Origin of the sequence: Pseudomonas sp. FYR_7, from assembly GCF_043106155.1 — a bacterium.
Taxonomy (GTDB): Bacteria; Pseudomonadota; Gammaproteobacteria; order Pseudomonadales; family Pseudomonadaceae; genus Aquipseudomonas; species Aquipseudomonas parafulva_B.
This window is the reverse complement of the sequence record NZ_JBICMI010000062.1, coordinates 1-55513: the sequence shown is the minus strand read 5'-3', so window position 1 is coordinate 55513 and position 55513 is coordinate 1. Positions and strand designations below refer to the sequence as shown.

Annotated in this window: 51 protein-coding genes and 2 pseudogenes (1 of these 53 cut by a window edge); 25 read left to right on the top strand and 28 right to left on the bottom strand. The window is 62.9% G+C overall.

The window, feature by feature from the left end; genetic code table 11:
* Both ACF8R3_RS16150 and ACF8R3_RS16145 read left to right on the top strand, forming a co-directional pair.
* On the top strand, window positions 1-610 hold the end of the coding sequence (locus tag ACF8R3_RS16150) for a glutamine synthetase family protein (RefSeq protein WP_196126003.1). The gene continues 755 nt to the left of window position 1, outside the view; only the last 610 of its 1365 coding nucleotides appear in the window; its start codon lies beyond the left edge, outside the window; it ends in the stop codon at window positions 608-610.
* A gap of 25 nt (window positions 611-635) precedes the next feature.
* Complete coding sequence (locus ACF8R3_RS16145) at window positions 636-1943, top strand: NAD(P)/FAD-dependent oxidoreductase (protein WP_392515884.1); 1308 nt, start codon at window positions 636-638, stop codon at window positions 1941-1943.
* 72 nt (window positions 1944-2015) lie between these two features.
* Here ACF8R3_RS16145 and fadD1 read toward each other — a convergent pair whose 3' ends face one another.
* Both fadD1 and fadD2 read right to left on the bottom strand, forming a co-directional pair.
* The gene (gene fadD1, locus ACF8R3_RS16140) at window positions 2016-3713 is read right to left on the bottom strand and encodes a long-chain-fatty-acid--CoA ligase FadD1 (protein ID WP_058638074.1); all 1698 of its coding nucleotides are present in this window, start codon (window positions 3711-3713) and stop codon (window positions 2016-2018) included.
* 292 nt (window positions 3714-4005) lie between these two features.
* The gene (fadD2, locus tag ACF8R3_RS16135; RefSeq protein ID WP_392515883.1) at window positions 4006-5694 is read right to left on the bottom strand and encodes a long-chain-fatty-acid--CoA ligase FadD2; all 1689 of its coding nucleotides are present in this window, start codon (window positions 5692-5694) and stop codon (window positions 4006-4008) included.
* A 295-nt stretch (window positions 5695-5989) separates the two neighbouring features.
* On the opposite strand from fadD2, the gene ACF8R3_RS16130 reads away from it, so the two are divergent.
* Together ACF8R3_RS16130 and ACF8R3_RS16125 are read left to right on the top strand one after the other, a co-directional pair.
* Window positions 5990-6460: a MaoC family dehydratase gene (locus ACF8R3_RS16130; protein ID WP_058604229.1), complete on the top strand. Its 471-nt coding sequence runs from the start codon at window positions 5990-5992 to the stop codon at window positions 6458-6460.
* A 62-nt stretch (window positions 6461-6522) separates the two neighbouring features.
* Window positions 6523-6912 carry a GNAT family N-acetyltransferase gene (locus tag ACF8R3_RS16125; RefSeq protein ID WP_058638072.1) on the top strand — a complete coding sequence of 130 codons (390 nt, stop codon included), beginning with the start codon at window positions 6523-6525 and terminating at the stop codon, window positions 6910-6912.
* Here ACF8R3_RS16125 and ACF8R3_RS16120 read toward each other — a convergent pair.
* Together ACF8R3_RS16120 and ACF8R3_RS16115 are read right to left on the bottom strand one after the other, a co-directional pair.
* Window positions 6899-7858 (bottom strand): YihY/virulence factor BrkB family protein, encoded by a 960-nt coding sequence (locus ACF8R3_RS16120; protein WP_058638071.1) that lies wholly within the window; start codon window positions 7856-7858, stop codon window positions 6899-6901. The two genes, ACF8R3_RS16125 and ACF8R3_RS16120, sit on opposite strands and share 14 nt — an antisense overlap.
* 157 nt (window positions 7859-8015) lie before the next feature.
* Window positions 8016-8201 carry a CsbD family protein gene (locus ACF8R3_RS16115; protein ID WP_049695592.1) on the bottom strand — a complete coding sequence of 62 codons (186 nt, stop codon included), beginning with the start codon at window positions 8199-8201 and terminating at the stop codon, window positions 8016-8018.
* 217 nt (window positions 8202-8418) lie between these two features.
* Here ACF8R3_RS16115 and ACF8R3_RS16110 point away from each other — a divergent pair, with 217 nt between their 5' ends.
* Window positions 8419-8799, top strand: a complete 381-nt coding sequence (locus tag ACF8R3_RS16110; protein WP_058638070.1) for a hypothetical protein — start codon at window positions 8419-8421, stop codon at window positions 8797-8799.
* On the opposite strand, the gene ACF8R3_RS16105 is transcribed toward ACF8R3_RS16110, so the two are convergent.
* Window positions 8800-9636, bottom strand: coding sequence for a S1 RNA-binding domain-containing protein (locus tag ACF8R3_RS16105; protein ID WP_058638069.1), 837 nt, complete (start codon window positions 9634-9636; stop codon window positions 8800-8802). It abuts the gene before it with no gap.
* 163 nt (window positions 9637-9799) lie between these two features.
* Here ACF8R3_RS16105 and ACF8R3_RS16100 point away from each other — a divergent pair, with 163 nt between their 5' ends.
* The 3 genes from ACF8R3_RS16100 to ACF8R3_RS16090 all read left to right on the top strand — a co-directional run bounded on the left by ACF8R3_RS16100 (window position 9800) and on the right by ACF8R3_RS16090 (window position 12119).
* Window positions 9800-10663 (top strand): DUF6279 family lipoprotein, encoded by an 864-nt coding sequence (locus ACF8R3_RS16100; RefSeq protein ID WP_392515882.1) that lies wholly within the window; start codon window positions 9800-9802, stop codon window positions 10661-10663.
* Between the two features lie 107 nt (window positions 10664-10770).
* Window positions 10771-11658 (top strand): DMT family transporter, encoded by an 888-nt coding sequence (locus ACF8R3_RS16095; RefSeq protein WP_058638079.1) that lies wholly within the window; start codon window positions 10771-10773, stop codon window positions 11656-11658.
* The gene (locus ACF8R3_RS16090; protein ID WP_392515881.1) at window positions 11655-12119 is read left to right on the top strand and encodes a DUF4265 domain-containing protein; all 465 of its coding nucleotides are present in this window, start codon (window positions 11655-11657) and stop codon (window positions 12117-12119) included. The genes ACF8R3_RS16095 and ACF8R3_RS16090 overlap by 4 nt, the downstream gene beginning before the upstream one ends.
* Window positions 12120-12161: 42 nt before the next feature.
* Here the strand turns inward: ACF8R3_RS16090 and ACF8R3_RS16085 are convergent, their stop codons facing one another.
* Both ACF8R3_RS16085 and cysK read right to left on the bottom strand, forming a co-directional pair.
* Window positions 12162-13097, bottom strand: coding sequence for an aspartyl/asparaginyl beta-hydroxylase domain-containing protein (locus ACF8R3_RS16085; protein WP_392515880.1), 936 nt, complete (start codon window positions 13095-13097; stop codon window positions 12162-12164).
* 173 nt (window positions 13098-13270) lie between these two features.
* Complete coding sequence (gene cysK, locus ACF8R3_RS16080; protein ID WP_058604221.1) at window positions 13271-14245, bottom strand: cysteine synthase A; 975 nt, start codon at window positions 14243-14245, stop codon at window positions 13271-13273.
* Window positions 14246-14377: 132 nt separating this feature from the next.
* Here cysK and ACF8R3_RS16075 point away from each other — a divergent pair, with 132 nt between their 5' ends.
* The 3 genes from ACF8R3_RS16075 to ACF8R3_RS16065 all read left to right on the top strand — a co-directional run bounded on the left by ACF8R3_RS16075 (window position 14378) and on the right by ACF8R3_RS16065 (window position 17679).
* On the top strand, window positions 14378-15451 hold the full coding sequence (locus ACF8R3_RS16075; RefSeq protein WP_392515879.1) for a DUF748 domain-containing protein: 1074 nt from the start codon (window positions 14378-14380) through the stop codon (window positions 15449-15451).
* A 190-nt stretch (window positions 15452-15641) separates the two neighbouring features.
* Window positions 15642-16487 carry a MoxR family ATPase gene (locus ACF8R3_RS16070; RefSeq protein ID WP_023534935.1) on the top strand — a complete coding sequence of 282 codons (846 nt, stop codon included), beginning with the start codon at window positions 15642-15644 and terminating at the stop codon, window positions 16485-16487.
* 13 nt (window positions 16488-16500) lie between these two features.
* Window positions 16501-17679: a VWA domain-containing protein gene (locus ACF8R3_RS16065; RefSeq protein ID WP_078478936.1), complete on the top strand. Its 1179-nt coding sequence runs from the start codon at window positions 16501-16503 to the stop codon at window positions 17677-17679.
* A gap of 150 nt (window positions 17680-17829) precedes the next feature.
* Here the strand turns inward: ACF8R3_RS16065 and ACF8R3_RS16060 are convergent.
* The 4 genes and pseudogenes from ACF8R3_RS16060 to ACF8R3_RS16045 all read right to left on the bottom strand — a co-directional run.
* Window positions 17830-18741 (bottom strand): annotated as a pseudogene (locus ACF8R3_RS16060) (biotin-dependent carboxyltransferase family protein); the annotation flags it as partial.
* The gene (gene pxpB, locus ACF8R3_RS16055; RefSeq protein WP_392515878.1) at window positions 18738-19424 is read right to left on the bottom strand and encodes a 5-oxoprolinase subunit PxpB; all 687 of its coding nucleotides are present in this window, start codon (window positions 19422-19424) and stop codon (window positions 18738-18740) included. The pseudogene ACF8R3_RS16060 and the gene pxpB, both read right to left, overlap by 4 nt.
* Window positions 19421-20173, bottom strand: coding sequence for a 5-oxoprolinase subunit PxpA (locus tag ACF8R3_RS16050; RefSeq protein WP_372239224.1), 753 nt, complete (start codon window positions 20171-20173; stop codon window positions 19421-19423). The genes pxpB and ACF8R3_RS16050 overlap by 4 nt, the downstream gene beginning before the upstream one ends.
* Window positions 20174-20209: 36 nt before the next feature.
* Complete coding sequence (locus tag ACF8R3_RS16045; RefSeq protein WP_058604216.1) at window positions 20210-21496, bottom strand: MFS transporter; 1287 nt, start codon at window positions 21494-21496, stop codon at window positions 20210-20212.
* A gap of 130 nt (window positions 21497-21626) precedes the next feature.
* Here ACF8R3_RS16045 and ACF8R3_RS16040 point away from each other — a divergent pair, with 130 nt between their 5' ends.
* Window positions 21627-22553 (top strand): LysR family transcriptional regulator, encoded by a 927-nt coding sequence (locus tag ACF8R3_RS16040; RefSeq protein ID WP_392515877.1) that lies wholly within the window; start codon window positions 21627-21629, stop codon window positions 22551-22553.
* An 87-nt stretch (window positions 22554-22640) separates the two neighbouring features.
* On the opposite strand, the gene ACF8R3_RS16035 is transcribed toward ACF8R3_RS16040, so the two are convergent.
* From ACF8R3_RS16035 to ACF8R3_RS16025, 3 genes are read right to left on the bottom strand one after another with little or no spacing between them, the layout of a single operon-like run.
* Window positions 22641-23162: a DUF2937 family protein gene (locus ACF8R3_RS16035; protein ID WP_058604214.1), complete on the bottom strand. Its 522-nt coding sequence runs from the start codon at window positions 23160-23162 to the stop codon at window positions 22641-22643.
* A gap of 9 nt (window positions 23163-23171) precedes the next feature.
* Entirely contained in the window at window positions 23172-23945 is a 774-nt protein-coding gene (locus ACF8R3_RS16030) for a class II glutamine amidotransferase (RefSeq protein ID WP_023534887.1), read from the bottom strand.
* A gap of 14 nt (window positions 23946-23959) precedes the next feature.
* Window positions 23960-24454: an MFS transporter gene (locus tag ACF8R3_RS16025; RefSeq protein ID WP_392515876.1), complete on the bottom strand. Its 495-nt coding sequence runs from the start codon at window positions 24452-24454 to the stop codon at window positions 23960-23962.
* A 127-nt stretch (window positions 24455-24581) separates the two neighbouring features.
* Between ACF8R3_RS16025 and ACF8R3_RS16020 the strand changes: the two genes are divergently transcribed.
* Complete coding sequence (locus ACF8R3_RS16020) at window positions 24582-26624, top strand: S9 family peptidase (protein ID WP_392515875.1); 2043 nt, start codon at window positions 24582-24584, stop codon at window positions 26622-26624.
* Between the two features lie 94 nt (window positions 26625-26718).
* Here ACF8R3_RS16020 and ACF8R3_RS16015 read toward each other — a convergent pair whose 3' ends face one another.
* Window positions 26719-26997, bottom strand: coding sequence for a hypothetical protein (locus ACF8R3_RS16015; RefSeq protein WP_058638055.1), 279 nt, complete (start codon window positions 26995-26997; stop codon window positions 26719-26721).
* Window positions 26998-27129: 132 nt separating this feature from the next.
* On the opposite strand from ACF8R3_RS16015, the gene ACF8R3_RS16010 reads away from it, so the two are divergent.
* The 3 genes from ACF8R3_RS16010 (at window position 27130) to ACF8R3_RS16000 (ending at window position 28483) form a co-directional block, all read left to right on the top strand.
* Window positions 27130-27498 (top strand): YajD family HNH nuclease, encoded by a 369-nt coding sequence (locus ACF8R3_RS16010; RefSeq protein WP_023534919.1) that lies wholly within the window; start codon window positions 27130-27132, stop codon window positions 27496-27498.
* A gap of 68 nt (window positions 27499-27566) precedes the next feature.
* Window positions 27567-28037: an RNA methyltransferase gene (locus ACF8R3_RS16005; RefSeq protein WP_033728691.1), complete on the top strand. Its 471-nt coding sequence runs from the start codon at window positions 27567-27569 to the stop codon at window positions 28035-28037.
* A gap of 104 nt (window positions 28038-28141) precedes the next feature.
* A complete protein-coding gene (locus ACF8R3_RS16000) occupies window positions 28142-28483 on the top strand; it encodes a DUF2892 domain-containing protein (RefSeq protein WP_058638054.1) in 342 nt (113 codons plus the stop codon).
* A gap of 381 nt (window positions 28484-28864) precedes the next feature.
* On the opposite strand, the gene ACF8R3_RS15995 is transcribed toward ACF8R3_RS16000, so the two are convergent.
* The 6 genes from ACF8R3_RS15995 to ACF8R3_RS15970 all read right to left on the bottom strand — a co-directional run bounded on the left by ACF8R3_RS15995 (window position 28865) and on the right by ACF8R3_RS15970 (window position 35010).
* Window positions 28865-30082: a hypothetical protein gene (locus tag ACF8R3_RS15995; protein ID WP_078478942.1), complete on the bottom strand. Its 1218-nt coding sequence runs from the start codon at window positions 30080-30082 to the stop codon at window positions 28865-28867.
* 38 nt (window positions 30083-30120) lie between these two features.
* Window positions 30121-30570, bottom strand: a complete 450-nt coding sequence (locus tag ACF8R3_RS15990; RefSeq protein ID WP_392515874.1) for a YcgN family cysteine cluster protein — start codon at window positions 30568-30570, stop codon at window positions 30121-30123.
* 254 nt (window positions 30571-30824) lie between these two features.
* On the bottom strand, window positions 30825-31757 hold the full coding sequence (locus tag ACF8R3_RS15985; protein ID WP_078478943.1) for a D-2-hydroxyacid dehydrogenase: 933 nt from the start codon (window positions 31755-31757) through the stop codon (window positions 30825-30827).
* A 2-nt stretch (window positions 31758-31759) separates the two neighbouring features.
* Complete coding sequence (locus ACF8R3_RS15980; RefSeq protein WP_023534892.1) at window positions 31760-32053, bottom strand: YcgL domain-containing protein; 294 nt, start codon at window positions 32051-32053, stop codon at window positions 31760-31762.
* Window positions 32050-33183 carry a ribonuclease D gene (gene rnd, locus ACF8R3_RS15975; protein ID WP_197844507.1) on the bottom strand — a complete coding sequence of 378 codons (1134 nt, stop codon included), beginning with the start codon at window positions 33181-33183 and terminating at the stop codon, window positions 32050-32052. Before rnd ends, ACF8R3_RS15980 begins: the two co-directional genes overlap by 4 nt.
* A gap of 189 nt (window positions 33184-33372) precedes the next feature.
* On the bottom strand, window positions 33373-35010 hold the full coding sequence (locus tag ACF8R3_RS15970) for a phosphoethanolamine transferase (protein ID WP_078478945.1): 1638 nt from the start codon (window positions 35008-35010) through the stop codon (window positions 33373-33375).
* A gap of 249 nt (window positions 35011-35259) precedes the next feature.
* On the opposite strand from ACF8R3_RS15970, the gene ACF8R3_RS15965 reads away from it, so the two are divergent.
* Window positions 35260-35493: a YdcH family protein gene (locus tag ACF8R3_RS15965; protein WP_058604205.1), complete on the top strand. Its 234-nt coding sequence runs from the start codon at window positions 35260-35262 to the stop codon at window positions 35491-35493.
* Window positions 35494-35580: 87 nt separating this feature from the next.
* On the opposite strand, the gene ACF8R3_RS15960 is transcribed toward ACF8R3_RS15965, so the two are convergent.
* Entirely contained in the window at window positions 35581-36747 is a 1167-nt protein-coding gene (locus tag ACF8R3_RS15960; protein WP_058638048.1) for a PLP-dependent aspartate aminotransferase family protein, read from the bottom strand.
* Window positions 36748-36851: 104 nt separating this feature from the next.
* Between ACF8R3_RS15960 and ACF8R3_RS15955 the strand changes: the two genes are divergently transcribed.
* Complete coding sequence (locus ACF8R3_RS15955; protein WP_023534914.1) at window positions 36852-37313, top strand: Lrp/AsnC family transcriptional regulator; 462 nt, start codon at window positions 36852-36854, stop codon at window positions 37311-37313.
* Between the two features lie 38 nt (window positions 37314-37351).
* Here ACF8R3_RS15955 and ACF8R3_RS15950 read toward each other — a convergent pair whose 3' ends face one another.
* Window positions 37352-39682: an FdhF/YdeP family oxidoreductase gene (locus ACF8R3_RS15950; protein ID WP_392515873.1), complete on the bottom strand. Its 2331-nt coding sequence runs from the start codon at window positions 39680-39682 to the stop codon at window positions 37352-37354.
* A 227-nt stretch (window positions 39683-39909) separates the two neighbouring features.
* Between ACF8R3_RS15950 and moaA the strand changes: the two genes are divergently transcribed.
* Both moaA and ACF8R3_RS15940 read left to right on the top strand, forming a co-directional pair.
* Window positions 39910-40914 (top strand): GTP 3',8-cyclase MoaA, encoded by a 1005-nt coding sequence (moaA, locus tag ACF8R3_RS15945; RefSeq protein WP_196186402.1) that lies wholly within the window; start codon window positions 39910-39912, stop codon window positions 40912-40914.
* Window positions 40915-40934: 20 nt separating this feature from the next.
* A complete protein-coding gene (locus ACF8R3_RS15940; RefSeq protein ID WP_196126940.1) occupies window positions 40935-41834 on the top strand; it encodes a bestrophin family protein in 900 nt (299 codons plus the stop codon).
* 74 nt (window positions 41835-41908) lie between these two features.
* Here ACF8R3_RS15940 and ACF8R3_RS15935 read toward each other — a convergent pair whose 3' ends face one another.
* Both ACF8R3_RS15935 and ACF8R3_RS15930 read right to left on the bottom strand, forming a co-directional pair.
* Window positions 41909-42508, bottom strand: a complete 600-nt coding sequence (locus ACF8R3_RS15935) for an FMN-dependent NADH-azoreductase (RefSeq protein WP_196186403.1) — start codon at window positions 42506-42508, stop codon at window positions 41909-41911.
* A gap of 103 nt (window positions 42509-42611) precedes the next feature.
* A complete protein-coding gene (locus ACF8R3_RS15930) occupies window positions 42612-42926 on the bottom strand; it encodes a hypothetical protein (RefSeq protein ID WP_058604200.1) in 315 nt (104 codons plus the stop codon).
* A 49-nt stretch (window positions 42927-42975) separates the two neighbouring features.
* Between ACF8R3_RS15930 and ACF8R3_RS15925 the strand changes: the two genes are divergently transcribed.
* The 4 genes and pseudogenes from ACF8R3_RS15925 to ACF8R3_RS15910 all read left to right on the top strand — a co-directional run.
* On the top strand, window positions 42976-43899 hold the full coding sequence (locus tag ACF8R3_RS15925; RefSeq protein WP_058604199.1) for a LysR family transcriptional regulator: 924 nt from the start codon (window positions 42976-42978) through the stop codon (window positions 43897-43899).
* 238 nt (window positions 43900-44137) lie between these two features.
* Window positions 44138-44695: a peptidylprolyl isomerase gene (locus ACF8R3_RS15920; RefSeq protein ID WP_058638043.1), complete on the top strand. Its 558-nt coding sequence runs from the start codon at window positions 44138-44140 to the stop codon at window positions 44693-44695.
* 61 nt (window positions 44696-44756) lie between these two features.
* Complete coding sequence (locus tag ACF8R3_RS15915; RefSeq protein ID WP_392515872.1) at window positions 44757-46589, top strand: ABC transporter ATP-binding protein; 1833 nt, start codon at window positions 44757-44759, stop codon at window positions 46587-46589.
* A gap of 167 nt (window positions 46590-46756) precedes the next feature.
* Window positions 46757-47209: pseudogene (locus ACF8R3_RS15910) on the top strand (transposase); the annotation flags it as partial.
* On the opposite strand, the gene ACF8R3_RS15905 reads toward ACF8R3_RS15910, so the two are convergent.
* On the bottom strand, window positions 47208-48362 hold the full coding sequence (locus tag ACF8R3_RS15905; protein ID WP_392515871.1) for a GNAT family N-acetyltransferase: 1155 nt from the start codon (window positions 48360-48362) through the stop codon (window positions 47208-47210). The pseudogene ACF8R3_RS15910 and the gene ACF8R3_RS15905 overlap by 2 nt on opposite strands.
* A 229-nt stretch (window positions 48363-48591) precedes the next feature.
* Here ACF8R3_RS15905 and ACF8R3_RS15900 point away from each other — a divergent pair, with 229 nt between their 5' ends.
* A complete protein-coding gene (locus ACF8R3_RS15900) occupies window positions 48592-49839 on the top strand; it encodes a putative porin (RefSeq protein ID WP_078478949.1) in 1248 nt (415 codons plus the stop codon).
* 75 nt (window positions 49840-49914) lie between these two features.
* On the opposite strand, the gene ACF8R3_RS15895 is transcribed toward ACF8R3_RS15900, so the two are convergent.
* A complete protein-coding gene (locus ACF8R3_RS15895; RefSeq protein ID WP_058638040.1) occupies window positions 49915-51036 on the bottom strand; it encodes a beta-ketoacyl-ACP synthase III in 1122 nt (373 codons plus the stop codon).
* 231 nt (window positions 51037-51267) lie between these two features.
* A complete protein-coding gene (hrpA, locus tag ACF8R3_RS15890) occupies window positions 51268-55173 on the bottom strand; it encodes an ATP-dependent RNA helicase HrpA (RefSeq protein ID WP_392515870.1) in 3906 nt (1301 codons plus the stop codon).
* Between the last annotated feature and the right edge of the window lie 340 nt (window positions 55174-55513).

The window sequence follows — 55513 nt, the reverse complement described above, 5'->3', positions numbered from 1 at the left end:
CAAGCCCTTCGGCCACTTGGCCGGTACCGGTATGCACATGCACCTGAGCCTGGCCGACAGCGCCGGCCGTAACCTGTTCGCCAGCGAAGATCCGGCCGGCACACCGCTGCTGCGTTACGCAGTGGCCGGCATGTTGCAGCACCTGCACGCGTCGCTGCTGCTGTTTTGCCCCAATGCCAACTCCTTCCGCCGCTTCCAGGCCAATAGCTACGCGCCCCTGTCGCCCACCTGGGGCGTGGACAACCGCACGGTCAGCCTGCGGGTGCCGGGCGGGCCGGCCAATAGCCGGCATGTTGAGCACCGTATCTGCGGGGCTGACGCCAACCCGTACCTGGCTGCCGCCGCCATGTTGGCCGCCAGTCACAGCGGCATACGTGATCAGCTCGACCCTGGCGCGCCGATTCAGGGCAATGGCTATGCCCAGGCGACCGAACACCTGCCAACTGACTGGCTCACCGCGCTGCAAGCCCTGGAGCAGTCGACCTGGGCCCGCGAAGCACTGGGCGATGCGTTTCTTGGCGTGTACCTGAAGGTCAAGCGCGCCGAATACCGGCAATTCATGGCCGAAGTCAGCGAACAGGACTGGCGCTGGTACCTGCACCAGGCCTGAGCCCCACACAGAACAAGGATTACCCATGAACGCAGCAGTGAACAAAGGCCCGGCGCAACGTGCGCCGTCCTACTACACCGCCACCCTCAACGACCTCACCACCTACCCCCAGCTCAAGGGCACCGTGCAGGTGGACGTGGCAATCATCGGCGCGGGCTTCACCGGCTTGGCAACGGCCGTGGAACTGGCCGAACGCGGCCTGAAAGTCGCAGTGCTCGAAGCCAACCGGGTGGGCTGGGGCGCCAGCGGGCGCAATGGTGGTCAAGTGACCGGCAGCCTGTCGGGTGACGAAGCCATGCGCGCACAGATGCGCAAGCGGCTGGGCAGCGACGTGGATGATTTCATCTGGCACCTGCGCTGGCGGGGCCACCAGATCATCGAGCAACGGGTGGCCCGCTATGGCATCGACTGCGACCTCAAGCACGGTCACCTGCACGCGGCCATGAAACCCTCGCACCTGGACGAGCTACGGGCTTTCGAGGCCCAGGCACAGCGCCATGGCATGGGTGATCAGGTCGAGCTGCTCGACCGCCAGGCGATGGCCGAACACCTGCAAAGCCCCCTGTACTTGGGCGCCCTGAAGAACCGGCGCAACCTGCACCTGCACCCGCTGAACCTGTGCCTGGGCGAAGCCCGCGCCGCCCACAGCCTGGGCGCGCTGATTTTCGAGCAGACCGAAGTGCTGGAAATCGTGCACGGCCCTCGCCCTGCCGTGGTGACGGCCCATGGGCGTGTGGACGCGCGCCAGGTGATGCTGGCAGGCGATGTCTATCACAAGCTGGAAAAGCGCCAGCTCAAGGGCAAGATATTCCCGGCCATGGGCGGCATCGTCACCACGGCGCCATTGGGCGAGCTGGCAGCGCAAATCAACCCGCAGGACCTTGCCGTCTACGATTGCCGATTCGTGCTGGACTACTACCGCCTGACGGCCGACAAGCGGCTGCTGTTCGGCGGCGGCGCCAACTATACAGGGCGCGACTCGCGGGACATCGAAGCTGAATTGCGCCCGTGCATCGAGCGTACCTTCCCTGCCTTGAAGGGCGTGCCCATCGCGTTCCAATGGAGCTGCGCCATGGGCATCGTGGTCAATCGCATACCCCAAGTGGGCAAGCTTTCGGACCATGTCTGGTACTGCCAGGGCTACTCCGGGCACGGCATCGCCACCAGCCACATCATGGGCGAAATCATGGCTCAAGCCATGACCGGCACCCTGGAGCAATTCGACACCTTCGCCCAATGCAAGCATGTGCGTGTGCCGATGGGAGACGTGTTGGGCAACCCGCTCCTGGCAGCGGGCATGTGGTACTACCAGATGCTGGAAAAACTGCGCTGAAGCAAGGACCGCCCGCCCTGCGAGGCCTCGTCAAAAGGGGCTGCAGGGCGGTGGCAGGCGGTGCGCGCCAGGTCAGGCGCTTTTCTTGAGGTTGAGCTTCTTGAGCTCTTCGTCGCGCAGTTCGCGACGCAGGATCTTGCCGACGTTGGTGGTCGGCAGGGTGTCGCGGAACTCGACCAGACGTGGCACCTTGTAGCCGGTGAGGTTGGCGCGCATGTGCTCCATCACCTGCTCTTTGGTCACCGTCATGCCAGGTTTGACCACGACGAAGACCTTGATCAGCTCCCCGGATTTTTCATCCGGAATGCCGATGGCCGCACACTGCGATACGCCAGGCACCGCCGCTAGCACGTCTTCGAGTTCATTGGGGTAGACATTGAAGCCGGACACCAGAATCATGTCCTTCTTGCGGTCGACGATACGCATGTAGCCGTCAGGCTGAATCAGGGCGATGTCGCCAGTCTTGAGCCAGCCTTCGCTGTCGAGAATTTCGGCGGTGGCCTCCTCGCGCTGCCAGTAGCCCTTCATCACCTGAGGGCCCTTGACGCACAGTTCGCCCACTTCGCCCAAGGGCAACTCGTTGCCGGCGTCGTCGACAATCTTGCACAGCGTGGACGGCACCGGAATACCAATGGTGCCTACCTGGTTGGCCTGCGCGGGGTTCACGGCGGCCACCGGGCTGGTTTCGGTCATGCCATAGCCTTCGCAGATGGCGCAGCCCGTCACCGCACGCCAGCGCTCGGCAACGCTCAGTTGCAGCGCCATGCCGCCGGACAGGGTGATCTTCAAGGCCGAGAAGTCCAGGGCGCGGAACGCATCGCTGTTGCAAAGCGCCACGAATAGCGTATTGAGGCCCACGAAACCTGTGAACTTCCACTTGCCCAGTTCCTTGACCATGGCGGACAGGTCGCGGGGGTTGCTGATCAGCACGTTGTGGTTGCCGATCAGCATCATGGCCATGCAATGGAAGGTGAAAGCGTAGATGTGGTACAGCGGCAGCGGGGTGATGAGGATCTCGCACCCTTCCTGCAGGTTCGAACCCATCAGCGCCCGGCACTGCAGCATGTTGGCTACCAGGTTGCGGTGGGTCAGCATGGCGCCCTTGGCCACACCGGTGGTGCCGCCGGTGTATTGCAACACGGCCACATCATTGGCTTGCGGGTTGGCCTCGGTCACCGGCTGGCCCTTGCCCAGGGCCAGGGCATCGTTGAAGCGCACGGCGCTGGGCAGGTGATAGGCCGGCACCATCTTCTTGACGTACTTGACCACGCTGTTGATCAGCAGCCGCTTGAGCGCAGGCAGCAGGTCTGCCACTTCGGTGACGATGACGTGCTTGACCTGGGTCTTGGGCACTACCTTCTCGGCCAGGTGCGCCATGTTCGCCAGGCACACCAGCGCTTTGGCGCCGGAGTCCTTGAACTGGTGCTCCATTTCCCGGGCGGTGTACAGCGGGTTGGTGTTGACCACGATCAGGCCGGCGCGCATGGCGCCAAATACCGCCACCGGGTACTGCAGCACGTTGGGCAGTTGCACCGCGATGCGATCACCGGGCTTTAGGTCGGTATGCTGTTGCAACCAGGCGGCAAAGGCACCGGAAAGGGTATACAACTCACCGTAGGTCAGGGTCTTGCCCAGGTTGCTGAAGGCCGGTTTGTCGGCAAAGCGCTGGCAGGATTGCTTGAGTACCGCCTGGATGTTGGGGAATTCGTCGGGATCGATCTGCGCCGCGATACCGGCCGGATACTTGTCCTTCCAAAAATGGTCGATCATGCAAGCCCACTCCTTCAGCAACAGCGAAGTTCGTTTCACGCGTCGAGGCGTTTATTATTGATATGAGATGACGGCCTGATGCAAACCAGATCATCTGAAAGCGGGCCGAGAGTAGCAGCTTTGCCGAGGGTCTACTAGAGCCCAAAGCGGGCTTGACAGTCACAAAGGTGACTCAATGAATACTTCGGGTCACGTTTAGAGTATTTGACTTAATGAGCCGGTTAGGCCACCGGGATGTGCCGTGCGCCAGGCCCTGGCACACGGCACATCTTCCTTGTCGCGGGCTATCGATTTAGCTGGCGTCACGCAGTTCGCGCCGCAGGATCTTGCCCACCGGCGTCATCGGCAGCGCCTCGCGTAGCACGATCTGCTTGGGCACTTTGTAGCCGGTAAGGTTGGCCTTGCAATAGGCCTTGAGCTCCTCGACATCCACCCCCCCTTCGCGCGGCACCACGAACAACTTCACCGCTTCGCCAGAACGCTCGTCTGGCACGCCGATGGCGGCACAGTTGGCGACTTTGGGATGGCCCATGACCACCTCTTCGACTTCGTTGGGGTACACGTTAAAGCCCGATACGATGATCATGTCTTTCTTACGGTCGACGATACGGGTAAAGCCGTCGGGGTCGATCACGGCAATGTCGCCGGTTTTGAACCAGCCTTCGGCGTCCAGTGCCTCGGCCGTGGCCTCGGGTTGCTGCCAGTAGCCCTTCATGACCTGCGGGCCCTTGATGCACAGCTCACCGGGTTCACCCAGGGCCAGCTCGTTGCCGTCGGCATCGATCACCTTGAAAGCCGTGCCCACCACCGGGATGCCCACCGTGCCCAGCCGCGCCAGCGTGCCGTAGGGGTTGGTGCTGGCCACGGGGGACGTTTCGGTCAGGCCGTACCCTTCGACGATGCGGCAACCCGTCAGCTGTTCCCAGCGCTCGGCCGTGGCCTTGACCAGGGCAGTGCCGCCGGAGTTGGTGACCTTCAATGCAGAGAAATCGAGCTGGCGGAACCCGGGGTGGTCCATCAGCGCGACGAACAGGGTGTTGAGGCCCAGCAACGCAGAAAACCGCCACTTGCCCAGCTCCTTGATGAAGCCTGGTATGTCCCGCGGGTTGGTGATCAGCACGTTGTGGTTGCCGGTGACCATCATGCACATGCAGTTCGCGGTGAAGGCATAGATGTGATAGAGGGGCAACGGCGCGATCATCACCTCTTCGCCGTCCTTGAGTAGCTTCTGCCCGTCCGGCCCATGCTGGGAGAAACAGGCCAGCACCTGCAGCATGTTTGCCACCAGGTTGCCGTGGGTGAGCATCGCGCCCTTGGCCAGCCCCGTCGTGCCGCCGGTGTACTGCAGCACGGCGATGTCACCCAGGCTCAAGGGCACAGGCGTGGGCACACCATCGCGGCCCTGGCGCAGTACCTGCTTGAACGACACGGCCTGGGGCAGCACATAGGCTGGCACCATCTTCTTGAGCTTGTCGACCGCGGTGTTGACCAGCCAGCCTTTGAGCGTAGGCAGCATGTCGCCCATCTTCGCCTCGATCAGGTACTCGATACCGGTATCGGGCAGGACCGTCTGCACACGCTTGCCGAACAGGTTCATGTACACCAGGGCCCGGGCGCCGCTGTCCTTGAACTGGTGGCGCATTTCGCGCTCGGTGTAAAGCGGGTTGGTGTTGACCACGATCAGCCCGGCGCGCATGGCGCCGAACACGGCGATGGGGTACTGGAGCACGTTGGGCATTTGCACCGCGATGCGGTCGCCCGGCTTGAGGTCGGTCTGTTGCTGCAGCCAGCAGGCGAAGGCGGCCGACAGACGATCGAGGTCGGCGTAGGTCAAGGTCACGCCCAAATTGCTGAAGGCCGGGCGATCGGCAAAGCGCTTGCAGGAGCGTTCGAACACCTCGACCACTGACGCGTAGGCCTGCATGTCCAGGGTGGAGGGCACGCCCGCCGGGCGCTTGTCATTCCAGAAGTCGGCTTGCATTTATTGTTGTTCCTCTGCCGGGACCTGCACTGCGTCCTGTAGTCCAAGTGCCTGCGCGCTGACTATGCACAGGCGTTGGTTCGACGTTAGCAGGTAAGCCAGGCACGGCCCAGTCATCAGCGCCTGCCATTAACATTGTGAATCTTATTTGTGCCCTTCCTGCAATTTGCTCGACTGTGGGTACACTGACGTGGGCGCAAAATGTGATCCGGGGCCCCCCGGCAAGCGTCTCACCCGTCTGGCCGACGCCCTGCGCGCGACCGGCATCCGACCTGTACTGCTTAAGGAAGCCCTGATGTCCCAGCTCAGCAACACGCCCTACGAAGCCCTAGAAGTCGGCCAGAAAGCCGAATACACGAAGTTGGTCGAGGAGCGCGACATCCAGCTGTTCGCCGCCATGTCCGGCGATCACAACCCGGTGCACCTGGACGCCGAGTTCGCGGCCAAGAGCATGTTCCGCGAGCGCATTGCCCATGGCATGTTCAGCGGCGCGTTGATCAGTGCGGCGGTGGCCTGCACGCTCCCAGGCCCTGGCACCATCTACCTGGGCCAGCAGATGAGCTTCCAGAAGCCGGTCAAGATCGGCGACACCCTGACGGTGCGCCTGGAAATCCTGGAAAAATTGCCCAAGTTCAAAGTGCGTATCGCCACCAACGTGTACAACCAGAACGACGAACTGGTCGTGGCAGGTGAAGCCGAGATCCTGGCACCGCGCAAGCAGCAGACCGTGGAACTGGTTTCCCCGCCGAACTTCGTGGCCAGCTGAGCACCGTCGTGCCCTCACGGCCGCCTGTGCACTGCACCCGGCTTTCAGCCCCGGAACAGCGGTTGCTCGACCACTTCTATCGCCAACAGGGTTCGCGCATGCGCGCCCCTGCGCAGGGCAAGCTCTGGGTGGCCAGGTCGCCGGGCATCATTGCTGGGTTGTCTCTGAGCGAGGTGGAGAGTGGTCAGTGGCTGACGGGGCTGTTCGTGGCGCCTGATCGGCGCTCGGAAGGCGTGGGTATGCAGTTGGTCGCAAAGGCTCTGGAGAACGCCTGTGGCAGTACGTGGTTGTTCTGCCATCCAACGCTTGCCAACTACTATGCACGCCAGGGGTTTGCGCCGGCTGGTGAGCTACCCCAGTCGCTGCGTGACAAGCTCCAGCGCTATCAGCGCAGCAAGGCCCTGATAGCGCTGGAGCGCACTGCTTATCCGGGGCAGTTCAGCGCGGGGTAGGTTCAACCCCCGCCGCGTCGTCAGTACTGGGGCGCTCCTGGCCCAGCACCTTGGGCTTTTCGTCGTCGCGGGTGCCATCGAAGTCTTTTTCGCCTGGGTCCTTGCCCTCGGCCGACATGTGTTCAATCACCGCATTCATCTCCGCGCCCAGCAACAGCACGGCAGCCGAGATGTAGAAGTACAGCAGCAGCACGATGATTGCCCCGATGCTGCCATACATGGCGTTGTAGTCTGCAAACGTCTTCACGTAATAGGCAAAGCCCAGCGACGCGATGATCCACACTACGACCGCCAGCACCGAGCCCGGGGTAATGAAGCGGAATTTCTGCTCCACATCAGGCATGACGTAGTAAATAACCGCGACCGCGACCATCAGCAGAATCACGATCACCGGCCAGCGAAGAATGGTCCACAGGGTGACGATGAACTCTTCCATGCCGATCTGCGCCGCGATCCACTCCATGACCTGCGGGCCCAGCACCATCAGCGCCGCGGCCGCCAGCAGCATGCCTGCCAACCCAATGGTGTACAGCACCGACAGCGGGATACGCTTCCAGACCGGGCGACCTTCCGGCACGTCGTAGGCCGCGTTCATGGCGCTCATCATCAACCGCACACCGGCTGAAGCCGTCCACAGGGCAATGACGATACCCACCGACAGCAGGCCACCTTTGGACTGCTGGAGTTGGTCGATGACAGGGTTGACCTGCTCAAGGGCCTGGGGCGGCAAGACCAGCTCCGACTGCAAACGCAGCCAGGAGAAGAAGTCCGGCAGGTGCAGGAAACCGATCAGGGCAATGAGAAACAACAGGAAGGGGAACAACGAGAAAAGGGCCTGGTAGGCCAATGCCGAAGCATAGGTGGACATTTCGTCATCGAGGAATTCGTTGACGGTGCGCACCAGTACGCGGTGCAAGGGTAAGCCCTGCAAGGCGGAAAAAATCATAGCGTCTCCTTTCGCCGCTTGATCGATCGGACGTTCAGTCTAATGGACCCTGCGCTTGGGGTGCTGCTCCCGGTAATCATGCAACGGCTTTAAATAATTCTGCCTGTTACCGCCCCCTGCATCGAAACGCAGAGGACGGCTCGGCAGGCGTGAGTCATTACTTGGTCAGGTCGTCGACCTTGTTTTTCACGTCGCCTTTGACCTGTTGGCCTTCGCCCTTGATTTCCTGGGCCTTGCCTTCGCCTTTGAGTTTTTCGTTGTCAGTGAGGTTGCCAACACCTTGCTTGATGTTGCCCATTGCCTCGTTGGCCATACCTTTAATTTTGTCTCCAGTACCGCTCATGGCAAAACTCCTGTGAGGTAGCACGCGTATCGTGCCGACAGAAGGTTGACCCAGCCGCTTGCACAGGAGTTTCAAGAAATTTGCGTCAACAAGCCAAACGGTTACAAACGGTCGAAATACAGTCCCGTAAGGCTCCGTTGCGAGCCTCAAACCTTGCCCGGCAAGGTGCCACCCCTCACAATGCGGCCTTTGAAGGCTTCGACCCGCAGGAACCTGCATGAAACTCGACAAACCCGCTGCCATCGCCCGCCGCAACAGCACACTGGCGCGCCCGGTACTGACCAGTGCCAACACGCTGTTCGCCACCCTAGACTCCAAGCGCAATTTGTGGTGGTTCGAGGTCCCGGTGGCCTTGCTTCGCAAGGGCCAGCCCGATTGGGTCAACCTGCTGTTGCACACCCCGCTGACCGATGAGCTCCAGCACCTGAAGGTGCCGGTCAACTTCCTGCGGGCTCACCAAGAGCAGATGGAAGTGCGCAACCCTGGCAAGCGTCGCTCCACCATCAGCCTGGCCCTTAGCGCTGACCGCGACTCGCTGCTGCGCGACACTCGCCCCGGTGGTGATCAGCTGGACTTCAACACCTTCGTGCAGGGCTGATCAGGCTTTCTCGATCCGGTCGTCATGGATGACGATGCGGCCTTGCTTGAACAGCCCGCCGATGGCCTTCTTGAAATTGCCCTTGCTGACATTGAACAGCTTGCTGATCAATGCAGGGTCGCTCTTGTCGGAAACCGGCAGCACCCCACCCTCGGCCTCCAGGCGCGTCATGATCTGCTCCTGCAAGCTGTCGGACAGCGCAGCGCCCACTGGCTGCAGGCTGAGCGACACTTTGCCGTCAGCCCGCACTTCCTTGATGTAACCCTGCTCGTGCATGCCTGAGCGCAGGAACTTGAACACCTCGTTCTTGTGGATCAAGCCCCAGTGACGGTTGTTGATGATGGCCTTGAAACCCATCGGCGTTTCGCCGGCCACCAGCAGTTCCACCGGCTGCCCAGGCTTGTAGTCGGCAGGCGTGGTGTCGAGGTAGCGGTCCAGGCGCGAGGTGGCGGTGATGCGGCGGGTGCGCTTGTCCAGGTACACGTGCACCACGCAGTAGTCACCGATCTTCAGCGGCCGTGCCTCTTCGGAATACGGCATCAGCAGGTCCTTGGGCAGACCCCAGTCCAGGAAGATGCCCGCACCATTGATGTCCTTGACCTTGAGGCTGGCGAACTCGCCCACCTGCACCTTGGGCTTCTCGGTGGTGGCGATCAGCTGGTCTTCGCTGTCGAGGTAGATGAACACGTTCAGCCAGTCATCGACTTCAGTCTCGGCACCCTTGGGAATGTAACGGGACGGCAGCAGGATTTCCCCGTCGGCACCGCCGTCCAGGTACAGGCCGAAGTCCACGTGCTTAACAATTTGCAAACTGTTGTAACGCCCAAGCAGAGCCATTTTCGAACATCCTCAAGTCAAGGCGGCTATTTTCCGGATAGACCCGCCCTGGTGTCAAAGCCTGCGGTCGGTTCATCGCCATCCAGGCCTCCACGCGCCATCCGGTGGAACCGCAGGTGTTGTGCTGCGTCTACCCATTGGCTGCCACTGCAAGGACCCGCACATGCCTGCACGCCTGCTCAAAGTCCTGTCGATCTGCCTGGGTTTCGCCCTGCTGCTGGGTGCTTGCAGCCGCATCGACCTGGCCTATCGCAACCTCGATCGCCTGGTGCCCTGGTCGCTTGGCGACTACCTGGACATGAACCGTGAGCAGAAAACCCTGCTCGATGATCGCCTCCGGCAGCACCTGGCATGGCATTGCCAGACGCAACTGCCCGGCTACCTCGACTGGCTGGACCGCCTGCGCACCATGGTGGCCGATAACCAGGTCACCGACCAGGCGCTGCAGCAGCGCACCGAGGAGGCCCGCGAGGCAATTGGCCGGGTCGCGGCCGAAATCACGCCGTCGGCCACCGAGTTGCTGCAAGGCATGAGCGATGCGCAGGTGGCCGAGATGCGCGATGCATTTCGTGACGATATTGCCCAGCGGCGCAAGGAATATGTCGACACCCCCCTGCCCCGCCAGATCAGCAAGCGCGCCGAGCGCATGGAAAAGCGCCTCAAGCCCTGGTTCGGCGAGCTGACCGAGGTCCAGAAGCAACGGGTCGGCGCCTGGTCCCGCGCCTTGGGTGACCAGAACAGCGAATGGATACGCAATAGGGCCCATTGGCAGCAACAACTGCTGCTGGCGGTGGAACAACGCCACGAGCCAGGCTTCCCGGAACGGGTCGCGACCTTGCTGCAAAACAAGGAAAGCCTGTGGACAGCCGACTATCGCCAAGCCTTCCAGAACACCGAACGGCAAGCCCGCAGTCTGGTGGTGGACCTGGTGCAGCAGAGCACCCCCGCTCAACGCCAGGTGCTGCTGGAGCGGCTGACCAAGGTGCGCAGCGACTTCAGCGCCTTGAAGTGCCTGCGCGGGGCCTGAACAGACCACGCCAGGGCACTGGCTGAACTTCATTGGGCAAGAAAGCGCAAGAATCCACCGGCCTGCTGACGTACACTCGCGCCCCTGCCAAGCCCCTGGAGACTTTCGTGAGCCCCACCGCCCTAGCCCGCCTGCTAACCCTTGCTGCCGTATGGGGCGCGAGCTTTCTGTTCATGCGCATCATTGCCCCTGTACTGGGCACCGTGCCGACGGCCTTCTTCCGTGTCTCCATCGCCTGCCTGGGCTTGATCGCACTGCTCGGCGCTGCGCGCATACGCTGGGATTTCCAAGGGAAACTAGGCGCCTGCCTGGTGCTGGGCATGATCAACTCGGGCATTCCGGCCACCTTTTATTCTGTGGCAGCCCAGGTGCTGCCAGCCGGTTATTCGGCCATCTTCAATGCCACGACGCCCTTGATGGGCGTGCTGATCGGCGTGTTGTTCTTCAAGGAACCCATGACATTGGCCAAGTTGTGCGGCATTTTCCTGGGCCTGTTCGGCGTGGGCATCCTGAGCGGTGCGGGGCCTGTAGCCCTTGATGCAGCCCTGTTGCAAGGCGCCCTGGCGTGCCTGGCGGCCACGACCTGCTATGGCTTTGCCGGCTACCTGGCCCGCCGCTGGGTGAGCGGCCTGGACAGCCGCCTGTCGGCCCTAGGCAGCATGCTCGGCGCGACCCTGCTGCTTACCCCGTTGTTCGCTTGGAGCGCCCTAACCCAGCCACCTGCCAGCTGGGGCGGCTGGCAGGTCTGGGGCTCGCTGGTGGGGCTTGGCCTGTTGTGCACGGCGTTCGCCTACATCCTGTACTTCCGCCTGCTGGCCGAAATCGGCCCGGTCAAGGCCAGTACGGTGACCTTCATGATCCCCGTGTTCGGGGTGCTGTGGGGGGCCTGGCTGCTGAATGAGCCGTTGTCGATGGCCCACCTGTACGGCGGCCTGCTGATCGGCGTGGCCCTGTGGCTGGTGCTGCGCCCGGCACGGCGCCGAGGCGCTGCATGAACGGCGTCTACAAGAAAGTGCTGTTCCCGCTGCAGCAGGATGCCAATGGCTATCCGCCGGCATCGGTGGAAGGGCTATGGGCCAGGGCCGTCGACGACGGTTACGTGATCGACAACATCCCGTTCCATGTCTACGGCATCGCCCCAGGTGACGTGATCTGCACCCATGAGCAGGCAGGCCAACACTGGTTTGCCCAGTTGCTGCGCAGCAGTGGCAGCTCGGTGTTCCGGGTTCGGGTCAAGCCGCCTGAGACACTGCAGCAGGTGAGCGAAGCCTTGGTGGAGTTTGGGTGCACCTGTGAAAGCGAACCTGCGGTGAAGATGCTGGCGGTCGCCGTCCCACCGGCACGAACGCTCGACACCCTGCTGTATTACCTGATCACCCAGCGTGAAGGGGGTTTCCTGGACTTCGAGGAAGGGGTGCTGCGCCACTGCGTCGCCCAAGAATTTCGCCAGGGGTAAAGGGCAACTGCCTTGCAGCCGCCCTCCCTCTCGAGGGCGCCGTCAGAACAACCAGCGGTACAGCAAATAGGCTACGACCACGGCCAGTATCGGTCGCAACACGCGGTAGGCCTTGGGGTTGGCACGTTTGAACTGCTTGACGCGCATGCTCAGCTTGTTGCTGAACCGCTTGCTCCAGGCGTAGGCCTGGTTGATCCCGCCCACGCGTTCATCGTCTGTATTCTGCGGTGCAGTGGCGCGGCCCAGAAATGCGCTGACCTTGCGGTTGACGCGGGTCATGAACGGGTTGTTCAGGGGACGCTCCACGTCGCAGAACAGAATCACCCGGGTCACGTCGGTCTCGTTCTTGACCCAGTGCACGTAGGTCTCGTCGAACATCACGTCCTGACCGTCGCGCCAGGCATAGGGTTGGCCGTCCACATAAATGCGGCAGGCATCGGAGTTGGGCGTGGAGAGACCCAAGTGATAGCGCAGGGAACCTGCAAACGGATCACGGTGCGGGTTCAGGTGGCTGCCGCCGGGCAGCAGGGCGAACATCGCCCCTTTGACGTTGGGGATGCTGCTGACCAGCTCGACGGTTCGCGGGCACAGGGCTTCAGCAGACGGCAGGGGTTTGTCGTACCACTTCAGGTAGAAGCGCTTCCAGCCTTTCTTGAAGAACGAACCGAAACCGGCGTCGTTGTCCTTTTCGGCTGCGCGGATATAACCCTCGTCGAACAGGCGCATGGCCTCCTCGCGGATTTCCTGCCAGTTGTCCTTGAGCACGTCCAGCTCCGGGAAGCGTTGACGGTCCAGGTACGGCTTGGACGGCACGCCCGAAAACAGGTACATCAACGCATTGTAGGGGGCGAACAGCGCCGAATGGTTGACGAACTGGCGCAACACCGGCAGGCGGGCCTTGCCGCGCAGGTGGACGAACAGCACGCTGCCGAAGAACACCAGCAGCACACCTGCCTTGGCGAGGAAGGAAACGGTCATGCAACACTCCTAGGGCGGGACACAGGCCAGCGCTGCCTGTTCCGGGGGAAAATCATCCGGGCATCATAAACCTATCGCGCCCAGGCACAAACCACCTGGGCGCAACGATACGGATGAAGATTGTGCAATCAAGCCCGTTACCAGGTATTGCTTCGGATCACCGCCTAGGCAGGTTACTGCTGGGTTTCCTGCTCGCTGAACAGGTCGCTGAACAGCATGCTGGACAAGTAACGCTCGCCTGAGTCAGGCAGAATCACCACGAGGGTCTTGCCCTGCATTTCCGGCTTTTCTGCAAGGCGCACGGCAGCGGCCATCGCGGCACCGCAGGAAATGCCACACAGGATGCCTTCTTCCTGCATCAGACGGATAGCCATGGCCTTGGCTTCGTCGTCGCCCACCGTCATGACCTGGTCGACGATCGACAGGTCGAGGTTCTTCGGCACGAAGCCCGCGCCGATGCCTTGGATCTTGTGCGGCGTGGGCGTCAGCGCCTCGCCTGCCAGGGTCTGGGTGATCAGCGGCGAGGAAATGGGCTCGACCGCCACCGAGGTGATCGCCTTGCCCTGGGTGTGCTTGATATAGCGCGAGATACCGGTGATGGTGCCGCCAGTGCCGACACCGGCAACCACCACATCCACGGCGCCATCGGTATCGTTCCAGATCTCCGGGCCTGTGGTCTTTTCGTGGATGGCCGGGTTGGCAGGGTTTTCGAACTGCCCAGGCATGAAGTACTGCTCGGGGTTGGAGGCGACGATTTCGTTGGCTTTCTCGATGGCGCCCTTCATGCCCTTGGCAGGTTCGGTGAGCACCAGTTCGGCGCCAAGGGCCTTGAGCACCTTACGCCGCTCCAGGCTCATGGAGGCCGGCATGGTCAGCATGAGCTTGTAGCCCCGGGCGGCAGCGACGAAGGCAAGGCCAATACCGGTGTTGCCCGAGGTGGGTTCGACGATGGTCATGCCGGGCTTGAGCTTGCCGCTGCTCTCGGCGTCCCAGACCATGTTCGCGCCGATGCGGCATTTGACCGAATACCCTGGGTTGCGCCCTTCGATCTTGGCCAGGATGGTCACGCCGCGTGGCGCGAGGCGGTTGATCTGCACCAGGGGCGTGTTGCCGATGGAGTGGGCGTTGTCTGCGTATATACGGCTCATGGCAGGGTCCTTGGCATGATGAAGACACGGAAAGACCCCAAGGGTAAGCCCCGGCCTCAAGGCCCGTAAAGCCTCTTCGAACTCCGGTGCAGACCCTGCGGTCAACCACACACCTTGCCCTGGAGAACTGCCATGAGAGCCCGCTATCGCTGGCCGCTGATCGCCCTCGGCAGCCTCATCGTGCTGCTGGTGGCCTTGCAGCTTGCCCTGCCCTATCTTGTGCGCAACTACCTCAATGAAAAACTGGCCGACATGGGCGACTACCGGGGGCAGGTCAGCGATGTGGATCTGGCCTGGTGGCGCGGTGCCTACACCGTTAACGGGCTGAAGATCGTCAAGACCACGGGCAAGGTGCCGGTGCCTTTTCTCAACGCCCCGGTAATCGACATCTCGGTCAGCTGGCATTCGCTTTGGTATGACCGCGCCGTGGTGGCCGAAGTGGCCTTCCTACGCCCGGAGCTGAACTTCGTCGATGGCGGCGACAAGCAGAACTCCCAGACCGGCCAGGGCACTGACTGGCGTCAGCAACTGGACAAGCTGCTGCCCATCACGCTCAACGAGGTGGTGATCGATGACGGGGTGCTGACCTTCCGCAACTTCAGCTCCAAGCCCCCGGTCACGCTCAAGGCGACGCAGTTGCAGGCCAGCATTCGCAACCTCACCAACATCCGCGACGAAGCCGGCCGGCGCGACGCCAGTTTCGAAGCCCGTGCCCTGGTCGCAGGCGATGCCAAGGTCGAGAGCCGTGCCACCTTCGATCCGTTCAGCGATTTCGACGACTTCGAGTTCCGCCTGCGTGCCACCGGCATCGAGCTGCGACGACTCAACGACTTTGCCAGCGCCTATGGCAAGTTCGACTTCAAGGCTGGCCATGGCGATGTGGTCATCGAGGCCGAGGCCACCAATGGCCGCCTGAACGGCTACATCAAGCCCCTGCTGCGCGACGTCGAGGTATTCGATTGGCAACAGGACGTAAAGGACAAGGACAAGGGCCTGTTCCGCTCGGTCTGGGAGGCGCTGGTGGGGGCCACCGAAACCGTGCTCAAGAACCAGCCGAAAAACCAGTTCGCCACGCGCGTTGAGCTCAGTGGCAGCGTGCGCAGGCAGAACATCAGTGCGTTCGAGGCCTTCCTGCAGATCCTGCGCAATGGATTCGTGCAGGCGTTCAGTGCGCGCTATGAACGCAGCGCGCCGGATTCCGACTAAGGCGCAGTGACGAGACATTCGGGGACTGAATACGCGGTCTGCGTTTTCAGTCGTCGTACCCCCGCGGTATAGTCGGGCCCACCATCACACCCTGTGTTGGCCACCTGAGCGCCAGCCTGCCGCCCACACCAAGGGCGGCTGACAGGCTGGCTGCACATCGGCCCGCAAGCCCAAGCAGAGGAAAGACCCCATGAAGTTCGAAGGCACGGGTGACTATGTCGCCACGGACGACCTGAAACTGGCCGTCAATGCGGCCATCACCCTCGAGCGCCCGCTGTTGGTCAAGGGTGAGCCTGGTACCGGCAAGACCATGCTGGCCGAGCAGTTGGCAGCTTCGTTCGGGGCGCGCCTGATTACCTGGCACATCAAGTCCACAACCAAGGCCCACCAGGGCTTGTACGAATACGATGCCGTCAGCCGCCTGCGCGACTCCCAGCTGGGTGTGGACAAGGTCCACGACGTACGCAACTACCTGAAGAAAGGCAAGCTGTGGGAGGCCTTCGAGGCCCAGGAGCGGGTGATCCTGCTGATCGACGAGATCGACAAGGCCGATATCGAATTCCCCAACGACCTGTTGCAGGAACTCGACAAGATGGAGTTCTACGTCTATGAAATCGACGAGACCATCAAGGCCAGGCAGCGCCCGATCATCATCATCACGTCCAATAACGAAAAGGAGCTGCCGGACGCTTTCCTGCGCCGTTGCTTCTTCCACTACATCGCCTTCCCCGACCGGGCCACGCTGCAACGCATCGTGGATGTGCACTACCCCAACATCAGCCAGTCGCTGGTCAGCGAGGCGCTGGACGTGTTCTTCGACGTACGCAAGGTACCGGGCCTGAAGAAAAAGCCTTCAACGTCCGAGCTGGTCGACTGGCTGAAGCTGCTGATGGCCGACAATATTGGCGAAGCGGTACTGCGCGAGCGCGACCCGACCAAGGCCATCCCTCCGCTGGCCGGGGCGCTGGTGAAAAATGAGCAGGATGTGCAGCTGCTCGAGCGCCTGGCCTTCATGAGCCGGCGCGGCAACCGCTGAGGGAGCCGGGGCCATGTTGCTCAACCTGTTCAACGAAATGCGCGCGGCGAAGGTGCCGGTGTCGGTGCGCGAACTGCTCGACCTGCACCATGCCTTGCAACGGCATGTGGTGTTCGCCGACATGGACGAATTCTACTACCTGGCCCGCGCCATCCTGGTGAAGGACGAACGCCATTTCGACAAGTTCGACCGGGCCTTCGCCGCTTACTTCAACGGTCTGGAGAACCTGGATCGACACATCGAGGCGTTGATCCCTGAGGACTGGCTGCGCAAGGAATTCGAGCGCTCGTTGACCCCTGAGGAGCGCGCGCAGATCCAGTCACTGGGTGGGCTGGACAAGCTGATCGAGGCGTTCAAGCAGCGCCTGCAGGAGCAAAAGGAGCGCCACGCAGGCGGCAACAAGTGGATTGGCACCGGTGGCACCAGCCCGTTCGGCTCGGGTGGGTACAACCCCGAAGGTATCCGCGTGGGCGATGCTGGCGAGCGCCAGGGCAAGGCGGTGAAGGTCTGGGACCAGCGCGAGTACAAGAACCTGGACGATCAGGTGGAGCTGGGTACGCGCAACATCAAGCTGGCCCTGCGGCGCCTGCGCAAGTTCGCCCGCCAAGGCGCTGCCGAAGAGCTGGACATCGATGGCACTATCGACCATACCGCACGCGATGCGGGCCTGCTGAACATCCAGATGCGCCCGGAGCGGCGCAACACGGTGAAATTGCTCCTGCTGTTCGACATCGGTGGCTCGATGGATGCCCATGTCAGGGTCTGCGAGGAGCTGTTCTCGGCCTGCAAGACCGAGTTCAAGCACATGGAGTACTACTACTTTCACAACTGCGTGTATGAGACGGTCTGGAAGAACAACTTGCGGCGCACGTCGGAGCGTTATTCCACGTTCGACCTGCTGCACAAGTACGGCGAGGACTACAAGGTCGTGTTCGTCGGGGACGCAGCCATGGCCCCTTACGAAATCACCCAGCCGGGCGGCAGCGTGGAGCATTGGAACGAGGAAGCCGGGTATGTCTGGATGCAGCGCATCATGGCCAAGTTCCGCAAGGTCATCTGGATCAACCCATACCCCCGCCAGGCCTGGGGCTACACCGCTTCTACCCAGCTGGTGCGTGAACTGATCGAGGACCGGATGTATCCACTGACCTTGCAGGGGTTGGAGGATGGGATGCGGTATCTGTCGAAGTAAAGCCGCAAAGTCACGCCCCTTGTAAGAGCGGCCTCGCCGGGGCGCCGGACCGGCCGCGATGGGCCGCGCAGCGGCCCCAGGATTTCAGCTTCGCAGTCCAGATCGCTGAGGCCGGTCCGGCGCCCCGGGAAGGCCGCTCAACAACACGTGCCAGCGTTCCAGATACGCCTGCTGCTCCCGCCATGCCTGCTCCTGCATTACCGGCCGCAATCGCACCTTCGCCCCTGGCATGCACTGTGCCAGTTGTGCCAGTGCCAGGGGCGTCAGCGCCCCCAGGCGGGGATAACCGCCGATGGTCTGGCGATCATTGAGCAACACGATCGGCTGCCCATCGGGCGGGACCTGGACGGCGCCAAGGGGAATGCCTTCGGAGATCATGGCCGGGCCTTGATAAACCAGAGGCGGGCCAAGCAGGCGGATGCCCATGCGGTCGGCACGGGTGTCCAGCGTCCAGTCGCAGTTGAAGGCATCGAACAGACTAAGGCCAGCAAAGTCGCCGATCTGCGCGCCAATCACCAGGTCCAAGGTGGGCTTGACCACATACTCAGGACGCAGGTGACCAGGCACTTCGCGGATCGGTGTGGCTGTACCGGCAAAACTCAAGCATTGGCCTTCACGCAACACGCCGCCCTGGCCATCGACCCCGCCCAGCCCCTCGCGCACGACCGTGGCACAACTGCCCATCACAGGCTCGGCATCGAAACCGCCCGGTGCGGCCAGATAAGCGCGAGCGCCCTGCCGAGGTTGTCTGAGGGTAAGGCGCTGCCCCTTCGTCAGGGTAAAACTGCGCCAAGGGGCCAAGTAGTGCTCGTCGATGTGCGCGTCCAGGTCGGCCCCGGCCAGCGCCAGTACGCAATCGTGCTGCGCCACCACGCTGAATCCACCCAAGGCAACCTCTACGACGGGAGCCTGCAGAGCGTTGCCCAGCAACCCGTTGGCCCAGTGCATCGCGACCCAATCCAAAGCGCCGCCCTGGGTGACCCCAAGGTGCCTCACGCCAAATCGGCCTGCATCCTGTAGCGCACACAGCGGTGTGCTGGCCTCGACTCGCAAATGCTTCATGCCTGTGCCTCCTCATCACCGCCCAACGCCAGAAACGCCTGCCGCGTCACCGAGACGAAGCGGACGCGGTCGCCCGGTTGCAGCAGGCTGTAGCCGTCCCGCTCACGGTCGAACAACCGCACCGGCGTACGCCCGATCAGGTTCCAGCCACCGGGGGAAGCGGCCGGGTACGCAGCGGTCTGGCGCTCGGCAATGCCGACACTGCCCGCTGCCACCTGCTTGCGCGGGGTGCTTAGCCTCGGGATGGCCAGCCGTTCGTCCACCAGCCCCATGAACGCGAAACCCGGCGCGAACCCCAGGGCGAACACCGGGTAGTCACGTTCACTGTGCAAGCGCACGACCTCAGCCTCGCTCAGGCCTGCCCGGCGGGCCAGCACGGGCAACTCCGGGCCGACGCTGGCGTGGTACCACACCGGTATCTCGTGCAGGCAGCCGGTGTTCTCAGTGCCAGGCTGCAGCCCTTCAAGGGCTTGCACGATCAGGCAGCGTGCATCGGCCGGCGGCAGGTCGAAATGCACCATGAGGGTGGTGTAGGACGGCACCAGGTCGCGCAAGTGCGCACCAAAAGCCGCTTGCAAGCGCTGACTGGCGGCAAGCACCCAAGGCATGTTGGCTTCCTCGATACGCTCGAACAGACGCACCATCAGGCAATCGATGCCGACCACTTCGATGCGTGGGGTCATGCTGATCTGATCCCATCGAGTGCCTGGCGGATCTGCCGAACTGCCGTCACAGAGCTGTCGTTGTCCCCATGCACGCACAGCGTTTGGGCTTTGAGCAGCAGTCCAGTGCCATCACTGGCCAGCAGTGCTTCGCCGCGGGCCAGCTTTACGGCTTGCTCGACCACTTGCGCCGGGTCGTGATGCACGGCGCCCGGCAGGCGTCGCGACACCAGGTGGCCGCTGGCGGTGTAGGCCCGATCGGCAAACGCCTCGAACCAGAGCGGTACGCCGATTTCAGTACCCAGCGCCTGGGCCGCCCCATTGTCGGCCGTAGCCATGAGCATCAGCGGCAGGCCACTGTCATAGGCCGCCACGGCCTCCAGCACCGTGCGCAGGATCAATGGGTCGGCCATCATGTCGTTGTACAACGCACCGTGGGGTTTTACGTAGGCGACGCGTGTGCCCTGGGCCTTGCAGATGCCATCGAGCGCGCCGATCTGGTAGTGCAGCAGGTCACGGATTTCTTCGGCACTGCACGCCAGGCTGCGCCGGCCGAAGCCGACCAGGTCCGGGTAGGCCGGGTGTGCGCCAATGGTTACCCCGTGTTCCAGCGCCAGCGCCACGGTGCGGCGCATGATGCCGGGGTCACCAGCGTGGTAGCCGCAGGCGATGTTGGCACAGTCGATGTAGGGCATGACCTCGGCATCCAGGCCCATGCGCCAGCTGCCGAAGCTTTCGCCCATGTCGCAGTTGAGTAACAGGCGTTGCACCACGGTGTACCCCTTGTCGTTATTCATGTTCCTACCTTAGCGCGCCTGCAATTGTTTGCCGCGTGTTTCTGGCAGGCTTAGCGCTGCCACGATCACCACGCCATAGGACACGGCCGAGAACAAGCCGATACCCAGGCCCAGCGGCACCTGCTGCCCCAGCATACCAATCAGCAGCGGGAACAGCGCCGCGACGATCTTGCCGACGTTGTAGCAAAAGCCCTGCCCCGAGCCGCGCACGCGCGTGGGAAACAGCTCGGTCAGAAAGGCCCCCATGCCGCTGAAGATGCCCGAGGCGAAAAAGCCCAGCGGGAAGCCCAACCACAGCATCACCCCATCACTGACGGGCATTTGCGTGTACAGCAGCACGATGACGAACGAGCCTACGGCGAACAGGATGAAATTCTTTTTGCGCCCTAGCAGGTCGGACAGGTAGGCGCTGATCACGTAGCCCACGTAGGAGCCTACGATCACCATCGCCAGGTAGCCGCCGGTACCCAGCACGCTCAGCCCGCGTTCGTTCTTCAGAAACGTGGGCAGCCAGGCGGTGATTGCGTAGTAGCCGCCCAGTGCGCCAGTGGTCAGCAGCGAGGCGCGCACGGTGGTCCAGAGCAGACCGGGGGCGAAGATTTCGTAGAAGTGCGATGGCGCCTCGATGTCTTCGGCTGCCTTGGCCTGGCGGTAGACCTCCGGGTCTTTCACCAGCCGCCGAACGAAGATCACGAACACGGCCGGCACCAGCCCCAGTAAAAACAGCGCTCGCCAGGCCTGCTCCTGCGGCAACCAAGTGAAGAGCAGCGCGTACAGGATGGCCGTCAGCCCCCAACCAATGGCCCAGCCTGACTGCACCATGCCCACTGCCTTGCCGCGGTCTTGGGCACGGATGACCTCGCCGATGAGCACGGCGCCTGCCGTCCACTCACCGCCGAAGCCAAAACCCATGAGGGTCCTGGCGATCAGCAGTTGCTCGTAGTTCTGGGCAAAGCCGCAAAGGAAGGTGAAGAAGGCGAACCACAGCACCGTCAGTTGCAGGGTGCGGACCCGGCCGATGCGGTCGGAGAGAATGCCGGCCACCCAGCCACCGATGGCCGAAGCGACCAGGGTACTGGTGTGGATCAGCCCGGCCTCGGTGGTGGTGATGCCCCATAGCATGATCAGCGTGGGGATGACGAAGCTCAGCATCTGCGTGTCCATGCCGTCCAGGCCATAGCCGATCTTGCAGCTCCAGAAGGTGCGCCGTTGTTGCTGATCGATGTCGCGGTACCAGGCAAAAGGCCCGGAGGAGGATGGGGAACTGACCTGCTGCTGCGTGCCGGTGGGGTTCATGGATGCCTCGGCTTGTTGGTATTGTTTTATGGGGCGACAGCAAAGGTCGCGGCCTGGGCTTCATGTTCAGAGCACGCGGCGCTGACGTCCAACGAGAAAAACCCTGGGTCTGGAACAAGAAAAACTGATCATGAACCTTCGCTTTCTCGAAACGTTCGTCTGGGTCGCTCGTCTCAAGAGCTTCCGCCTGACCGCGCAGAAGCTGTTCACCACCCAGGCGTCGGTGTCCAGCCGTATCGCGGCGCTCGAGGCCGACCTGGGCGTCAAGCTGCTGTTGCGCGACTCGCGCGGGGTCAGCCTGACTCCGGAAGGCAGCAAGGTGCTGGAACATGCCGAGCGCATGCTGGAAACCGCCAAGGCGCTCAAACAGTCGCTGGACAGCGACCGGGCCAAGGTCGGGCGTATTCGTCTCGGGGTGATGGACACGGTCATTCATACCTGGATGAGCGCGCTGGTGGCCGAATTGACCGAGCGCTATCCGCAGGTGGAAATCGAACTCATCGCCGACACGGCGCTGAACCTGCGCGAACAACTGCACAAGGGTTTTTTGGACGTTATCGTGCAAACAGACTTGCTGCGCGAGCCCTCGATCCGCAGCCTGGATCTGGCGCGCTACCCGATGGGCTGGATAGTCGCGGCAGGCTCGCACCTGCACAGGGACTACACGTCACTGATCGAACTGGGGCGCGAGCGCATCGTGACCTTCTCGAAGAATTCACGGCCGCATCAGGAAGTGCTGGCCTTGTTGCAAGGGGCCGGGGCGCAAACGCCGCGGCTGAACTGCGTCAATTCAGTAGCGGCTATTACCCGCTTGTTACGCGACGGTTTTGGCATCGGGGCCTTGCCGCCTGCCCTGGTAGAGGCCGAACTGAACCAGGGTGACCTGGTGCTGCTGGCTGGGCTTGAGCCCCCGCCGAGCCTGGAACTGGTGGTGGCCTGGCAGACCGGGGTGACGTTGGTGGAGGAAGTGGTTGGGGTTTGTCGGCAGGTACTGGAGCGCTATGCGCAGGATGTGGGCGGGCAACGGATCGTGCTGGTGCCGGGGACTATGGGCTGAGGGTTTGTAGCCCGATCTGGAATGGGACCAGCCCAGGACCGGATGGGAGCGTAGCGCACTCCCGCTCAGAGGGTATCAGGACTTCACCTAACGCCAACTCTCTTTCACCGCCCCACGTCGCCCACCCAGTATCAGCCGACCTATCCCCAACAACAGGCTTTCAACCACGAACGCCAGCACGAACCCGGCACCGACGCCCCAGCCGATGGCCTCAGGCGCCAGCAAAATCTGATAGCCGTAGCCGTTGAGCGTTTCTTCTCGCAGCCGCGGGTCGGCTTGCACCAGGACGTGCCAGGTACGCTGCGCCCATGAACCTTGCAGCGCTTGCCATTCGTCTTCAAGCAGCTGGTTGCGAATCATCAGGCTTTCGATGCTGTTGGCGTCACTGAGAAAGACCGGGTCGTCACTGCTGCGGTAGTGTCGCAACAAGGCTTGCAGATCGCCGTTGAAAAAGCGCTCGGCTGTCTGGCGGAAGCCGTCCAGCGCCTCGCGTGATTCAAACAGGTGCGCCTCCACGCGCTGGCTGTAATCCTTGACCAGCCCCGGGACCTGAATGCCGGCCAATAGCCCGAAGGTGAACAGCAGCAACCGCAGGTAACTTCTGAACATGCAGCATCCTTAGCTTTGTCCGTGCGCGGTGCACTCGCCGTGCCGCCACAGGGCCCACTGACCTGGCGCGTAGCGGTTCCAGGTTTCGTTCTCGGTCAAGGCCTCGGTGGCGATCACCGTGACCACGTCGTTGGGGGTGGTTTGGGTATGGAAATCGACGATCAGGTCGACATCCTTCAGCCGTGCCGCGCCAAACGGCGCGCGACGGGTAATGTGGACCAGCTTCGTCGAACAGAAGCAGAACAGCCAGTCACCATCGCTGAGCATGCAGTTGAACACGCCGCGGGCGCGATAACCGGCACAGGCTTCGACCAGCACCGGCAGTAACTGTTCCACCGGCACCGGCTCCGGGAAGGCGCCGCGGATGCGATTGAGCAGGTCACAGAAGGCCGCCTCGCTGTCGGTATCACCAATGGGCTGGTAAAAGCTCGTGGAGCCGGTGAAATCACCCAGCTGGCCGTTGTGGGCAAAGCACCAGTTGCGCCCCCACATCTCGCGCATGAAGGGGTGGGTGTTGGCCAAGCAGACCTTGCCCACATTGGCCTGGCGGATGTGGCCGATCACTACTTCGCTCTTGATCGGGTAGCGCCTTACCAGGTTGGCCACCTCGGACTCGCTGCTGGCGGCGGGGTCCTGGAACAGGCGCAGGCCGCGCCCTTCGTAGAAGCCGATGCCCCAGCCGTCACGGTGCGGGCCAGTGCGACCGCCGCGCTGTATCAGGCCGGTGAAGCTGAAGACGATGTCGGTGGGGACGTTGGCACTCATGCCCAGCAGTTCGCACATGGCGGTGTCTCCGTTTACAGGCGGGGCTCGACCCGGCCGGCGCCAGCAGGCAGCACAGGCGGGTCGTCACGGTAACGATCGCTACGCTCGGCGGCCAACGGCTCCCCCGGCGCTAGCGCCTGCGCTTCGGCGGCCTCGCGCTGGGCGGCGGCTTCGGCCCGCAGGCGGCGCTCGCGGGCGCGTTTCTCCAGCGGCCAACGCACTAGCACAAACAGGAAATACAGCACGAAGGCGATCATGCCGTACATGGCGAAGTCCGACACTGCGCGCCAGGCGTTGTTACCCACCTTGAAGGCGACGTCCAGCACCGTGATGGCAATGGCCGGGGCGAAGCTGTCCTTGACCGGGTCGACCACGGTCGGCGTAAACAGCAGCACCGCCAGCACGACGCGCAGCGGTTCGCGCAGCCAGCGCCACATCCAGCCGGTGAGCTTGATGCCCACCATAAGGCAGCCCAGGGCGGCCACGGCGTAGAGGCCCCAGGCCAGGGTGTAGTCGTTCTCGATCATGGTAATCGTGCAAGCCAGGCAAAGAGGTGCCTATGATAAACACATTTCCTGGCGCACACAGTGTTTGCCTGTACCGGTGCAGCGCCGAAGCTGCCGGTAGCGCCCCTCAAGAACCGAGAGAAATTCGATGCCAAGCACCCACTTGCCGCCCCTGGCCAGAGCCGACGATGCGACCGACCCCTACGCGTGGTTGCAACAGCGTGACGATTCCCAGGTACTGGCTTACCTCGAAGCGGAAAACGCCTATCAGCAAGCCTGTCTGGCCGATCAGGCCCCCTTGCGCGAACAGTTGTTCGAGGAGATTAAAGGCCGCATCCAGGAAACCGATCTGTCCCTGCCATCGCCGTGGGGGCCCTACCTGTACTACACCCGCACCACCGCAGGCGATGAATATCCCCGCCATTACCGCTGCCCACGCCCTGCCGATGATTCCAACACGGTCGATGAAGGCCAGGAGCAACTGTTGCTCGACCCCAACGCCCTGGCAGGCGGCGGCTTTCTCTCGCTGGGGGCGTTCAACGTCAGTCCCGACCATCGCCTGTTGGCCTATAGCCTGGACACCAGCGGCGACGAAATCTACACCTTGTACGTCAAGGATCTGGCCACGGGCGATGTAACGACCCTGCCCTTCGACGACTGCGATGGCAGCCTGACCTGGGCCAATGACAGCCGTACGCTGTTCTTTGCTGAACTGGACGATACCCACCGCCCTTGGCGGCTGTACCGGCATACGTTGGGTCAGGACGGTGCCCAGCGGGTGTTCGAGGAGCCCGATGGCCGGTTCTTCCTGCACTGTTACCGCACCAGCTCCGAACGCCAGTTGGTGCTGCTGCTCAACAGCAAGACCACCAGCGAAGCCTGGGTGCTGGACGCGGCCACGCCGCAAGCGCCGTTCACCTGCCTGGCACCGCGTGTGGAAGGCCATGAGTACTTCCCCGATCATGGCCTGCTCGATGGGCAGTGGCGATGGTTCATCCGCACCAACCAGGACGGTATCAACTTCGCCCTGTATCACGCCCCGGCCGACCCCGTGCCAAGCCGTGCCCAGTGGCAACTGCTGGTCGCCCATCGCGATGACATCATGCTTGAAGGACTGAGCCTCAATGCCAGCGCATTGACCCTGAGCCTGCGTGATGGCGGCTTGCCGATCATCGAAGTGCGCCCTCAGGGTCTGTCGCCCTACCGGGTGGATTTACCTGACGCGGCCTACAGCCTGTACGTGCAGGACAGCCTGGAATTCGACAGCCCTCGGGTACGCTTGCGCTACGAAGCGCTGAACCGGCCGGCCCAGGTACGTCAGCTGGCGCTGGCCACTGGCGCGCAGGAGGTGCTCAAGCAGACGCCGGTGCTGGGGCCCTTCAATGCCGACGCCTATGTCAGCGAGCGCCTGTGGGCCACCGCGGCAGACGGTACCCAAGTGCCGATCAGCCTGGTGCGACGGCGCCAGGATGTGGGTCGCACCACACCGCTCTACCTGTACGGGTACGGCGCCTATGGCGAGAGCCTGGACCCATGGTTCTCCCATGCGCGGCTGAGCCTGCTGGAACGTGGTGTAGCGTTTGCCATCGCCCATGTGCGCGGCGGCGGCGAGCTGGGCGAGGCCTGGTACCGTGCCGGCAAGCAGGAACACAAGCACAATTCCTTCAGCGATTTCATCGCGTGCGCCGAACACCTGATCAACGCAGGCGTGACATCCTCTGCAACCCTGGCCATCAGCGGGGGCAGTGCCGGCGGGCTGCTGATCGGCGCCGTGTTGAACCTGCGTCCCGAGCTGTTTCGCTGCGCCATCGCCGAGGTGCCCTTCGTGGATGTGCTCAACACCATGCTCGACCCTGAGCTGCCGTTGACGGTGACCGAGTATGACGAATGGGGCAATCCCGCGGAGCCTGAGGTGTACGAGCGCATCAAGGCCTATGCGCCGTATGAGAACGTGAAAGCCCAGCCCTACCCGGCCATGCTGGTGGTGGCAGGCTACAACGACAGCCGGGTGCAGTACTGGGAAGCGGCCAAGTGGGTCGCCCGCCTGCGTACGCGCAAGACCGATGACAACCTGCTGCTGCTCAAGACCGAGATGGGTGCCGGGCATGGGGGTATGAGCGGGCGCTACCAGGGGTTGAAGGATGTGGCCTTGGAGTATGGGTTTGTGCTGGGTGAGCTGGGGGTTGTCTGAGGTGCCGGGCTGTTTTGTGCGCGCAGCGGCCCCAGCGATCTGAGTTCATGCATGACGGTAAGCCGCAAGGCGAGGTGTGGACAGCCGCCTTCGATCATTCCTGATCCCGCCCCGGCTTCTCTAGATCCTGCCGCAACCCTGGCAGTGGCTGGTCCTTGGGCGGGCCGGGCACTGGCATTGGCGGTAGCAAGGGTGCCCCTTGGGAGGTGCCGGTGGCTTTGGGCGGGCTGCTTGGGGTGATCTGCGGATACGGCGTGGGGGTGGGTGTACCCGGCGCACCGGGTACAGGCGTGGTCAACCGCGGCGGCGTGCTGGCAGCGTGAGCCGCAGGCACGCCCGCCACCAAGACCACGGCGAGAATCGCAGCAAGCATCGGCAACCTCCTGTTCAGAATCTTCCTACAGGCTACGCCCATATGACATTTTTCGCCTGTGCGCCGATCATGCAGCCGCGCTAGACTCGACGGCATAACCGTCATTTGCCTGATCAGAACGAAGGAAACACCATGACCTCCTCTACTTCCGCCGCCACTGCGCGCCTGGACCGCATCCTCGCCGATGCCAAGCGCGACAAGGAAATGGGCTACCGCGACAAGGCCTTGAGGATGTACCCGCACGTGTGCGGGCGTTGTGCACGCGAGTTCGCCGGCAAGCGCCTGAGTGAGCTTACCGTGCACCACCGTGACCACAACCACGACAACAACCCCCAGGACGGCTCCAACTGGGAGCTGCTGTGCCTGTACTGCCATGACAACGAACACTCGCGCTACACCGATCAGCAATACTTCAGCGAAGGCTCCACCAGCACCCCAAGCATTGCCAAGGCTACCCACAACCCGTTCGCGGCACTGGCAGGCATGCTGAAGAAGGACTGACCAGCAGCCCCCCCACCATGACCGGGCAACCCGTATAATCGCGTCTTTTTTGCGAAGGGCCCCGGTTCGTGGCTAACAAACGATACAGTTGCATCGGCCTGTTCAACCCCAAGTCGGCCGAAAACGTAGGCTCGGTAATGCGTGCGGCTGGCTGCTACGGGGTCAACTCGGTGTTCTATACCGGCAAGCGCTACGAGCGCGCGCGGGACTTCGTGACCGACACCAAGCGCGTGCACTACGACATTCCACTGATCGGCATCGATGACCTGCAACGCATCATCCCGCTGGGCTGTACCCCGGTGGCCGTGGAACTGGTCGAAGGCGCCCGCCCCCTGCCCGACTACACCCACCCGGACCGCGCCATCTACATCTTCGGCCCCGAAGACGGCAGCCTCAGCCCTGAAGTGAGGGCTTGGTGCGAGGAAACCATCTACATTCCCACCACCGGCTGCATGAACCTGGCGGCCACGGTGAACGTGGTGCTGTACGACCGTCTGGCCAAGGGCCTGAATACCCGCTCGGGCCCAAAGTTCAAGTGATGCGTGCGCTGTCATGACCGCCAGGAGGTTCGCCTGGCACATCGAGTGAACGTCGCCGGCCGCAGGCAGGTCAGCTGCTTACACATCACCAAGAGGGCTTACCAATGCTTGATAATCACTCTGATGCACCGTTGCAGGAAAAGAACGTCCATGGCATGGAACGGGCCACTTCGTTGGCCGGCGGTGCTTTGCTGGTGGGCAAAGGGCTGAGCCAGGGCGGTATCGTAGGGCTGTTCAAGATAGCCGTCGGTGGCCTGGCGCTGGTGCGCGGCTTCACTGGGCATTGCGCCACCAAGGCGTGGTTGCAGCACCACCGCGATCAGTACAACCAGCTGAAATCGGACCTCAAGCGTACTGGGGACGAGCTGACTGCACTGAAGGACAGTGCCAAAGCGGCCACCGAAGGCGTGACAGTGACCGGCAAGGATCCTGTCGCTGGGGTGTGATGCCCTGGACTGTATCCTGGTCTTGCCGTGGCGGCGTTGCGGCAAGGCGTCTACTTGACGGCTGCGGTTTGGTGTAGTGCTCACACATTCGATTTGAGGGCACCCGGGGCGACGTGCCTTCGGTCAGGGCCTGCGCCAGAGGCTCACGCATTCAACTTCGTAGCACATATCGCCGGGGCCGCTTCGCGCCCCATCGCGGCACAAGGGCCGCTCCTACACTGGAAGCCGTAGCTCAAACCCTGTAGGGGCGGTCCTTGTGCCGCGATAGGCTGCGCAGCAGACCCATAATCTGAGATTCCATACTGCTGGAACCGTTTTACGGATCCGATGACCTTCAAAAGTTGCGCAACACGTGGCTCCCACCGGGCATTGTGTAGCGCATCAATGCAGTACCTTGCTCTGCAACGCCTCCGACCGACGTCCGAGTACGTTTTCGCTGATCTGCACGAAGTCCTCGAGGCTGACGCTGGGCAGTCGCATCAGCCCGCGCGCCACGTCGTCGAGCGATTGCCGGGCCTGGGTATGAATACGGATCTCTTTGTCCAGTGCCTGCAACAGCATCACCCCTCGCGCCACCTGGGCAGGCGTCGCCTGGTGCCCCTTGAGGTGCTTGACGCTTGCGCCCTGTTTGCTCAAGCGCGCCTGCCAGGCCTGATAACGATCATCACTCATGCCACCTGATCGGCGCAGCAGCTCGGTGGCGTAGTAGTCGGTCAAGCTCTCGATCAACCAGTCATTGCCCTCACGCCCACGCAGCTGAGTGAACAACTGGACCACTTCGCGCAGCAGCGGGCTGCTGCCGCTCTCGCTGACCATGGCCTGGCCACTGTGCAGGTAGAGCGAGCCGTGGGCTGCCATCGCCCCGCGCCACATGTGGTCGCGTGCGCCCACCACCAGCAGTTTGGGCGGGTTTCTCGGGAAGGTGGCCTGCAGTTGCGGCCAGATGTAGGTCAGCAAGGTCAGGTTGTCCATGCGGCGCATCCCTTCCCCAACCGGCGCCGCCACCGTCACGTCGGTTTCGCCCAGGCGCGCACGGCGGCTACCCAGGTTGCCAGCCAGCATCCAGCCCGTGGGGCGGTCGAACAGGCGCGAGACGTTGTCGATGCGGAACTTGTCCTTGCCAATACGTGGCCAGGCGGTCTCGACGCTTTTCCAGCCTTCGGGCAGGTCGAATGCCAGGCGGGCGACCAACTCGGTGCCGTCCTGCTGGTCCAGCCGACCGGGTGGGACCAGTTGGTCGCCCATGAACAGTGCCCAGTGCGCTGTCATGCGGGTGTTGTACACCCCAGGCCCGTGGAGCTGGTTCAACTGCACGCGGTAGCTCAGGCTGGTCTTGCCGGGCGCTGGCTGCCATACCCCGCGCTGGCCGCGAAGCTGCCAGTGGCCATCTGCCTGGAAGCCGCTGTAGGCCCCCGCCTTGCCCAGGTCGAAGTCCAAACTGCGCACAGCACTGCCATCGGCCAGCGTAAGGCGCACTTCGGCCTGCCCGGTCGCAGGCAACAGCCGAACCTGATAGTCAAGATCGACTTTCTTCGCCCAGGCCGGTGCCCCCGCCATCAACCCCAACACGGCCACCAGCACACTCAAACGGCTACGCATACCGACACTCCTTGTTCACCAGCGGGTAAAGCGCCTGGTTAGCTGGCGCGAAAGATCAGGTGGTCTTCCCAGTCGTCCTCGTGCACGTCACGCTCGCTGAGCATGCGCCCTGCCTGGGAGATGCGCTGCTCATGCACTTGCTGACGGTCACCGCATACCAGGTGGTGCCAGACCGGCAAGTCCTTGCCTTCGCTGACCAGGCGGTAACCGCAAGTCGCTGGCAACCAACGAAACTGGTCAGCCTTGCCCGGGGTGAGCTGAATGCAGTCGGGCACCTGGGCGAAGCGATTGGGATAGTCGCTGCACTGGCAAGTGTCGAGGTCCAGGAACTTGCAGGCGATGCGGGTGTAGTAGACGCTGTTGTCGTCCTCGTCCTCGAGCTTTTGCAAGCAGCACAGCCCGCAGCCGTCGCACAGCGACTCCCATTCCTGCGGGTTGAGTTGCTCTAGGGTCTTGCGCCGCCAGAACGGGGCGTTATCAGCGATCATGACGCGATTTCCTGCAAGGGATCAGCAACGCGTGTCCGACATCGGGCCCGAGGCAGACAGCGCCTGAAACGGTTCGTTAAGGCGTGCAGCATGGAGCTGGTAGCCGTGGCGGCGCCAGTCTAGGGCCTGGCATGCAGCAATACCAGACCGCTTGTCAGCCGTGCTCGAACTCAGGCCCATAGCAGGGTGATACGCCTGAAGGGCACCCCGAGGGCGCCACCTGCGGGCAGCGCGCTCTGATACAGGCCGGTCGATCAATACCCGCGGTCGAAGTTCACCTCGCCACGCAGCGCCTGGTCGGCTTCGAACGCCTGCAGGTTGTCGAGGAACAACCGCACCATGGCCGCAGGCGTGGTGGGCGCTGCGCTGTGTCCGGTCAGCAACAGGCCCCAGGCGGTCCAGAATGGATGCTGCCTGGGCAGAGGTTCCTGGCGGCATACGTCGATCACCGCCCCGGCCAGGTGCCCCTCTTTCAGCGCCTCCACCAGGTCGGCGTCGACGACAGCCACACCGCGCCCGGCATTGATGAACAACGCAGTTGGCTGGAAACGCCGGAACATCGCCGCGTCAAAGATATCGTGCGTGGCCGGCGTGTCGGGCAGCAGGTTCAGCACATAGTCGACCTCGCCCACCAGGCGCGCGAGATCGTCCAGGGCTGCTACCTCGGCGAATGGCGGCTGTTCACGGGCCTGGCTGGCCACACCGTACAGCACCACCCCGAACGGGCGCAGGAACTCGGCCACGGCCTGGCCGATATCGCCGGTGCCGACGATCAATACCTTGCGGCCCTGCAGCGAGCAACCAGGGCGCTCATCCCAGCGCCGCTCCACCTGGCTGACCAGGCGCGACAGGACGTGCCGTTCATGGCCCAGCATGTAGGTGAGCATGTATTCGGCCATGACCTGGCCGAAAATGCCCACAGCGCGGGTCAGGCGATACGCGCGGGGCAGCCCCGTGGCCAGCAGTGGCGTGATGCCGGCCCAGGTCGACTGCATCCAGTGGGGGCGATGCCCCTGGCGCAACAAGCTGGCCAGCAGGTCGGGCTGGCCGAGCCAGACCGGGCACTGTGGCGCCAGCCGGGCCAATTGCGCGGAATCGTCGCTGGTCAGGACTTCAAGGTGCGGTGCCGCCTGGTGCAACAGGTCGGCGTAGCGGGCGTGGTCATGCTCGGCAATCAGTACGCGCATGATCAGGCGGGATCGTTTCGGTGCAGCAACTCGTCGGGCAGGTGCTCGATGTACTCGTCATCCGGCGGCGGCATCTGCAGGTGATAACCCTGATTGTCGAGGTTTTCCAGCACCTTGGTGATGTCTTCGCGGGCCAGCTTGCGTTCGGGACTGAGCACCAGGTCGAAGGCGTGCTGGGGCGTGCCGAAGAACGGCAGCAAGCCTTCGGGTACGCGTTGCAAGCCATCGGCCTTGAGCACGTACAGGTACATTTCGTTCTTGCGGGGGCTCTTGTAGATCGAGCAGATGCGTTTCATTGAGGGTCTCCGGCACTGGCCAGGCTGTCCAGCAGTGCCTGGCCCATCCGCTCACGGCGCCAGCCGCGCAGCGAATCGGGCAAGGTGTAAGGGCCGTCGGGGTAACCGCTTTTAAGCAGGGCCTCGAGGGTTTTCTTGCGCAGCATCAGCTCGGGCGCGATGCCCAGCCGTTGCCCTTCGGCCTGACCGACGGCGCGCAGTTGCTTGAGAATGCCCGAGGCTTCGATAGGCAACGGCTCAGGCAATGGCTCGGGCCATTGTTCGGCCGGAAGGCTAGCGGCGTGCTTGATCAGTTGCAGCAAGGTTTCGCCATCCTGGCGCAAGGTGCGCGGGTGCATGTCGTCGATGCGGGCCAAGGCCGCCAGGTTGGTCGGCTGGCTCTTGGCGATGGGCCACAGCGCATGCTCCTTGAGGATGCGGTTGCGCGGAACGTCACGCAGGCGGGCCTCGCGCTCGCGCCAAGCGCACAGGGCGCGCAGCACCGCCAACTGCTGGGGCGACAGCTTCCACGCCAGCTTGACCTCACGGTACAGACTGTCGGGCTGCACCTCGCGGCGCAACTGGGCCACCAGTTCAGCACCGTCTTCCAACACCCAGGCGTACTTGTCGTCGGACAGGCGCGCATGCAAGGCGCTGAACAGCTCGGCCAGGTGCACGGCGTCCTCGGCGGCATAGCTGACCTGGGTCTCGGACAGTGGGCGTTGCAACCAGTCGGAGCGGGTCTCGCCTTTGGGCAGGTCGATGCCCAGTACCTCCTGTACCAGCCGCGAATAGCCCATGGAGAAGCCAAGGTTGAGATAGCCGGCAGCCAGCTGGGTGTCGAACAACGGCTGGGGCAGCTTGCCGGTCAGGCGCAGCAGCACCTCCAGGTCCTCGCTGCAGGCATGCAGCACCTTGACCACGTTACGGTCTTCGATCAGCTCGGCCAGCGGCTGCCAGTTGGCGATCAACAGCGGGTCGATCAGGAACGCGCACTTGCCATCGCCAATCTGGATCAGCCCTGCCTTGGGGTAGAAGGTATCGACGCGCATGAATTCGGTATCGACCGCGACAAACGGCAATTGGCGCCAGTCGCGGCAGTGTTCGGCCAGGCTCAGGTCGTCACGGATCCAGTGAATTTCGATGGCCACAAGGCTCTCCCACTAACATTGGCGCGCAGTATATACGGCGCGGGCACTGCTGGTGAAACCCGGGCCATCCTTGATGTCGATCAATGGTGCAATTTCACGGACTGTGCAACCAGGCCGGCGCCAAGCTCCAGGCAATGTCCCCCCACTGCGCGTTGACGGCGTTCGCCAGGCAAGCCCACCCTCGCCTGCTCAGCGCCTGGCGGTGAGCCAGGGCCGGCAGCTGGCAAACAGGTCCAGGGACCGCTCGTACACCTGGGTGTGAACCTGCAACAACCCCAGCATCGAGTGGAACAGGTTGTCCTGGGACAAGGGCGCATCGTTCAACTTGGCCAGGCAACCAGTATCGACACCGAAGTCCTGCTGATAGCTGTCGGAAAACCAGGCCAGCAGCGGTACATGCTTTTGCTGTTCCGGGGCAATGGCGTACGGCGTCCCGTGCAGGAACAGGTTGTACTCGCCCAGCGATTCGCCATGGTCGGACAGGTAGATCATGGCCGTATCGACCTTGTCCTGCCGGCTGCGCAGGGTGTCGATCAGGCTGGCCAGGACCCGGTCGGTGTAGGCCAGGGTATTGTCGTAGCCATTGATGATCTGCGCCTGGCTGCACTGGTCCAGGGCATTGCTCTGGCACACCGGGGCAAAGCGCTGGTCGGCCTTGGGGTAGCGTTTGAAGTAGTCGGGGCCGTGGCTGCCCATCTGGTGCAACACCAGCACGGTGTCCTTGTCCAAGTGGTCGATCAGCTCGCCCAACCCCTGCAGCAGGATTTCGTCGTGGCACTCGCCTTCGCCGCAGAATTGCGGGTCCTTGAGCTTGCTCATATTGATGAACTGCACGCGGTCGCAGGTGCCCTTGCACCCGGACTGATTGTCGCGCCACTGCACATCCAGGCCCGCCCGCTTGAGAATATCGAGCAGCCCTTCGCGGTTCTTGGCGATGCGCGCATCGTAGGCCTTGCGGGGCATGCCGGAAAACATGCAGGGTACCGACACAGCCGTTTCAGTGCCGCAGGAATGAACGTCCGAGAACGCCAGCAACCCTTGCTCGGCGGCAAGCCTGGGGGTGGTATCGCGGTTGTAGCCCAGCACGCCGAAATGATCAGCGCGCGCGCTTTCACCCACCACCAGCACCGTCAGGGACTTGCGCTGATGGTGCTGCCAGTCCGGGGTGCGGGCGGCATCTTCGCCATAGTGGGCAAAGGGGCGTGCACTGGTGACCACGCGCTCGCTCACGTAGGCCATGGAGGCACCGACGATATTGCTGGGGGTCAGCATCAGGCGCAGTTCGTGGTGATTGCGAAACAGCGACGACAGACCCTGGTAATTGGCCAACCCTACCGAGCCCAGGCCTACCACGCAGGCCGCCGTGACCACCAGCTTGCCGAACAGCTCGCGCTGCCACGGCCGATACACCACCGGCGCTCGCCACAGCAGTACCGAGGGCAATACTCCAAGGCCAAGCATGTACAAGCCGAACTTCAGCGACAGCAGGTCGCGCACTTCTGCCACGTTGGTTTCGGCGATGTTGGCGAACATGCCTGCATCGATCAGCACGCCATAGCGGTTCATGAAATACGCCACCGCCGCACCACTGACGAACAGCAGCACCAGCAAGGGCTTGAGCACATAGCGGAAGGCAATGAGGGTAAGGATGAGGTTGAAGGCGAACAACATCAGCACCGCAAATGCCAGGGTCAACCACAGGCCGGGCAAGCCGGGGGGCACTACCTGTTCCAGGTGCTCCCAAAGAAAGACATTCAAGCCGATCAACAGGTACAGGCTGGCCAGCAGCGTGACCCATTCGGTGCGCAGGGGTTTGATGTTGAGCATTCAGGTTCGCAACCAAGAGAAGTGACCACCAGTGCCGGATGGCACTGGGAGCAAGCTGGGCGAACTCTAGAAACCGAGCCATCAATTTTCTGTGAAAAATAACGTAACAATTTAGTGAAAGCGCTGATTTCGACGCGTACCCGTCAGTCGTTCAGCAGGGGTTCAGGTTTCGCAGCCTCCCTCCCCGGGACAAACGCGGCTATCCTCAGAGGTCAGGACCTTAACCAATCCCCTGACAGAGGTGAAGAAATGCCTGTTCCGCACGATCTGCTCGCTGACTTGCACGTTACCGCTGACGCATTCCAGGCACTCATTGACAAGGACCAGACGCTGCATGGCTTGCACAAGGAGTACAACGCCAAGGACAAGGAAGTGGTCGCCGCCGAGAAGAACGGCACCAACGACGAGGCCGTTACGCGCTTGCGCCGCGAGCGGCTGCTGATCAAGGACAAGATCGAGCGCATCATCCACCCGCCCAAATAATCACCGGCCTCTTTGCAAGCGCCAGCCCGTCCTCGCTTCGCATGACAGGCAGGCGCTGAACCGCTCGCCGCTACAGCCCTGCCATCATTACCCGGCCAAAGCGCCCAGCGCCGTTTCCAGGTCATCGATCAGATCGGCGACCGCCTCGATACCCACCGACAGGCGCAACAGGTTCTCACTGATGCCCATTGCCCCTTTCTGCTCGGGGCTCATGGAGCAGTGGGACATGGTCCAGGAATGGTTGATCATGCTTTCGACCCCACCCAGCGAATCGGCCAGCACGAAAATCTGCAGCGCTTCGACCAGCCGATTGAGCGCCGCCCGATCACCCTTGACCTTCATGGCAACCACCGCCCCGCCGCTGCGCATCTGACGCTTGCACAGTTCATGCTGCGGATGGCTTGGCAGCCCTGGGTAGTACACCTGCTCGACCTGCGGGTGGCCTTCGAGCCTGCGGGCCACTTCCAGCGCGTTGGCACACTGGCGCTCCATGCGCACGTCCAGGGTCTTGAGGCCGCGCAACGCCAGGTAGCAATCGAACGGCCCTTGCACCGCGCCGATGGCCATGCTGATGCGGCGCAGCTGTCGGTGCAGGTCTTCGCTGGCCGCCACCACCACCCCACCGGTGAGATCGGAATGGCCACCGATGTACTTGCTGGCCGAGTGCATGACCAGGTCCACGCCCAGGGTGATCGGGCGCTGGTTCCACGGTGAGCAGAAGGTATTGTCGATGCAGGTCAGGATGCCCCGGGTGCGGGCAAAGTCGCAGACGGCCTTGATGTCGACCAGGTGCAGCAACGGGTTGGTCGGTGATTCGATCCAGATCAGCCGGGTTTCGGGCTTGATGGCAGCAGCCACGGCATCGAGGTCGTTGAGGTCGACGTACGTGGTGGTCAGGCCGGACGTGCGGCTGCGGTAGTCCTCCAGAATTCGGAAGGTGCCGCCGTATACACCGTTCATCACCACCACATGGGCGTCCTTGGGCAGCAGTTCGAGCACGGTGGCCGTGGCATTCACCCCTGACGCACAGGCCACCGCCCCTACGCCTTCCTCCAGGGCTGCAACACAGGTCTCGTAGGCGTGGCGGGTGGGGTTGCCTACGCGGCTGTAGGAGTAGTCCGGCGTGTCGTCCAGGCCGCGCTTGATGAACGAACTGGCCGTGACGATGGCTGGAAAAATGGCATTGTCGGCGACTTCGAACTGCTCGCCGGCATGAATGGTTCGGGTGGCGAAATGGCGCGGCTTGTCGGACATGGTCGGGCTCGTTGGCAGAGGTAAGGTTGCCACTATCGCACAACGCAAAAGCCCTGACCTTGGGGTACCCTGTGAAAACTTCTTCGCCACGGCCCATGCACTCTATGGACAGCTTCGACCGACACATTCTGACCCTCTTGCAGCGCGATGCCGCGCTCTCGCTCAAGGCCTTGGCCGAGGCCGTCAACCTGTCCACCACCCCTTGCTGGAAGCGGGTCAAGCGCCTGGAAGACGAAGGCTATATCGTCGGTCGTGTGGCCCTGCTGGATCCTGGCCTGCTAGGGCTGGGCCTGACCGTGTTCGTGCAGGTCAAGACCCAGCGCCATGACAGTGCATGGCTGGAGCAGTTCGCCGCCACGGTCACGGCGTTCGAGGAGGTGATGGAGTGCTACCGCATGTCCGGCGACTGGGACTACATGCTGCGGGTGGTGGTGGGCGATATCGCGGCGTATGACCGGTTCTACAAGAAGCTGATTACCAGCACCGATGGGTTGTCCAACATTACCTCGAGCTTTGCCATGGAGCAGATGAAGTACACCACGGCCTTTCCAGTGAACCGCGGTTGACGCGGGTTTACACGGGCGGCCCTGTTGCACACTGAGGCTCAGTCGGTCGCCAGAGCCGCTGCAATGCGATTATCCGCCTTGGCCTTCTCGACCTTGATCGCCACGAACTTGGAGGTCGGGGTGTAGGTCCCTTCACCATAACTTTCCAGCGGCACCAGGGGGTTGGTTTCCGGGTAATAGGCGGCAGCCTGCCCCTGCGGCACGTCATAGGCCACCAGACGAAAACCCGACACCCGTCGCTCGACGCCGTCGTCCCAGAGCGACACCAGGTCGACGTGTTCACCGGGCTCGAAGCCCATGCGCCGAATGTCGGCCTCGTTGACGAACACCACTTCGCGTAGCCCGAACACACCGCGGTAACGGTCATCCAGGCCATAGAGGGTGGTGTTGTACTGGTCATGGGAGCGCAGGGTTTGCAGGATCAGGTCCGGTTTGTCACCACGGGCCAGCGCCTGGGCGTTGACCAGTTCAGCGGGTAGCGCATTGGGGCTGAATTGCGCCTTGCCGGTGGCCGTGCGCCAGGTGCGGTCGGCAGCGTGGTTACCCAGGTGGAAGCCCCCGGGTTGCTGCAGGCGTTCGTTGAAATGTTCGAAGCCTGGAATCACGTCGGCAATCAGGCTGCGGATATAGGCGTAATCGGCCACGGCGTGCTCCCAATCGATGGGGTGCTTGCCCAGGGTGGCCTGGGCCATGCCGGCAATGATCCAGGGTTCGGAGCGCATGTGGGGCGAACGTGGCCGTAGCTGGCCGTGGGAGATGTGCACCATGCTGAAGGTGTCTTCGACTGTTACACCTTGCGGCCCGCTGGCCTGCAGGTCGATTTCGGTGCGGCCCAGGCAGGGCAGGATCAAGGCATCGCCACCGGTCACCAGGTGCGAGCGGTTGAGTTTGGTGGAAATCTGCACGGTCAGTGCGCAATTGCGCAGGGCGGCATGGGTGCGTGCGGTGTCTGGGGTGGCCTGGGCAAAATTGCCCCCAAGGCCGATGAACACCTTCCCCCGACCTTCTTCCATGGCCTTGATCGCCAGTACGGCGTTGTGCCCGTGGGTGCGCGGCACCTGGAACTCGAAGCGAGCTTGCAAGGCATCGAGCAAGGCGGTCTTGGGCTTCTCGTCGATGCCCATGGTCCGGTCACCCTGCACGTTGCTGTGCCCGCGCACCGGCGAGAGCCCCGCGCCGGGTTTGCCGACATTGCCACGCAGCAATTGCAGGTTGACGATTTCCTGGACGATGGCCACCGAATGGCGATGCTGGGTAACGCCCATGGCCCAGCACATGATCACGCGCTCGGCCTTGCGGTACATGCGCGCGGCCTGTTCGATCTCGGCCTGGGTCAGCCCGGACTGCGCCACGAGGGCCGGCCAGGGTGTGGCATCCAAGGTCTGCAGGTAGGCCTCGATGCCGCTGGTGTGCTCGGCAATGAACGCATGATCGAACACCGCAGGTTCGCCCTTGGCCTTGGCTTCGCGTTCCCACTGCAGCAGGTACTTGGCGATGCCGCGCATGACCGCCATGTCCCCGCCCAGTGCCGGGCGGAAGTAGGCGGTATTGGTGGGCTCGGAGCCGTTGCTGAGCATCTCCAGGGGGTGCTGAGGGTGCTGGAAGCGCTCAAGGCCCCGCTCCTTGAGGGGGTTGAAACATACCACCTGGGCACCGCGCTTCACGGCTTCGCGCAGCGGTTCGAGCATGCGCGGGTGGTTGGTGCCAGGGTTCTGGCCAATGACGAAGATGGCGTCGGCCAGCTCCAGGTCGTGAAAGACCACGGTGCCTTTGCCTACGCCCAGGGTCTGCGCCATCCCGACGCCGCTGGCCTCGTGGCACATGTTCGAGCAGTCCGGGAAGTTGTTGGTGCCGTAGGCGCGCACGAACAACTGATAAAGGAAGGCCGCTTCGTTGCTGGCCCGGCCCGAGGTATAGAACTCGGCCTGATCGGGAGATTTCAGGGCGTGCAGGTGCTTGGCGATCAGCGCAAAGGCCTCTGCCCAGCTCGTCTCGACATAGCGGTCGGTGGCCGCGTCATAGCGCATGGGATGAGTCAGGCGGCCCTGGAACTCGAGCCAGTAATCGGTCTGATCGGCCAGGGCACTGACGCTGTAGCGGGCAAAGAAGGCCGGATCGACCGAGCGCCCGGTGGCCTCCCAATTGACGGCCTTGGCGCCGTTCTCGCAAAACTTGACCGTGTCGTTTTCCGGCGACTCGCCCCAGGCGCAACCGGGGCAGTCGAAGCCGCCATTCTGGTTGGTCTTGAGCATGGCGCGCAAATTCTTGAAGGCGTTGTCACTGCCCAGCCAGCTTTTGGTCACGCTCTTGAGCGCGCCCCAGCCGGCAGCGGCGCCTTTGTAGTCGCGGATATGTGGGTCCTGGCTCATGGGTGAAATCCTCGCCCTGCTATGGCTTTTGTCCAGCCTATGAAGCCTTGTGTAGAGCCGTCCAATCGAAAGATCCTACGAGGTGATAAGCGCCTTCGATGACCCCCGTAAACGCGGGAGCTGAGCAGTGATAGAGAGCATTTATCGGTCAGTCGGCCAAAGCCATTTGACGGCTCGGCCCGCCAGGCGCTAGCTTGGAGGCCATTCCCCCTGATTCGAGCGCATACGTGGAACAGAGCAGCCGGGCACTGATCGACGGCTTCAACCGGAAAATCGACTACCTACGGATGTCGGTCACAGACCGCTGCGACTTCCGTTGCGTGTACTGCATGGCCGAGGACATGCAGTTTCTGCCCCGCCAGCAGATCCTGAGCCTTGAAGAGCTGTTCCAGGTGGCCGAGCGTTTCGTGGCGCTGGGCACCTGCAAGATTCGCCTGACCGGGGGCGAGCCGCTGGTACGCCAGGGCATCGTCGACCTGTGCGGGCGCATCGCTGCCCTGCCAGGGCTGCGCGAGTTGTGCCTGACCAGCAACGGCTCGCAGTTGGGGCGCCTGGCGCAACCGCTCTTCGATGCGGGGGTGACGCGGCTGAACATCAGCCTCGACAGCCTGGATGCCGACCGTTTCAAGCAACTGACCCGTACCGGCGACCTGCACCAGGTAATCGCCGGCATCGACGCGGCACGTGAAGCCGGTTTTCGCCGCACCAAGCTCAACTGCGTGGTACTGAAGGGCCGCAATGACGATGAGCTGGTCGACCTGGTGCGCTTTGCGATCGATCGCGAACTGGACATCACCTTCATCGAGGAAATGCCGCTGGGGGAGATCAGCGAGCACGCCCGTGGAGAGTCGTTTTTCTCCAGCGACGAGGTACTCGCAAGGCTGGCCGAGCAGTTCAGCCTGATCGAGTCGACCGAGTCTTCCCAGGGCCCTGCGCGGTACTGGCGCCTGGCCGATGCCCCGCACACCCGGGTGGGGTTCATTTCGCCCCACAGCCACAATTTCTGCGCCACCTGCAACCGCGTACGCCTCACCGTAGAGGGTCGCTTGTTGCTGTGCCTGGGCAATGAGCACTCGGTCGACCTCAAGCATGTGCTGCGGGCCCATCCCGGCAACGCTGAACGGCTGGAAAAAGCCATTCGCGACTCGTTGCACCTCAAGCCGTACCGCCATCACTTCGAGGTGGGCGGCGACGTTCAAATCCTGCGCTTCATGAACATGACCGGCGGCTGATCAGCCGTCTCTGGATTGCCATGATCGTTCATCCCACCCAGGGTGTGCTGCGAGTGCTGTTCACCCTCAAAGGGTCGATCATCAAGCAGATCGCCCTGCGCTGCCTGATGGTCACCTTGCTCGCGGCAGTCATCGTCCTGGTGGAACGGCATTACCCGGCATTCTTCTATCCGGTCAGCGCTACACCGTTCACACTGCTCGGCTTGTCGCTGTCGATCTTCATGAGCTTTCGCAACAACGCGTGTTATGACCGTTGGTGGGAGGGGCGCAAGGCCTGGGGCAGGTTGATCGTCGAGATTCGGTCGTTCACTCGCGAAAGCGTGGTGATCGCCGATGCCACGCTGCGCGCCGACATGCTGCGCAGCCTGTGCGGGTTCGCCCATGGGCTCAATGCCAGGCTGCGAGACGAGGACGACCTGGCCGCCGCGCGGCCCTGGCTTGGCAATGCCGAGGCGATCAGCCCCCACAACGTGTGTAACGGCATCCTCCTGCACCTGGGCGAGCAGTGTTCGCGGTTGACCGAGCAGCAGGGCCTGTCCGAGTGGCGCTACAACCTCTTGGCGCAGCGGTTGGCGGGGCTTGGGGAGGTTCAGGCCACCTGCGAGCGGATCAAGGGGACACCGTTGCCCTTCCCCTATACCTTGCTGCTGCATCGCACCATCTACATCTTCTGCCTGTTGCTGCCTTTCGCCCTGGCCGAACCGCTAGGCTGGCTGGCGCCGCTGTTCACGACCATCGTTGGGTATACCTTCTTTGGGCTCGACGCCATTGGCAACGAGTTGGAAGACCCGTTCGGCCGCGACGAGAACGACCTGCCTACCGATGCCATGGTGCGAACGGTAGAGCGTGATGTGTTGGCCGCCCTGGGGCAGACGCCGCTACCGCCAGCGCTGTTGCCGGTGGGGTATGTGTTGAGTTGAAGGCGCTGCGAAGCTCAAAGGAAGCGGTCACCCACAATCGCTGAGACAGGTGCACGTGTTGAGCTTCGCTGCAGTTAGGCTACCGACGCCAGGCTTGCCTTGGCCTGGTTCAGGCCCTTTTCATGGAAATCTCCGCTCATGTTCAGGCCTTCGGCATGAATGAACGTCACGTCGTGAATGCCAATGAAGCCCAGCACCTGCCGCAGGTAGGGTTCCTGATGGTCGCTTCCAGCCCCTGCATGGATGCCGCCGCGTGCGGTCAGTACAATGGCACGCTTGCCGTTCAACAGGCCCTGGGGGCCGGTGGGCGTGTATTTGAAGGTGATGCCGGCGCGCAGTACATGGTCCAGCCAGGCCTTGAGGGTACTTGGGATGGTGAAGTTGTACATGGGCGCTGCCAACACCAGCACATCGGCTGCCAGCAACTCGTCGGTCAGCACGTTGGAGCGGGCCAGGGCTTGGTGCTGGGCAGCACTGCGCTGGTCTTCAGGGTTCATCCAGCCGCCGAGCAGGTCGGCGTCCATGTGCGGCACCGGGTTGGCCGCCACGTCACGCACCGTAATCTGGTCGGCCGGGTGGGCGGCGCGCCACTGCGCAGTGAAGTCCTGGGTCAGTTGGCGGGAAATCGAATCCTGCTGGCGTGCACTGCTTTCGACGATCAGAACATGGGACATGACGGCCTCCATCGGGCTGGGGTAGATGCGATGGAGGAAGGTTAACGCTTGACCTATCGATGAAAAAGCGTAAATAGTCGGTACGATTTATCGATTAATTAGTTTATTCAACTGCGCATTTTACGCTGATGCGCAACTTGATGATCTGCCGGTTGAACTTGGCGGTAACATCGGCGCGCTTGCCGGCCGGTACATTTACCCGGCGCACCCGCGGGGCTTCAGGGCCGTTGCGAAAGGTCACCTTGCAGGCGGCGGGCACCTGGCCGTAGTTCTCAAGGGTAATCGCCCCCAGGTCATAGGCCGTGTCATAGGCCGTGGCGTCCACCTTCACCCCGTCCATGTGTTTCTCCATGTCGATGGGATAGGCAAAAGCGGTCACCGGCAGGCATAGCAGCAATGCCGCACAATATTTCTTCATGGGGCGTTCTCCTTGTGTGGAACGCAGCTTAGGCCAACAGGAGCAGGACATGAAAGCGCCACGCGTGACGCTGGACCAATGGCGGACCTTGCAAGCTGTAGTCGATCATGGCGGGTTTGCCCAAGCTGCCGAGGTGCTGCACCGCTCGCAATCGTCGGTCAGTTACACGGTGGCGCGCATGCAGGAACAGCTGGGTGTACCGTTGCTACGCATCGACGGCCGCAAGGCGGTGCTGACCGAGGCAGGCAGTGTGCTGCTGCGCCGCTCGCGGCACTTGGTCAAGCAGGCCAGTCAACTCGAGGACCTGGCGCACCACATGGAACAGGGGTGGGAAGCCGAGGTGCGCCTTGTGGTCGATGCGGCCTACCCCAGCGCGCGCCTGGTGCGTGCCCTGGCCGCCTTCATGCCGCAAAGCCGCGGCTGCCGCGTGCGCCTGCGCGAGGAAGTGCTGTCCGGGGTCGAGGAAGTGATGCTCGATGGCATCGCCGACCTTGCCATCAGCAGCTACAACATTGGCGGCTACCTGGGCGCGGAGTTGAGCGCCGTGGAATTCGTGGCCGTGGCCCACCCTGACCACAGCCTGCACCGGCTGGGACGCGAACTGACTTTCCAGGACCTTGAAAGCCAGTTGCAGGTGGTGATTCGAGATTCGGGCCGCTCGCAGCCACGCGATGTGGGCTGGCTTGGCGCCGAACAGCGCTGGACGGTCGGCAGCCTGGGCACGGCTGCCACCTTCGTCAGCAGCGGGCTGGGCTTTGCGTGGTTGCCGCGGCACATGATCGAGCGCGAGCTGCGTGACGGTGTGCTCAAACCCCTGCCGCTGGACCAGGGCGGTAGCCGCCATCCCCTGTTCTATCTTTACGCGAGCAAGGAGAAGTCCCTGGGCCCGGCCACGCAGATCCTCATCGACCTGCTGCGCAACTTCGACACGGCACCGTTGGATGTGCCCTTCGCAGCCCCGGCCCAGGTGTAAGTGTGATGGCCAGGGCCGGCTGCGAACGCGGGCCCCGGCTGGCTGTCCGAGCTGGGTGTCAAACTCGCGATCAGGCCCTGACACAATTTCAAACGCTGCGCCTGTGCCTGGCCTACCACCTGTACTGGCAGCCGTCGAAAATTCACGGCACGCTATTACTCCTTGTACATTGCGATATATCCACCGTACCGGCGGCCCTCGAATGCAGCCGCCTCCACTTTGAAGGACCTTTGCGCCCATGCTGAAAAAACTGCTGCTTACCGCCTGTTCCGTCGCGTTCGCCACCAGCGTCATGGCTTCCGACAAGACGCCGCACGTTGTGCTGGACACCAGCTTCGGCCAGGTGGAAATCGAGCTCAATGCCGAGAAGGCCCCACTCAGCACCAAGAACTTCCTGCAGTACGTGGACAGCGGCTTCTACAACAACACCATCTTCCACCGGGTAATCCCGGGCTTCATGGTGCAAGGCGGCGGCTTCACCGAGCAAATGGTGCAGAAGGACACCAAGGACCCGATCCGCAACGAGGCCAGCAATGGCCTGCAAAACACCCGCGGCACCCTGGCCATGGCCCGCACCTCGAACCCGAATTCGGCCACCAGCCAGTTCTTCATCAACGTGGCCGACAACGATTTCCTCAACCCGGGCCGTGACGCGGGTTATGCCGTGTTCGGCAAGGTGACCAAGGGCATGGAAGTTGTCGACCAGATCGTCAATTCGCCCACCACCGTCAAGAAAGGCATGCGTGACGTGCCCGCTGACCCAGTGTTCATCAAGTCGGCTAAACGCATCGATTGATCGCGGGTCTCACAGGGACGTGACCCGATTACCGGTCGGTTGAACAGGAGTTTCAACGCTGATGCTGTACCGTCGTTTCGAGCAACTGATCGACATCTTCCGCGACGCCCCCAGCGAAGCGCCGCCCAGCGGCGTGTGGGCGTTCTATTTCCATTATCTGCGCCAGGTATGGCCAAGCTTCCTGGCTTTGCTGGTGGTTGGGCTGATCGCTTCGTTGATCGAAGTGGCCATGTTCAGCTTTTTGAGCCGCATCATCGACCTGGCCCAGGGCACGCCCAGCGCCAGTATTTTCAGCGAGCACAGCGGCGAGTTGATCTGGATGCTAGTGGTGGTGCTGTTGCTGCGTCCGTTGTTCTTCGGGCTGCATGACCTGCTGGTGCATCAGGCCATCAACCCAGGCATGACCAGCATGATCCGCTGGCAGAACCACAGCTATGTGCTCAAGCAAAGCCTGAACTTCTTCCAAAGCGACTTCGCCGGGCGCATCGCCCAGCGCATCATGCAGACCGGCAACTCGCTGCGCGACTCGGCGGTGCAGGCGGTGGATGCGTTATGGCATGTGCTGATCTACGCCATCACGTCGCTGGTGTTGTTTGCCGAGGCTGATTGGCGGTTGATGTTGCCCCTGGTGGTCTGGATCGTGTGTTTCATTGCCGCCTTGGCGTATTTCGTGCCACGCGTCAAAGCGCGCTCGGTGGTGTCGTCCGATGCCCGCTCCAAGCTGATGGGCCGCATCGTCGATGGCTATACCAACATTGCCACGCTCAAGCTGTTTGCCCACACCGATCACGAACAGCAGTATGCCCGCGAAGCTATCAGCGAGCAGACCGAGAAAACCCAGCTGGCTTCGCGGGTGATCACCAGCATGGACGTGGTCATCACCACGTTGAACGGCGTGCTGGTGGTCGGCACCACCGGGCTTGCCCTGTGGCTGTGGAGCCAGTCGCTGATCACGGTGGGGGCCATTGCCTTGGCGACTGGTTTGGTCATCCGCATCGTGAACATGTCGGGGTGGATCATGTGGGTGGTCAACGGCATTTTCGAGAACATTGGTATGGTGCAGGATGGGCTGCAGACCATAGCCCAGCCCGTCACCGTCACCGACCGCCCTGCTGCCCCGGCCTTGAAGGTTACCCAGGGCGCCGTGCGGTTCGAGAACGTGCGCTTTCACTATGGTGAAGCGAGGAATGTGATCGAGGGGCTGAACCTGACGATTCGGCCCGGGGAAAAGATCGGCCTGATCGGACCGTCTGGTGCCGGGAAGTCGACCTTGGTGAATTTGCTGTTGCGTCTGTACGACGTGCAAGGTGGGCAGATTCTGATCGATGACCAGGACATTGCGCAGGTGAGCCAGGCAAGCCTGCGTGCGCAGATCGGCATGATCACCCAGGACACCTCGTTGCTGCACCGCTCGATCCGCGAGAACCTGCTGTACGGCCGCCCGGATGCGACTGACGCCCAGTTGCAGGAAGCAGTGCGCCGCGCCCGGGCTGATGAGTTCATCCCGCACCTGTCGGACGCCCAGGGCCGTACCGGTCTGGATGCGCATGTAGGTGAGCGTGGAGTGAAGCTGTCCGGCGGCCAGCGCCAGCGCATCGCGATTGCCCGTGTGCTACTGAAGAATGCGCCGATTCTGATCATGGACGAGGCCACGTCCGCGCTGGACTCGGAGGTGGAGGCGGCGATCCAGGAGAGCCTGGAAACGCTGATGCAGGGCAAGACCGTGATCGCCATCGCCCACCGGCTGTCCACCATTGCCCGCATGGACCGACTGGTGGTGCTGGACAAGGGCCGAATCGTGGAGGTGGGTAGCCATACTGAGTTGCTGGAGCAGCGGGGGCTGTATGCGCGGCTTTGGCAGCATCAGACAGGTGGGTTTGTGGGGGTTGATTAGGTGATGCCCAGGCTTTGAGGGTTCAGGCTTGAGGAGGGGGATGAAACCTCGCGCCTGTTCAAAACCCGGAGCCGCTTTGCGGCCCCAAGCCATAGGCTGTAAAACTGTCTCACTCTGCCCACTTCAATGGCCAGCTACCCTTGCAATGACTACGCAAGGAGGTCGCCATGATAGGCCGAGGTTCTCACCGCTTACGTCTGGGCAGGTTCTCCGAGCCCGGGCGGTTATATCTACTGACCACCGCCACCCGAAACCGTACCCCACTTTTCACACACCTGCACTACGCCAGGGCCGTGATCCAGCAGCTGCAACTCACTGCTAAGCAACGACAGTGCCAGAGCCTCGCCTGGGTACTGATGCCCGATCACCTGCACTGGCTAATCGCGCTAGGCCCCTGCAGCCTCGACGAGCTGATGCGTGAATTCAAATTACGCAGCAGTTGCGCGCTTTATACACGAGGCGCCGAGCACCAGCGAATCTGACAACCTGGCTTCCATGACCGCGCCCTTCGCCGTGACGAACAGGTACGCAGCGTCGCTCGCTACATCATCGCCAATCCAATCCGCGCCGGCCTGGTAACGCGAGCGAGCGATTACCCGCATTGGGACTGTGTCTGGCTCAATGGCCCTCTTCCCGGCGATAAGGCAACATCTCCCGTGCCTGGGCGGCATACGCCATTACCCCTTCACGCTCCTGAAGCAGAAAATCGGCCACCGCCGTGCGCAACCCGGGATGCAGCAGGTAATGCCACGAGCGCGTGATCACCGGCTCGAACCCACGAATCAACTTGTGCTCACCCTGGGCGCCAGCATCGAAACGTTGCAGCCCTTGGGCTATGGCGAAGTCCATGCCTTGATAGAAACACGTCTCGAAATGCAGGCGATCGAACTCGGCCAGGCAGCCCCAGTAACGGCCAAACAGACTGTCCCCACCTACCAGGCTCAGCGCCATTGCCACGTCCCGCCCGGCCTGGCGCGCCATTACCACGCGCAGGGCGTGGGGCATGCGCTCGGCCAGCAAGCTGAAGAACTCCCGCGTCAGGTAAGGCGCCCGGCCGCGCACAGCGTAGGTGTTGGCGTAACACAGGTAGACGAAATCCCACTGGGCTTGGTCCAGTTCGTCACCCCGGTACCAGCGAAAATCAATCCCCTGCCCCGCTACCTGCTCACGCTCCTTGCGCATCTGCTTGCGCTTGCGGGAGCTGAGGGTGTCGAGAAAATCCTGGAAATCGCGGTAGCCGCGGTTCTGCCAGTGAAACTGGCAACCCAGGCGCTCCATCCAGCCCGGCAGGCGCGCCAACTGTTCGTCCAGCGCAGGGTCGGTGAAGTTGATGTGGGCGCCAGACAGGCCGGCTTTGCTCAGGTACTCGGGCAAGGCCTGCAGTAACAAGTGCCCGGCTGCCGCATCGGCCGTCAGCAAGCGCGGGCCACTGACCGGGCTGAACGGCACGGCCCCCAGCAGCTTGGGATAGTAGGCGATGCCAGCCCGTTCACAGGCGTGCGCCCAACCATGGTCGAAGACGTACTCACCGTACGAATGCCACTTGCGGTAACCCGGCAGCAGCGCTTGCACCTTGCCCTCGTGCTCGAGCACCAGATGTTCGGCCGCCCACCCGTTGTTGCGCGCGACACTGCCGCTGTCTTCCATCGTACTGAGAAAGGCATGGCTGAGAAACGGCTGGCCTTCGGGCACCAGGGCGTCCCAGGTGGCGGTTGGCATATCACGCAAATGAGCAAGGCTATACAGACTGGTCACAGGGTCGGCTCGCGGCATCAAGGCCCTCAGTATCACCAAGCCGGGCGCCGGACTCAAATGACGATCGCCTGACGGGCTTCACTTCACAACAGTGCCACTATTCCGACATTAATCTGTCACTCGCCCCCGCAATACTTGCGCCTGTTTTCCGGAACCACAGAACCTGTCTATCCAGGCCCTTCCGGAGACGTGCCAACACAGGGGCGGGCGCTCGGCGTCCCCCATCTTACTCAGTAGGGAGAACCGTATGCGTCTTGTTTCTACACTTACCGGAGCAAGCCTGACCGGCATGGTGCTGGCCATGAGCACCACTCCGGCCAGTGCGGCCGTTGACGCCAAGCTGCTCGAAATGCTCCGCGCCAATGGCTCGATCAACCAGGCGCAATACAGCGAGCTACAGGCTGACCTGGCCCAGGAAAACAAGGAAAAGGCCGCTCAGAAAGCCCAGTCCGAGCGCATGAGTTCGTTCGAGCAAAAAGTGGCCTGGGCGGCCAAGACTCAGATCAAAGGCGACGTGCGCCTGCGTTATGAAGACGTCAACGTGGACAACCCGATTTCCCGCAGCGGCAACCAGGACCGGGAGCGTGTGCGTGCCCGTGTCGGTTTCTACAGCGAGATCAACCCGCAAGTGGACGCCGGGGTGCGGGTCGCCACCGGCAGCAGCGCCGATGCGCGCTCGACCAACCAGAGCCTGGACAACTACTTCGAGAAGAAATCGTTGTGGGTGGACCTGGCCTACCTGGACTGGCACCCCACCGCCGTGCCGAACCTGCACCTGATCGGCGGCAAGATGATGCAGCCCTGGGTGAGCATGGGCGACATCATCTGGGACAGCGACATCAACCCCGAAGGCGTAGCCGCCACCTACAAGACCAACCTGGGCCCTGCCGAGGTGTTCGGCAGCATCGGCCACTACAACCTCAAGGACAACGTCGACGGCGACGGCGTGCAGTTCAAGCACGATGCACAGCTCTACGCTGCGCAGTTGGGGACCAAATTCAACGCAGCCGACACCGTCAAGGTCACGGTGGGCGGCAGCGTGTACGGCTACGACAACGACAAGTCGTCGGCCGCGCTGCGCTCGCTGGGCAACACCACCGACGAATTCAACCTGGTGGAAGGCTTTGGCCAGGTGGACTTCACCGGCTTTGCCATCCCGCTGTCGGCCTATGGCCAATTCGTGAAGAACACCGAGAGCACCGATGGGCAGGACAAGGCCTGGCTGGCGGGTCTGAAGAGTAAGATCGGGGCCTGGAGCCTGGACTACAACTACCGCGACGTGCAGCGCAATGGCGTCGTGAGCCTGTTTACCGACTCGGACTTTGGCAACGGTTTCACCGGCTCGCGCGGTCACAAGTTCAAGGTTGGCTACGAGATCGACAAGAACTTCGCACTCGGTGCGGCCTATATGATGGCCAAGACCGACTACTCCAACCTGCCCAACAGCAACGCCGATGTGGATACGCTGCAGGTAGACCTGGAAGCCAAGTTCTAAGCACCGCCACCGCGCAAACGGCCGTCCCCATCCGGCCGTTTGCGCTTTTAGGCGGCCATCGCCAGCCTTGCCGGCTTAGCGTTTGCGCAAAATCACGCTGCCGATCGAATACCCCGCGCCAAACGAGCTGAGCACACCCAGCGCCCCTTGTGGCAGGTCATCCTGATACAGGTGCAAGGCAATGATCGAGCCTGCCGAGCTGGTGTTGGCGTAGCGGTCCAGGATCACCGGCGCTTCCTGTTCACTCACTTCACGCCCCAGCAGCTTCTTGACGATCAGGTGGTTCATGCTGAGGTTGGCCTGGTGCAGCCAGAAGCGCGCCACATCGCTGGGCTGAAGGCCGTTTTCCTGCAAATGCTCGCCCACCAGCTCCGCCACTTTCGGGCACACCTCGCGGAACACCTTGCGGCCTTCCTGGATGAACAGCTTGTCTGCGGCGCCTTCGCCCTCCTCCGCCGCGCGGTTGAGGAAGCCGAAGTTGTTGCGGATGTTATTGGAGAACTCGGTCCACAGCTTGCTGCTGACCACGTCGAACTGGTGCGCCGATGTGGCGTGATCGGCGCGTTCGAGCAGTACCGCGGTCGCCGCATCGCCAAAGATGAAGTGGCTGTCACGGTCGCGGAAGTTCAGGTGGCCGGTGCACACTTCAGGGTTGACCATGAGCACGGCCCGCGCCTGCCCCAGCGCCACGCTGTTGGCGGCGGTCTGGATGCCGAAGGTGGCGGACGAACACGCCACGTTCATGTCGAAGGCAAACCCCTGGATGCCCAGCGCCTGCTGCACTTCGATGGCAATGGCCGGGTAAGGGCGCTGCAAGTTGGAACAGGCGACGATGACCCCGTCCACGTCGGCAGCGCTGCGGCCAGCGCGCTCCAGCGCCTGGCGCGCCGCCGCCACGGCCATTTCGCACAGCACCGACGGCTCGTCGTTGGAGCGCTCTGGCAGGCGCGGTTTCATGCGCTGCGGGTCGAGGATGCCGGCCTTGTCCATGACGAAGCGGCTCTTGATACCCGAGGCCTTTTCGATGAACGCCGCATCGGACAGCGGTGCGGCTTCGACCTCGCCACGCTCGATGGCCTGGGCGTTGTCCTGGTTGAACTGCTGCGACCAGGTGTTGAAGGAGGCTACGAGTTCTTCGTTGGAGATGCTCTGGGCCGGGGTGTACAGGCCGGTGCCGCTGATCACGACATTATGCACGGTCGTTCCTCTGTTCTTGGGCCATCGCCACCCGGCGCTGGCTGGAAATACACTGATTTAGTGGCACTTTAGTACTAACTTTGCGACGAGGGCAGAGCCCACGCTTGACGGTAGCCCACCTCATGGATGCCATCACCCTGTAGGCGGTGAGCATGCAGGCGAAGCAGGGCTGTGCGCAGTGGGCCGCCAAGCGGCCCGAAATTGTCTCAATAGTGCCACAACTGTGTGAGTTTAGCCTTCCACCTGGCTCCACTGCTTGCTCAATCGCTTATCGGAAATCGGCACCTTGGTGCCCAGCTGCTGGGCGAACAGCGACACGCGGTATTCCTCCAGCCACCAGCGGTACAGGGCCAGCTGCTCGTCGCGCTTGCCTTCCTGGGCATGCTTGTCGGCACGGGCCTTGTACTGCGCCCACAAGTTGGCCAGTTCGCCACTCCATACCCGGTCCTTCTGCACCTGCGAACCCAGCTTCTCCAAGCGCAGCTCGATGGCCTTGAGGTAGCGTGGCAGCTCCTTGAACCACAGCGCCGGCGTTTCACGCACAAAGCCCGGGTACACCAAGTTGCCCAACTGCTGTTTGATATCGTTCAGGGCCACGGCCTGGCTCAGGTCGATCTTGCCCTTGAAGCGTTTCTGCAACCCGTGCCACAGCTTCAGCACCTCGAGGGTCTGCCGCGCCAGGCGCTCGGCATGCTCGGCCCAGCTGCCCCGCTTGCGTTCGGCCAGCGCCGCCAGGGCCGCGCCTTCACGGGGCAGCACCGGCTCACCGTCGAGAATGCAACTGTCCAGGCTGGCCAGCAGAATGTCTTCGACCAGCGCGTCGACCCGGCCCATGTCGCGGTACAGCAGCCCCAGTTCGGTCAGCCCAGGCAGCTTGCCACGCAGGAACTTGGCCGGCTCGGCCAGCTGTTGCAGCAGCAGGCGCTGCAAGGCGCGGCGGTGCTGGAAGTCGGCTTCGGCCTGGGTCGAGAAGCGGCCTTCACGCACCGTGCCATTGTCCTCGACCAAGGCCGGGTAAACCGTCATCGACAGCCCCGCGATCTTTTGCTGCGCCGTGGGTTTCACTTCGCTGAAGGCCTTGGCCTGCACCGGCTGCTCGCTTTTGGCATCGCGTGGCACTGCCAGCGCTGCCTGGCTGGCGGCGGCGAACCGCGCGGTCAGCTCCGCCAGGTCACGCCCTTCGCCCAGGAATTTGCCCTGCCCGTCGACCACTTCGATGTTCATGCGCAGGTGGCCTTCGACCAGGCTGACCGATTCGTCCCAGGCCTCGTCGGGCACCCGCGCACCGGTCATGCGCAGCAGTTCATGGCCCAGGGCCTGGGGCAACGCGCCTTGGCCGAAGGTCATGCGGGCCAAGGCAGCCTTGACGAAGTCCGGCACCGGCACGAAGTTCTTGCGCAGGGCCTTGGGCAAGTTGCGAACCAGCGCCACGCACTTGGCTTCGAGCAGGCCGGGCACCAGCCACTCCAGGCGCTCGCCTGGCAGGCTCGGCAACAGGGGTGCCGGTACCCGAACGGTCACACCGTCACGGGGGTGATTGGGCTCGAAGTGGTAGGTCAAGGGCAGGCGCAGTTCGCCCACCTGCAAGCTGTCGGGGTACTGCGCGGCAGTCACCTCGCTGGCCTCGCGTGCCAGCACGTCTTCCTCGCGCATGATCAGCAGGTTGGGGTCTTTCTGGCTGCCCATGCGGTACCAGCTGTCGAAAGTGGCCGTCTGGTGGATCTCGGCCGGCAGGCGCGCTTCGTAGAACGCATAGAGCGTTTCTTCGTCGGCCAGGATGTCGCGACGGCGGGCCTTGGCCTCGAGGGCGTCGAGCGCTTCGAGCAGGCGCTTGTTGGCCGTCAGGCACTTGGCCCGCGACTGGATCTCACCACCCACCAGGGCCTCACGAATAAACAGCTCGCGGGAGGTGGCCGGGTCGATGGGGCCAAAATGCACCGGCCTGCGGCCGACCAGGATCAACCCATACAGGGTGATCTGCTCATAGGCCACGACCTGCCCGCGCTTCTTCTCCCAATGGGGCTCGAAGTGGTTCTTCTTGATCAGGTGGCCGGCCAGTGGCTCGATCCAGTCCGGCTCGATACGCGCGACCACGCGGGCATAGAGCTTGGTGGTTTCCACCAGCTCGGCTGCCATGACCCACTGCGGGCGCTTGCGCCCGATACCCGATGACGGGTGCACCCAGAACCTGCGCTGCCGTGCGCCCTGGTAATCGCCGTCTTCGGTCTTGTGGCCGATCTGGCTGAGCAGGCCGCTGAGCACGGCTTTGTGCAGCTTGGGGTAGTCGCACGGTTCCTTGTTGACCGTCAGTTGCAGCTCGCGGCAGATCAGCGCCAACTGGCGATGGGCGTCGCGCCACTCACGCAGGCGCAGGTAATTGAGGAAATGCTTGCGGCACCAGTTGCGCAAGGGGTTGGCCGTCAACGCCTGGCGCTGTTCCTCGAAACCTCGCCACAGGTTGACCAGTGCGGCGAAGTCCGAATCCACGTCCTTCCATTGCGCGTGGGCCTGGTCGGCGGCCTGCTGGCGCTCAGGGGGGCGTTCGCGTGGGTCCTGCACCGACAAGGCGCTGGTGACGATCAGCACTTCCTGCAGGCTGCCCAGGCGCGCGCCTTCGAGCAGCATGCGGCCCAGGCGCGGGTCGATGGGCAGCCGAGCCAGCTGACGCCCGACCGGGGTCAGCTGATTTTCACGGTTGACCGCCGAGAGCTCTTGCAGCAGGTTGAAGCCGTCGCTGATCGCCTTGCCGTCTGGCGGCTCGATGAAGGGGAACGCGTCGATGGCGCCCAGGCGCAGGTGCAGCATTTGCAGGATGACGGCCGCCAGGTTGGTGCGCAGGATCTCGGGGTCGGTGAAAGCCGGTCGGCTGTTGAAGTCTTCTTCGCTGTACAGACGCACGCAGATGCCCGGCTCCACCCGTCCACAGCGGCCCTTGCGCTGGTTGGCGCTGGCCTGGGACACGGCTTCGATGGGCAGGCGCTGCACCTTGGCGCGGTAGCTGTAGCGGCTGATGCGCGCCGTGCCGGTATCGATCACATAGCGAATGCCGGGGACCGTCAGCGATGTTTCGGCCACGTTGGTGGCCAGCACCACGCGCCGCCCGGCATGGGGCTGGAAGATCCGCTGCTGCTCGGCCGGCGACAGGCGCGCGTACAAGGGCAAGATTTCGGTATGGCGCAACTGCGCCTTGCGCAGAATCTCGGCGGCGTCGCGAATTTCGCGCTCACCGGGCAGGAAGATCAGCACATCGCCCGGGCCCTTGCCCTGGCCGCGCTCGTGCTGGGCCAATTCGTCGAGGGTGGCAAGGATAGCCTGATCGACGGTGAGGTCGTCCTCGATCGGGTTGCCTTCCTCGTCCTGTTCGCTGATCAGCGGGCGATACCAGGTTTCCACGGGGAAGGTACGGCCGGACACCTCGATGATGGGCGCATTGTCGAAATGCTTGGAAAACCGCTCCAGGTCGATGGTGGCCGAGGTGATGATGAGCTTGAGGTCGGGCCGCCGGTGCAACAGGGTCTTGAGGTAGCCGAGCAGGAAGTCGATGTTCAGGCTGCGTTCGTGGGCTTCGTCGACGATGATGGTGTCGTAGCGTTCCAGGAAGCGGTCGTGCTGGGTTTCGGCCAGCAGGATGCCGTCGGTCATGAGTTTGACCAGTGTGTTGGCATCGCTCTGGTCTTCGAAGCGCACTTGATAACCCACCAGGCCGCCCAGCGGTGTGCCCAGTTCCTCAGCCACGCGGGCGGCGACACTGCGCGCGGCGATCCGGCGTGGCTGGGTGTGGGCGATCAGGCCATGGCTGCCGCGGCCCAGTTCCAGGCAGATCTTGGGTAACTGGGTGGTCTTGCCCGAGCCGGTTTCGCCGGCGATGACCAGCACCTGGTGTTCGGCCAGGGCTTTTTTGATCTCGTCGCGCTTGGCGGCGATGGGCAGGCTGTCGTCGTAGCGCACCAATGGCACGCTCTGCTGGCGGGCGGTGACCTGGGCGCAGGACGCCTGCACCCGCTCTGCCCACTGCGCCAGCTTTGCCTCGTCGGGGCGCTTGCGCAGTTCATGCAACTGGCGCCGCAGACGGTGGCGGTCGGCGATCATGGCGTGGTCGAGGTTTTGCAGCAGTTTGTCGATGGCGTGGTCAGTCATTGGGCTTTTCGGTGATGCAGGTGGGCCTGCGGTGTAATCGGCATTCGAAAGAGGTGTGATTGTCGCAGATTTGGTTATTGCTTGCTGGGGGTGCTTGAAAGGTTGGGCTGGCGGGTCGGTTTGAGGGTTCAGTTTCTCTCGGCGGGGCTGGAGCTGGCGGGTGCGCAGGTGATGGGCGGCGACTTGGGTGGGGGCAGGGATTTGCGAACTGGCTGAGGTCGCCTGAACCGCTTTGCGTCCGTCGCGGCGAGGGTGTCAGTATTTTTGTGTGCGGGCCGGTAGCGGCCTGTCGTCAGGCAGGCCCTCATTTTCATCACGTTGGCCGGGTGAGCCGACCCCC

What these genes read in the sequence shown, in the direction of transcription:
- ACF8R3_RS16105 (WP_058638069.1), bottom strand. Translation starts at nt 9,636, where the DNA reads ATGGCTCTGCTTGGGCGTTACAACAGTTTGCAAATTGTTAAGCACGTG.
- ACF8R3_RS15935 (WP_196186403.1), bottom strand. Translation starts at nt 42,508, where the DNA reads ATGTCCCATGTTCTGATCGTCGAAAGCAGTGCACGCCAGCAGGATTCG.
- ACF8R3_RS16015 (WP_058638055.1), bottom strand. Translation starts at nt 26,997, where the DNA reads ATGCTTGCTGCGATTCTCGCCGTGGTCTTGGTGGCGGGCGTGCCTGCG.
- ACF8R3_RS16110 (WP_058638070.1), top strand. Translation starts at nt 8,419, where the DNA reads ATGAAACTCGACAAACCCGCTGCCATCGCCCGCCGCAACAGCACACTG.
- ACF8R3_RS16065 (WP_078478936.1), top strand. Translation starts at nt 16,501, where the DNA reads ATGTTGCTCAACCTGTTCAACGAAATGCGCGCGGCGAAGGTGCCGGTG.
- fadD1 (WP_058638074.1), bottom strand. Translation starts at nt 3,713, where the DNA reads ATGATCGACCATTTTTGGAAGGACAAGTATCCGGCCGGTATCGCGGCG.
- ACF8R3_RS15930 (WP_058604200.1), bottom strand. Translation starts at nt 42,926, where the DNA reads ATGAAGAAATATTGTGCGGCATTGCTGCTATGCCTGCCGGTGACCGCT.
- ACF8R3_RS15965 (WP_058604205.1), top strand. Translation starts at nt 35,260, where the DNA reads ATGCCTGTTCCGCACGATCTGCTCGCTGACTTGCACGTTACCGCTGAC.
- ACF8R3_RS15960 (WP_058638048.1), bottom strand. Translation starts at nt 36,747, where the DNA reads ATGTCCGACAAGCCGCGCCATTTCGCCACCCGAACCATTCATGCCGGC.
- ACF8R3_RS15970 (WP_078478945.1), bottom strand. Translation starts at nt 35,010, where the DNA reads ATGCTCAACATCAAACCCCTGCGCACCGAATGGGTCACGCTGCTGGCC.
- ACF8R3_RS15900 (WP_078478949.1), top strand. Translation starts at nt 48,592, where the DNA reads ATGCGTCTTGTTTCTACACTTACCGGAGCAAGCCTGACCGGCATGGTG.
- cysK (WP_058604221.1), bottom strand. Translation starts at nt 14,245, where the DNA reads ATGAGCCGTATATACGCAGACAACGCCCACTCCATCGGCAACACGCCC.
- hrpA (WP_392515870.1), bottom strand. Translation starts at nt 55,173, where the DNA reads ATGACTGACCACGCCATCGACAAACTGCTGCAAAACCTCGACCACGCC.
- ACF8R3_RS16130 (WP_058604229.1), top strand. Translation starts at nt 5,990, where the DNA reads ATGTCCCAGCTCAGCAACACGCCCTACGAAGCCCTAGAAGTCGGCCAG.
- ACF8R3_RS15920 (WP_058638043.1), top strand. Translation starts at nt 44,138, where the DNA reads ATGCTGAAAAAACTGCTGCTTACCGCCTGTTCCGTCGCGTTCGCCACC.
- ACF8R3_RS15940 (WP_196126940.1), top strand. Translation starts at nt 40,935, where the DNA reads ATGATCGTTCATCCCACCCAGGGTGTGCTGCGAGTGCTGTTCACCCTC.
- ACF8R3_RS16040 (WP_392515877.1), top strand. Translation starts at nt 21,627, where the DNA reads ATGAACCTTCGCTTTCTCGAAACGTTCGTCTGGGTCGCTCGTCTCAAG.
- ACF8R3_RS16030 (WP_023534887.1), bottom strand. Translation starts at nt 23,945, where the DNA reads ATGTGCGAACTGCTGGGCATGAGTGCCAACGTCCCCACCGACATCGTC.
- ACF8R3_RS15950 (WP_392515873.1), bottom strand. Translation starts at nt 39,682, where the DNA reads ATGAGCCAGGACCCACATATCCGCGACTACAAAGGCGCCGCTGCCGGC.
- ACF8R3_RS16045 (WP_058604216.1), bottom strand. Translation starts at nt 21,496, where the DNA reads ATGAACCCCACCGGCACGCAGCAGCAGGTCAGTTCCCCATCCTCCTCC.
- ACF8R3_RS16100 (WP_392515882.1), top strand. Translation starts at nt 9,800, where the DNA reads ATGCCTGCACGCCTGCTCAAAGTCCTGTCGATCTGCCTGGGTTTCGCC.
- pxpB (WP_392515878.1), bottom strand. Translation starts at nt 19,424, where the DNA reads ATGACCCCACGCATCGAAGTGGTCGGCATCGATTGCCTGATGGTGCGT.
- ACF8R3_RS15985 (WP_078478943.1), bottom strand. Translation starts at nt 31,757, where the DNA reads ATGCGCGTACTGATTGCCGAGCATGACCACGCCCGCTACGCCGACCTG.
- ACF8R3_RS15955 (WP_023534914.1), top strand. Translation starts at nt 36,852, where the DNA reads ATGGACAGCTTCGACCGACACATTCTGACCCTCTTGCAGCGCGATGCC.
- ACF8R3_RS16070 (WP_023534935.1), top strand. Translation starts at nt 15,642, where the DNA reads ATGAAGTTCGAAGGCACGGGTGACTATGTCGCCACGGACGACCTGAAA.
- ACF8R3_RS15980 (WP_023534892.1), bottom strand. Translation starts at nt 32,053, where the DNA reads ATGAAACGCATCTGCTCGATCTACAAGAGCCCCCGCAAGAACGAAATG.
- ACF8R3_RS16010 (WP_023534919.1), top strand. Translation starts at nt 27,130, where the DNA reads ATGACCTCCTCTACTTCCGCCGCCACTGCGCGCCTGGACCGCATCCTC.
- fadD2 (WP_392515883.1), bottom strand. Translation starts at nt 5,694, where the DNA reads ATGCAAGCCGACTTCTGGAATGACAAGCGCCCGGCGGGCGTGCCCTCC.
- ACF8R3_RS15995 (WP_078478942.1), bottom strand. Translation starts at nt 30,082, where the DNA reads ATGCGTAGCCGTTTGAGTGTGCTGGTGGCCGTGTTGGGGTTGATGGCG.
- ACF8R3_RS16025 (WP_392515876.1), bottom strand. Translation starts at nt 24,454, where the DNA reads ATGATCGAGAACGACTACACCCTGGCCTGGGGCCTCTACGCCGTGGCC.
- ACF8R3_RS15905 (WP_392515871.1), bottom strand. Translation starts at nt 48,362, where the DNA reads ATGCCGCGAGCCGACCCTGTGACCAGTCTGTATAGCCTTGCTCATTTG.
- ACF8R3_RS16115 (WP_049695592.1), bottom strand. Translation starts at nt 8,201, where the DNA reads ATGAGCGGTACTGGAGACAAAATTAAAGGTATGGCCAACGAGGCAATG.
- ACF8R3_RS15915 (WP_392515872.1), top strand. Translation starts at nt 44,757, where the DNA reads ATGCTGTACCGTCGTTTCGAGCAACTGATCGACATCTTCCGCGACGCC.
- ACF8R3_RS16000 (WP_058638054.1), top strand. Translation starts at nt 28,142, where the DNA reads ATGCTTGATAATCACTCTGATGCACCGTTGCAGGAAAAGAACGTCCAT.
- ACF8R3_RS16120 (WP_058638071.1), bottom strand. Translation starts at nt 7,858, where the DNA reads ATGATTTTTTCCGCCTTGCAGGGCTTACCCTTGCACCGCGTACTGGTG.
- ACF8R3_RS15990 (WP_392515874.1), bottom strand. Translation starts at nt 30,570, where the DNA reads ATGATCGCTGATAACGCCCCGTTCTGGCGGCGCAAGACCCTAGAGCAA.
- ACF8R3_RS15925 (WP_058604199.1), top strand. Translation starts at nt 42,976, where the DNA reads ATGAAAGCGCCACGCGTGACGCTGGACCAATGGCGGACCTTGCAAGCT.
- ACF8R3_RS16145 (WP_392515884.1), top strand. Translation starts at nt 636, where the DNA reads ATGAACGCAGCAGTGAACAAAGGCCCGGCGCAACGTGCGCCGTCCTAC.
- ACF8R3_RS16020 (WP_392515875.1), top strand. Translation starts at nt 24,582, where the DNA reads ATGCCAAGCACCCACTTGCCGCCCCTGGCCAGAGCCGACGATGCGACC.
- ACF8R3_RS16035 (WP_058604214.1), bottom strand. Translation starts at nt 23,162, where the DNA reads ATGTTCAGAAGTTACCTGCGGTTGCTGCTGTTCACCTTCGGGCTATTG.
- ACF8R3_RS16075 (WP_392515879.1), top strand. Translation starts at nt 14,378, where the DNA reads ATGAGAGCCCGCTATCGCTGGCCGCTGATCGCCCTCGGCAGCCTCATC.
- ACF8R3_RS16085 (WP_392515880.1), bottom strand. Translation starts at nt 13,097, where the DNA reads ATGACCGTTTCCTTCCTCGCCAAGGCAGGTGTGCTGCTGGTGTTCTTC.
- ACF8R3_RS16090 (WP_392515881.1), top strand. Translation starts at nt 11,655, where the DNA reads ATGAACGGCGTCTACAAGAAAGTGCTGTTCCCGCTGCAGCAGGATGCC.